We start from the raw sequence: 57,671 nt of genomic DNA, 5'->3' as shown, positions 1-57,671 counted from the left end.
GTAGTGGAGCACGCGGCCGCTTCTTCAACGTCGTCGATCTGGTCAACCGCCTCGAGACCGAACATCGCGCCGGCAAGCAGGGGCGCATCGCCGACTACCTCACCCGGCTCGACTTCGCCGTCCTCGACGAACTCGGCTATCTGCCGTTCGCGCAGGCCGGCGGACAGTTGCTCTTCCACCTGATTAGCCGGCTCTACGAACGCACCTCGATCATCGTCACAACCAACCTTGCGTTCGGCGAATGGCCCGCCGTCTTCGGCGACGCCAAGATGACGACGGCGCTGCTCGACCGCCTCACACATCACTGCGAGATCATCGAAACCGGCAACGAGTCCTGGCGCTTCAAGAACCGATCTCAAAGCTAAAGCCAGGGAGCTCAACCCACGCGCCCGACCGGGCTGCGCAACCCCGACCAGCTCCACCCGGTCAGGCGCTCACCGTCGAGCCCTACGAGGGGGTCCCGATTGCACGCCGATCCAGGGTCCCCATTCCGAGCCGATTGACACCATGCGACGGGCTTTCTCTACCTGGCCGCGGTCATGGAGTGGTTCACCCGCAAGGTGCTGGCCTGGCGCGTCTCGAACACGCTGGAGGCGAACTTCTGCGTCGAAGCCCTCAACGAGGCGGTCCACCGCTTCGGCCCGCCCGAGATCATGAACAGTGATCAGGGGTCGCAGTTCACATCCTTCGACTGGACCGACAGGTTGAAACGGATCGGCACCCGGGTCTCGATGGACGGCAAAGGCCGGTGTCTCGACAACATCTTCCTCGAACGCCTCTGGCGGTCCCTGAAGTATGAGTGCGTCTACGTGCACGCCTGGGAGACCAGCTCGCAGCCGAAGGCGGGCGTTGGTCGATGGATTGGCTTCTATAACAACCGGCGGCCCCACGCCACCCATGGCGGATAGCCGCCCGCCGTGGTCTACTTCAACCCGATCGAAACCGACCAGCAGGGGCAGAGAGTAACTTAAATCACACCGGAAACTGTCCAAACGTCGGGGAGTAGCTCAGCTGGTCTCCATCGCAGATGCCAGCTTTAAGCATACCCTGCGCCCGACGGGCATCCTTCTTCTCAACACGACCCAGTCCGCGGTCGCAACGAGCGGTTACCATTCGACTTGCTGAACGCAACAAATACCATATCATATGTGTATGAAACCTCAGAAACTTCGCGAACAGCACATACAAGCGTTTCGGGCAGTCATGCTGCTCGGGTCGATGACCGAAGCGGCGCGCAAGCTACATACGTCACAACCACAAATCAGTCGTTTGATCGGTCAATTAGAGGATATCACCGGCTTTGCCCTTTTCGACCGATCTGTTGGCAGGTTGGTACCCACCGCTGATGGATCACGATATATCGCCGAGGTCGAACGTCTTTTTGTCAGCCTCGCCGAACTCGAGAGCGCTGCAAGAGATATTCGTACGTTTGCAAGCGGCAGACTGCGAATTGCAGCCATGCCAAGGATCGGAGCAACGACGCTGACAAATGCGACAGTCGCCTTCAAGGCGGATTACCCAGAAGTCATGGTGACATTACATACTGGGCCTGCGAGCATCGTTCACAGCTGGGTCCGGTCGGGCTATTGCGACATGGGGCTTGTGATGTTGTATCGACCGCTTTCGGACGTCACGGTTCGCACTCTCGAGTCCGCGAGTTGCGTCGCTATCATACCCCAAGGCCATCCTCTTTCACGACATGATGTACTGAGACCCGAGGATTTTGCGGGGGAGCCCTTCATTTCCTTTCCAAATGGGAACCCATTCCGCGATCGATTAGATGAGATTTTTCGAGGCAGGGGTATTGAACGGAAAATCGTGGCAGAGGTGGACTTGGGCGCGTCTGTTAGTGCGTTGGTCAGCGCGGGTCTGGGGGTCAGTATCACCAACAGTCTTGCCGCAAACCAAGATATGGCTAACATGAAAATCAAAGCGCTGCCATTTCTGCCGCAGATCACTTACTCGACGTGCCTGATAACGCCACCGTTCTCTCCTGAAAACCGTATAGCCAGCGTCTTTACGACATACCTACTTCAAGTAATGGGAAGTGCTTCTGTGTGATCCGACTGGTCGCTTCCAGACCGCCACTAGCGAACGATGCACACCGCGCTGTAGTTGTTTGCGGGTCAGCTCCGCGAATCAGCGTTCAACCTGATGGATCCAGCTCGCTGAGGTCGGCGTGAAATGCACCTGCCAATGCGGGCGACGTGCGAGCCAGGCTGAGAACGGCGGTGCGAAATGAGTCCACTGAAGCGGCGGCTTGGTGCTGCTGCGGGCGGAGTAAAAGTCGTCCACCTTTTCCCTTTCTGTAGTTGAAGGGAGGCGGGAGGATCTACAGCGTGGAATTATATCTGAAGGTGCGTCAGGCCTGCGCGGCGGGCATGAGCCAGTGTCAGGCGGCGAAGGAATTCAACATCTCCCGCGATCCGCTTGCGAAGATGATGACCTTTTCGGTGCCGCCGGGCTATCGGCGCACGGCCGAGATCAGGCGGCCGAAGCTTGAGCCGTTCATTCCGGTCTTCGAGACCAAGGTGCATTCGTTGCTTGCTTCCGGCTTGGTGCGCCCGGCCTTGCGCAAGGTGTTCACGACCACCGAAGGCCTGCGTGTGCTACCCTTCTTGGGGTGATCAACCTCGCAATTTTGGCGATCGCGACCGGACCGCGCCTCCTCTCGCTGTTGCTGCCACCGACAGCGCGGAAACGCTGGAGCTTCGACAAGTTGCGCGCACCGCTGCCGCGTTTCGCGAGCAGGACACGATCCTACGTAGGGTATTGGACGAAGATGTCTTTCACGGACTGAAGTTGCGGGAATTGCCCGCGACGCGCCCACTTCTGATTATCGATGCTGCAGATTTGCGCACAGGTTCGGCTTTCTATTTTTCGCGAGAGAATGAGGTGCCCCTAGATTTGTAGACGTCTTGCCCCTTACTTTGAAGCGACGAGGCCAACATGGGGAGAGCAATTACAGCGGCGAGTTCAAGCGCGACGCGGTGCATCAGATTAGGGTGTAGGATATCCGGTTCGTGAGGTTTCTCGGCGCTTGGGTGTGAGCACGCATTCTCTGTACAAATGGTTGAAGCTGCCGCAAGCGTGGCTTGCTGACGTCCTCGCCCGGCTCCCCAACACAACGGCATCACGCGTGCCTAATCTTCTGCCCTGGAATTGGCAGCCATCGGAGCGCCGGCGCGCAGGATGCTTACGCGATACGTGTTATATTCGAACGTGCAGAATGGTGTTCTCGGCACGGCCCAATATGGCTGAAAATTCAACGGATGGCCTGTAAGCGTAGTGCTCGACGGGAGAGACCCGGCAGAGATCTCCGGGGAAAGACGGGTCCGTTTCAGGCCGACAGCACGTTGGCGAAGGCATGGGCTGCGTCCTCCACCATTGGCGCGGAAACATGCCGGTTGATCACGAGGCGCAACTTGAGTGCGCCCATAGGGCGCACAAGTACGCCATGTTTGTTCAGCGCGGCGATCCATTCCGTCGCACTGCGGCCCGTGTTTGAAAGGTCGACTTGTAAAATGTTGGTCTGTGGCTCGGAAACACCGAGCGCCGGGGCAAGCTCTGCAAGCCGGCGTGCGAGCGTAGCGGTGTTGGCGTGATCCTCGGCGAGCCGATCGACCATGGTTTCGAGCGCGACTTGGCCTGCCGCCGCCAAGACGCCAATCTGGCGCTGCTGGCCACCCAGCATCCGGCGCCGGACCCGGGCGGCAGCAATTACCGCAGCGTCGCCCACAAGCACTGCACCTGCCGGAGCCGAGAGCCCCTTCGACAGGCAGATCGACACGGTGTCCGCATACTCGGCAATCCGGGCTGCGTCGATGCCGAGCCAGGTCGCTGCGTTGAAGATGCGCGCCCCGTCGAGATGAACGGGCACGCCCTTCGCTCGCGCCAGCGCCTTTACCTCCGCCATCTGCTCGATCGTGGCGACGAGCCCGCCGGCGTCATTGTGGGACGTCTCCATCGACACGATTCCTGGTATCAGGTGTGACGTCCTAGCGACGAGCTGCTCCTCGAGCGCCGCTGCGTCAAGCGCACCGAGCGGATCGGGGATCGGGCTCTGCCCGCATCCGATCAGGCTCAGCCCGCCCTGCTCCGCCCGCATGATGTGGGAAGTGGCGCCGCATAGGATGCGGCTGTTGCGCGGCGCCTGTACGAGCAAGGCCACAAGGTTCGCCATTGTGCAGGTCGGCAGGAAAAGGCCTGCCTCCTTTCCGAGCCGTTCGGCCGACATAGCCTCCAGTGCGCGGGCGGTCGGATCGCCGTCCAGAGAATCATCCGCGACAGGTGCACGCACCATCGCCTCATACATCTCAGGGGTCGGCAGGGTGAGTGTATCGCTGCGCAGGTCTACAATGGGGGTTTCGGTGGTGGGGCTATGCAGGGCAAGCGGGCGGAGCTTGGACATGTCGGGGCATCCTTAAATCTCCGGCGCTCATAGGTGCGGGGCCGGATTGTGCGTTCCTAATAACAGGCTCACATAGATACGAGAAATTCCCTTGATGGGTTGCGTCATACGTCGATGATATGGGGTTCACTTAGGAGACCGCACGTCCTACCCCGCCAAGAGATAAGGCATTCCGCAATGTCTCCTCAAACTGCAACAAGCCAAAGCGTTCCGGGCGGTCATGTGGTCCAGCCTGATAACGGACGCCGCGCGCCGGATGCTCCTGGCAGCCGCGGGTCATTCGGCCGATCGGTCCGCTCGAGTAAATTACTAGGTTCGCTTTGTTTGATCGCTAAAGCGGCCGGCTGACGCCACCGGCTCTGTTGATGGCGTGGATGCTCCCTCATTCTGTGATGGCTTCAACACGCATCACATTGGCACATTGCGATGCCGTCAGGTGGGGTCTCCACGCCATCAACAGAGCCTGACCTGCGCCTCGATCCAGTCCGGCAGCCTCTGGCTGAGGCTGACCCAGGTGAAGGTATAGTAGGATGCCCCCAGCAAAGCGACGAAGATCTGGGCGCTGTGCGCGTGGCCGGTGCCAGGGTCGATGACGGGGACGTGTGGCTGGCATAGTCTGTCTGCATCACCGCCCCGGCATCATGGCGGTTGCGGTACCGCAGGCTGAGGCGGCTCTCGAACGCGCGGTAGCTCTCGCAGAACCATGTATGGGACTGTCGGATTTTTTGTGCCTGAGGCCTGTTTCCGTCACTGGGGAAGTGGCCGCGGGTGCGAATGGCCTGCCTCAGCTTGGAGTTCAGCGCCTCGATCTTATCCGTGGTGTAGATGATCCGGCGCACGCTCTCGGGAAAGGCGAAGAAGGGCACGACATGTTGCCAGTTGCGCCGCCAGCTCAGGGCAATGGCCGGATAGCGCTAGCCCCAGTAGCCGGCCTCGAACGCCTCCAGTGCCTTCATGCCCGCCTCGGCATTCCGGGCCCGCTAGATGGCCTTCGGCGTCGGCATCACGGTCTTGCGGTCCTTCCAGGACACGAACTCGAGTGAATGGCGGATCAGGTGAACGATGCAGGGTGGAACGATCACCTACGGAAAGACGGCATTGATTGCCTCGGGGAAGCCCTTCAGGCCATCGACGACGGCGATCAGGACGTCAGCGACGCCGCGGTGCTTCAGCTCGTTCATGACGCGCAGCCAGAATTTGGCCCCTTCGGTCTGCTTGATCCAGATGCCAAGAATCTCCTTGGAGCCGTCGGGCAGCATGCCGAGCGCGATGTAGACGGCCTTGTTCCTGACGAAGCCCTCGTCCCTGATCTTGACCCGGATGGCGTAGAAGAAGACGAGCGGATAGACGGCGTCGAGCGGCCTGTTCTGCCACTCGCCGACCTCCTCCAGCACGGCATCGGTCACCGCCGAAATCAGGTCCGGCGACACGTCGATGCCGTAGAGCTCCTCCAGTTGGCCGCGGATCTCGCGCACCTTCATGCCGCGCGCATACATAGAGATGATCTTCTCCTCGAGGGCGGGAAAGCGCCGCTGGTATTTGGCGATCAGCTTCGGATCGAAGGTGCCGGCCCGGTCGCGTGGGATCGACAGCGTCATCTTGGGCGTGCCGGTGAGGACCGACTTCCGCTACAGTCTCAGCCGTTGGCCCTCCTTCGAGCTGTTCCTCCAAGACGGCCGCATGGCATCGACAACAACCCGGCCGAGCGCGCCATGCGCCCGATCGGCATCGGATGGAAGAACTGACTTTTCGCGGGATCGGATAGCGGTGGCGAAACCCTGGCTCGAGCGATGACGCTCATCGAAACGGCCAAGATGAATGGCCTCGAGCCACAAGCCTGGCTGGCCGACATCCTCGACCGTATCCATGATCACAAGATCAACCGGCTCAACGAGCTGCTGCCGTGGAACTGGACGCCGGCGCACTAATCTGCGGTGCGAATCGGGCCGTTACCGAAGATCGGACCACCCTGACCGCCGTCACCACCTGCAATGTCGCGCTGTTTCACCTGCGGTGTCGCTGCGCACTCGAGGCAATTTGACTGGTTATCGCGCGACGCAGGTGGTCGGTCATCGCTGGAACGAAAGGATAATGCCCCACGTCGTCCACCAGGGTCAGGCAGGCATGGGGGAGCAGAGCAGAAATTGCCTGAGCGCCGGACGGCGGGCAGACCCAGTCCTGCACGCCGTGGAGCATCGAGCATCGGATGCCGACGAGTGCGGCGGGATTGTAGATCGTTTCGCGGTGAGCGAGGAATGACCTGTTGACCCAATAGTGCAAAAAAATGCGCGCGCGGCGCGCCTGCGCTTCGGATGCCGTTGCCATTGCTTCCAGCATCTCGGCATGATTGGGCGTCGAACCGCGAAGGCCGGCCTCAAGCGACACGACTGCACGTGTCGCGGAGATAACCGATGTCGCATCATTCGAAGTTATCTGCGCATAGCGTGCCGCGACTGGGTCCTGACGCTGGTCGTCCGTCAGACCTTGGAGGAAGAACTCAGCGCGTTCGGGCTGTAGCTGCGGACGGCGAGACAACACCCAATCCGTCTGATGGGAGTGGCGATGCGAAACGCTGCGCACGGTAACCGATAGCGTAACGTTTGGGTGGCATTGCGCATAGATTATGGCCAGCGTCGCGCCCCATGAACCGCCGAAGACATGCCAGGCAGCCAATCCAAGGTGGGTCCGCAGTCGCTCCATATCGGCGAGAAGGTGCCATGTCGTATTGTTCGTCAGACAACCTACCGGAGTCGACCGTCCAGTGCCACGTTGATCGAGCATGATCACGCGATCCCGGGACGGATCGAAAAACGTCAGCGTCTTGAGGTTGCTGCCCGAGCCGGGGCCCCCGTGAACAACGATGAACGGCACTCCGTTGGGTCGCCCAAACTCGGCCCACCAAACCCGGTGGCCGTCGATCTCAAGGTGCCCGCTCCCAACAGGGGCTTGCCGCCAGTCTTTTGGAAGCGCGTTTGGCTCAAGCACTCTCATGCCCGGTTCGCCACAGAGTACGCGCTGCAAACGTTGGTGCCATCGGCTCGCGGCGTTCCGCCCGCTGCTGCCAGCAGTTCCTTCGAATAGGGCTGGTATACCGCCCCTGCCGCTAGCTCAAGCGACGAGAGGTCTTCTACGACCTGCCCCTTCCGCATGATCGCGAGCCGTTGGCACATGTGTCCAATCACTGCCAAATCATGAGAAACCATGACCATAGTCAACTTTTGCTCGGCAACGATGTCAGACAGCAGATTGAGGACCTCGGCCTGAACCGAGACATCTAGTGCCGACGTCGGTTCATCCAGCAACAGTATCCTCGGGCTTCCAGCCAAGGCCCGCGCGATCGCAACGCGCTGCCGCTGGCCGCCCGACAACTGGTGGGGGTAGCGGAAGCGATGGCGGCTACCGAGCCCGACCTGGTCAAGCAAGCGTGCGATCGTCCCATCAATGTCAGAGGCTCCACGAAGATAAAGCGTCTCAGCGAGGATCTGATCTATAGTCTGGCGTGGGTGAAGTGACGCATAAGGGTCCTGAAACACCAGCTGGATCTTCTTATACAGCCAGTCCAGCGGACGCTCGGTCACAGAGCGACCGTCTATGCGGATATCTCCTGCGGTGATCGGTGCCAGACCAACCATAGCCTTGAGGACGGTCGATTTTCCCGACCCACTTTCGCCGACAAGACCGAAGCGTTCGCCTGCCCGCAGATCCAAGTTGAAATCATCCACCGCCTGAAAGCTCCGACGGCCGGCTTGAAAGGTGACGTTAAGGTTTTCGATCTCAAGCATTTCCATACCCTTGCGAGCTAGTATTCCACGAGACATCGCGCTGGAGCGTCGGCAAGCGCTTTCTCGGCGCGTCTAGATTGGGCACTGCAGCGAGCAGCCCGCGTGTATAGGGGTGACGCGCTTCGTGCAGCTTCGCCGCGTCGCAGGTTTCGACGATCACGCCCTGATACATGATCAGCACACGATCACAAAACCGCGAGACCAACGAAAGGTCGTGACTAATCAGCAGGAGGCCCATATTTCGCTCGCGCACCAATCGGTCCATGAGCTCGAGAACATGCAGACGCACGGAGACGTCCAAAGCCGAGGTCGGCTCATCGGCCACAAGAATCTGCGGTTCGGCCGCAAGCATCATGGCGATCATCACCCGCTGGCCCATGCCGCCGGAAATCTCGTGCGGGTAAGCCCGCATGACACGATCGGTGTCCTCGATGGACACCGTTCGCAAGATATTGCCCGTGAGCCGTAGCGCCTCAGATTTGCTGACACCGCGATGCAGGCAGAAATTCTCTGCGATCTGTCGCCCGACCGTCATAACTGGGTTGAGCGAATAATGCGGGTCCTGAAGGATCATCGAGATTTCTTTGCCGCGAAGACGAAGAAGCGCGTCCGGCGCGAGCCGAGTGATCTCGTGTCCGTTGACGCTCAGCCGATCGGCGGTAACTCGGCCCGGAGACCGCACCAAACCCATCATCGCCCGGCCCGTCAAGGATTTCCCAGATCCGCTTTCGCCGATCAGTCCCAGACGTTCATTGCCCATATCGAACGAGATCCCGCGCACGACTTCGGCGAAGTCACCGCGCTGGTTTGGAAAACTTATCCTAAGGTTTTGGACCTGTAGCAAGCTCATCACCTGCCCCCTGTCTTTGGGTCGAGAACGTCACGCAGGCCGTCTCCAAGAAGATTGAATGCAAGGGAAACCAACAGAACCGCAAAGCCGGGCATCGCGGCTATCCACCAATAATCAAGGGCGTAGATGCGTCCTTCGGAGATCATAGCACCCCATTCCGGGCTGGGCGGTTGCGCTCCGAGGCCCAGAAACCCAAGCCCGGCCGCCGTCAGAAGGATACTCGCCATATCGAGCGTCACCCGGACGATCACCGAGGATAGGCAGAGCGGCCAGATGTGCAGGACTATAATCCGCAATGGCCCTGCGCCCTGCAGACGGATTGCCTTGATGAAGTCGCAGTTTCGAATGGAAAGCGTCTCGGCCCGTGCCAGGCGCGCGTAGACCGGCCATGCCGTCAGTGAGATCGCGAGGACGGCGTTCTCGATACCGGAGCCGAGAGCGGACACGAAGGCCAGCGCCAGGATCAGCCGGGGAAAGGCGAGGAAAACATCTGTTACGCGCATCAGAACGGTGTCGATGAAGCCTCCTACATACCCTGCCACCGTTCCGACAAGGAGCCCGACTGCAGGCGCGATAAGCACGACAAGAAACACGATGAACAGCGTAACGCGCGATCCCTCGATGATTCGGCTCAGGATGTCCCGCCCCAGACTGTCCGTCCCCAGCAGATGACCGGCCGAGTTTGGCGGCAGCAAACGCTGCGTCAGATCCTGCCGCATCCAATCCTGCGGCGCGAGATGATCGGCGAAGATTGCGATGAGAAGCAGCAGAACGATCAGCGAGATCCCGACCATACTGAGTGTGCTGCTGCGGAGTGTGCCCCAGCCGTGATACAGACGGATGAAGCGCGCCTGGCGCCGCGACGTGGGGGCTTCGTCCTCGAGATATTGTTTGAAACGCTGAAGACTGTTCATCGGCGCGCCCTCGGATCGAGCAAACTGTAGGCAAGTTCGGCCATCATGTTCAGGCCCACGAAGACAACACCCACCACGATGGTTCCGGCGATGACGGCGTTCATGTCTGCGGCCAGAAGTGCCGTGGTAATGTAATTGCCAAGCCCAGGCCAGCTGAAGACGACCTCTGTCAGCACCGACCCCTCGAGCAGGCCAGCATAGCTGAGGGCGACGATGGTAAGGAGCTGCACACGAATTGCCCGGAATGCGTGGCTCCATATGACAGCGCGCTCTCGCAGCCCTTTGACACGAGCAGTGGTCACATATTCAGCGCTCAACTGCTCCAGCATGAATGCGCGGGTCATACGTGTGATGTACGTCATGGAGTAGTAGCCAAGAATACCGGCCGGCAGAATGATATGCGACAAGGCATTGGCGAAAATCGACCATTCGCCGGCCAGAGCGGTGTCGACGAGGATCATGCCGGTCACCGTCGGGACCATTCCGTCGTAGATGAAGTCGATCCGTCCCGGACCGCCAACCCAATCCAGCTTGCCGTAGAACAGCGACAGGCCGACGAGCCCCAGCCAGAAAATCGGGATCGAATGGCCGATGGTCACAACCAGACGAAGCAGCCCGTCGACCCAGCTACCATGCTTGGCAGCCGCGAGCACACCACAGGGTATGCCTAACCCCGCGCCGATCAGGATGCCAAGCGTCGCCAGTTCGATCGTTGCGGGAAAAACCCGCGCGATGTCGGACGCAACCGGGGCACCACTCAGGAGTGAAATACCGAAATCCCCCTGCAGAACATGGCCGACATAGTTGAGGAACTGTTCGACCAAAGAACGGTCGAGCCCGAGCTCGTGGTAAACGCGTTGGTAGGTCGCCTCCGAGGCCCGCTCGCCGACGACTGCCAGCACCGGGTCGATAGGCATGATCCGGCCGATGAAGAACGTAACGACCAGTAGGCCGAAGATGGTCGATGTGAAGGCTACTAACGAGGCAAGACTCACTCGCAGCCATCCCGGTAAGGGGATGGCCATTTTCGTTTTCTCGATGGTACCGACAGTCATTTGGTGACGTTCCAATACGCCGGATGCGCTACTGCCGCGCCAAGCGAGAAGCCTTGGACATTTTCCCGCATTGCGGCCTGCTCGGTCTGTTGGAACAGGACCGCGATCGGCGCAGTTTCACGAAAACGCTTCTGGATGTCGAGATACATCTGCTTGCGCTTTTCGGTATTGTTCTCGCGAGCGGCCGCAACGACCAACGGGTTCAGGCCATCCGTATCCCACGCGTTCCGCCAGGCAATGAGGCCCGATGCCTTGGCCTCGTCCGAGTTGTCGGGATTGTAGGCAAAGGTTCCGACGTTGGTTTGCGGATCGGGATAGTCTGGACCCCAGCTGCCGATATAGACATCCAGCTTGCGCGACCGGTAGAGAGAGGCGATCTGGCTCGATGCACCGACGAGGATCTCAACTTTGAGGCCGGCTTGTGTCATGGTGTTCTGAAGAGCTTGGGCGATATCCAGATATTCCTGACCATCACGCAGGCCAATCTGGATTGGCGTATCGCCAATCTCCGCATTTGCAATCAGTGCCTTGGCCTTCTCGATATCCAGATGGAACGGATTTTCATTTGACGCGCCCAGATATGTTGCCGGGACGATGTTCTGGTGGACTGTCCAGTTGCCCTCAAGGAAGCTATTTTTCATACCTTCGTAGTCGACCAGATATTTGATAGCCTGACGAACATCGGGATGCGCGAGGATCGCGTTCTTCTGGTTCAGCGCAATGTAGATGATGCGTCCGCGCTGTTCGCTTTGGACGCGGGTGCCCGGCCCGTCTCTGAGCGCCTTGACATCCTCGGGGTTCAGGTTGCGCGCGATGTCGATATCGCCCTTCTGCAGCAACAGTCTCTGAGTCGAGCTTTCGACGATATGGCGGATCATGATCCGCTCGACCTGCGGCTTTTCTCCCACGTACGACGGGTTCAGCGACAGGTTGACAACGTCGTGAGCTTTCCACGACTGGACTCTATAGGGACCCGATCCGGCGCTGTTCGTCGCCAGCCAGCCACTGCCGAAATCGTCGCCTTCAGCGTGTTCCATCGCGGTCTTCTTGTCGATGATACTGCCGATGGTTGCGGTGAGGCAGTTCAGGATGAGCGATACAGCGTAGCTCTTATCAAGGGTCAGGGTCAGCGTATTGCCATCGGCCAAGATGCGTTCATCGGCATTCTCCGGGGTAAAACCGAACTGTGCCAGAATGAACGACGGAGCTCCGCCGAGCTTAACAGCGCGCCGCAATGAGAACTCGGCGTCTTCGGCCCGCACCGGATTGCCGGACTCGAAAAGTTGCCCTTCGGCGATCCGGAACGTAACAGTGCGGCCGTCTTCACTGACATCCCAGCTTTCAGCCACATCCGGGCCGTAGCCTGCCTCGAGGTTTGCAGGATCATAATTGACTAGACGTCTATATACATTTCGCAGCACTTCCGAGGCGCTACCTTCCAGGCTCTTGCCCGGATCTATCGTGACCAGATCATCTATCCTTTTGCCAACCACCAGCAGCTTGTCACGCGCATCTGCAAAGGCAGGCAGCGAAACTCCTTTAAGGGCAGTTGCCCCCAGGGTCGCCCCGATGAAACTCCGACGACTCAGCTTAATCATTGATCTAGTTTCCCTCTTTTGTGTTTCTCGGTTCGGATGCATTTTGTCCGACCGGGGTTCCCGCAGGCTGACGGCCCTGCCCAAAGGCCCGTGCGCCTTCGCATTGTAGCCTTCCGAGCATTGGTAATAGACGCACCATCAAACTCAAAATTCATACCAACATGTTGCCCATACAAAATTGATATGCAGATCTTCTGAGGCACTTAGACCTGATGATCGCGGGGTAAGCTGACTGGCTCGGTGGTCTCTCCCACGGCTGAGCTACCCCCGAAAACCGAACAGTGACGGACGCTACGATCTGACGTCTGCTGGTCTCCAAGAGCGAGGAGATCAGAGCATGTCGAAACGCAGGAACCATGACGCGGGCGTTAAGGCTCGCGTGGCTCTGGAAGTCGTGAAGGGCGAGCGCACCGTGTCGAAGCTGGGCGCGGAAAACGGTGCGCATCCAACGATGGTCCATCGATGAGAGAGAGCTCCGCTTGAGGGGGCATCGGACATCGACGACTGGGCATGGCGGCGCAATCTGCGTTACGGCACGATCGTCTGCGTTCTCGAACGCCGGCGGCCGATCAAGTTGCTTCCGGATCGGGAGCCGACGACGGCGCAGGACTGGCTAACGAAACAGCCCTAGATCGAGATCATCGCCCGGGGCCGTGGCGGCGGTTATGCGCTGGCGGCCGCAAGGGCGCTCCCTTCCGCGACGCAAGTCGCCGATCGTTGGCATCTGATGGAGAACGCCAGCAGCGCTTTCCTCGATGCCGTGCGCAGATCCATGCGTGATATACGGAACGCCGTCGGTGTTGCCGCCATAAATCCGGCCTTGCTCACGGCGGCCGAGCGCATTCAATATGAAGGCTACCTGCGCCGCGAAGAAGCCAACGCCGCCATCAAAGCCCACGCAGCAGACGGTTTGTCGATCAAGGAGATCGTGCGGCGCATCGGGCACAGCCGCAAGCTGGTTCGTTGCATCCTACGCGGCGAGCGCACCGATATCTTCAGGTGCCGCGAAAACTCGCTGGAGCCTTGGCTCGCCTAGCTGGATGAAGAATGGGCATTGGGGGGAGCGCAATGGCGCACGGTTGTGGCGGCACTTGAGGGCGCAGGACTTCAGGGGATCGCCTCGGGTCGTGACCGAGTGGGACACACGCCGCCGCCATGCCGAGAATGCCGAGCGGCTGCACCGAGTCTCGGCTGCGCGCACCATAGCCCGGATGATGACGACCGGTCGCGACAGGCTGACGAAAGCCGAAACCATCACTGTCGCCGCCATTGAACAAGCGCTTCCCGTGCTGGTCACCACGCATGCACTCATCGATAAGTTTCACGCCATCGTTCGAAAAAGAACACCAGCCGCTCTCGAGGATTGGCTCGTCGCCGCGAGCAAAAGCCTGGTCGCATCATTCGCAAAGTGGCCTGCCCCGATCGGGTGGTCCGGTTCGAGTCTTAGTGCATAATGGGCCTTGGCGCTACGGCAGGGGTGGCCGGCGAAGCGGCTCCGGGTGGCGAAGCGGGCCACTGCACCACCTCCGGAGCCGGGGGACGATACCCCAGCGATGAGTGCGGGCGCTTGGTGTTGTACAACTCAGCGACGGAACGCCCACGGGACCATCCAACGCGAGCTTCTTTATCCATGGCATCCTTGGGCGGGTCGCCAAGTCCACATTCATGAAGTGATCGATAAGCATGGCGCAGCGGTCTTCCGCTGCAGCGTTTCCGGCCAGGCCTCGGATCGGTGGTTGGAGGTCCCGGCTTGGATGTTCGATCGGGTCCCCAGCGCAAGCTGGCGCATCACGACTGCTCCGCACCTCGACTTTGCCGCGCTGGGCACCCTGGCGAAACTGTTCCACGACACGGGCGCCCCATCGCAATCGCAGGAGATGGGCGCAGCATTGGGCTCTCACGCGAATCGGGGAGATGTCCATGCCGCGCCAGCCCACGACATACCAGTTCGATCTGTTCTCGAAGCCGAACGATGCTAACACGGTGCAGACGCCGCAGTGGCAGGCGCTGCCGGCCGAGACGCGCCGATCAGTGACGAGGCTGATGGTCAGCCTGATCCTCGGGCACGTCGACGGCGAGGGTGCCGTACACCGGGAGGGCGTGGATTATGATGTATGAGAAGATTGGGCCGCACCATCTGGAGCGCAAAGCGATCCTGTATGTGCGGCAGTCGTCGGCCCATCAGGTCCTGCACAATCGTGAGAGCAGCATGCTTCAATATGCGATGCGCGATCGCATGACGGCGCTTGGCTGGTCTCGCGTCGAGACGATCGATGACGATCTCGGCCGTTCGGCCGCCGGCGGCGTTGCGCGTGCCGGCTTCGATCGGATGGTCGCCGAGGTCTGTCTCGGCAAGGTCGGGGCGGTTGCGGCACGGGAGGTGTCGCGGTTTGCCCGCAACAGCCGCGACTGGCAGCAGCTCATCGAGATGTGTCGTGTCGTCGATACCGTGCTGATCGACCAGGAGACGGTCTATGCGCCGCGTCAGGGCAATGATCGGCTGCTGCTGAGATTGAAGGGCAGTCTCAACGAGTATGAACTCGATCTTCTGCGCCAGCGTTCGCTGTCGGCCCGCTACGAGAAGGCCCGCCGCGGCGAACTCGTCGTCGCAGCCCCTGTCGGCTTCGTGAAGGTCGGCGATCGCGTTGAGAAGGATCCTGATCGGCGTGTGCAGGAATCCATTACCCTGGTGTTCGACAAGGTTGCTGAGCTCGGCAGCGCCCGGCAGGCCCCGCTCTGGTTCCTCGAGCATGGGCTGGATCTGCCCGCCAAGCGCAACAATGGCGATGTGGTCTGGCGCAGGCCGAACTATGCGACCATCCACCGGATGATCGAGAACCCGATCTACGGCGGCGCCTACGCCTATGGTAAGACTCGTGTCGCGCCGGAATTTGGCCGATCCGCCGTTCGAGCAGGTATCCGACGCAGGACGCGCGAGGAATGGCTGGCGCTGATTCCGGACGGCCATGAAGGCTATGTCAGTTGGGAAAGGGCAGAGGCGATCCGCAGTATGGTGAGCGACAACGTGCCCACGAGCCGGCATCACGGAGCGCCCAAGCATGGCGACGCACTGCTGGCCGGGCTTGTCCGCTGCCGGCGCTGCGGCCGCAAGCTCACGGTGCGGTACACCGGCACCAAGCACAACATTCCGCGCTATTCCTGCTGGCGGGGTCTGCTCGACAATGGCGAGCCGCGCTGCATCGCCTTTGGCGGACTGCGCGTCGATGATGCGATTGAGGAAGCGCTCCTGCGCGTCGTGGAGCCGGGCGCGATCGCTGCCGCCGCCGAAGCTGAGGCGCAGGCTGCCAATCGCCGTGACCAGGTCCGGGACGCCCTCAGTCGGGATCTCGAGGCTGCCCGCTATGCCGCCGACCGGGCTTTCCGGCAATATGACGCGGCCGATCCCGAGAACCGGCTGGTCGCGGCGGAACTGGAAACGCGTTGGAACCAGGCACTCATCCGTGTCGGTGAGATCGAGCGCAAGATCGCCGCCCATGATGCCGCGACGCCGAGGCCATTACCGGTGTTGGCAATGGGCATCACGGCGTTGGCCACAGACCTTCAGGCTGTCTGGTCGGCGTCAACGACGGACGCCAGGCTCAAGAAGCGCATCGTGCGCACCGTCATTCAGACGGTGGTCGCCGATATCGACGATATAGCCTCCGAGATCGTGCTGCTGATCCATTGGATTGGCGGCGCCCATACCGAGCTACGCCTGCCGAAGCGCCGGCGCGGACAGGGCAACTGCACCTCCGGCGATATCATCGCAGCTATCCAGCAGCTGGTGCTGATCGCCAGCGATGATCTGATCGCCGGCATTCTCAACCGCAACGGCCTGGTGACCGGGCATGGCAATCGCTGGACACGGGAGCGGGTCACCGCACACAGGTCGCATCACAAGATCCCGGTCTTCCGGCCGGCACCGGACGGGAACGAGCCATGGCTCAACCTGAACAAGGCGGCACGCCTCCTCGGCGTTGCATCGAAGACCCTCAGACTCGCCGCCGAAGCAGGCGAGATCGAAGGCATTCATCCTCTACCGGATGGGCCTTGGATCTTCAGCCGATAAGAACTTGGAAAGCCGCGAGCCCAGCAGATTGTTCATCGCGCGCGACAGAACCCGAAATACCCCGCGGGATCGCACCCCGATCAGCAAAACCTATTCCCTTCAACGACATAGACAGATGGGTGTTATGAAACAGGATTCTAGTGTCGGCGCCAGTTGTTGATGACTATCTTTGCCTCGGCCAAGCTGTAGAAGATTTCGCCGTCGAGCAGCTCGTCGCGGAGCTTTGCGTTGAAGCTCTCACAGTAGCCGTTCTCCCACGGACTGCGGGCTCGATGTAGGCGGTCCTGGCGCCAACGGCGGCGATCCACTCCCGCACCGCCTTGGCCACGAACTCTGGGCCGTTGTCGGAACGGATATGGTCCGGCACGCCGCGCAGGATAAACTGGTCCGATAAGACGTCGATGACGTCCGACGAGCGGAGCTTCCGGTCGATCCGGATCGCCAGACACTCCCGGGTGAACTCGTCGATGAGGTTGAGCATACGGAACTTCCTCCCGTCGTGTGTCCGGCTCTCGACGAAGTCGTAGGACCAGACGTGGTTCGGGCGCTCGGGCCGCAGACGGATGCAGGACCCGTCGGTGAGCCAGAGTCGGCTTCTCTTCGGTTGCTTTTGCGGGACCTTCAGCCCCTCCCGCCGCCAGATCCGCTCGACCCGCTTCGCGTCACCGCCCAGCCCGCATCGCGCAGCAGAGCCGTGATGCGCCGATAGCCATGGCGTCCGTACTGGCTGGCAAGCGCAATGATATCCGCCGTCAGCGCGTCTTCGTCGGCACGCCCGCGCGAAATCTTCCTCTGGGTCTGACCTGCCACGGGTAATTTCCTCCAGTCTGGATTAGAGTCCGGCCTCGTTTGAAGGACGGACGGATGAAGCGAAAGCGATTTACGGAAGAGATGGGGTATTCGGTTCAGCTTGCTGAATGCCCAACCCCTTTCGGAAAGACGGCGTTCGCCTGATGCTCTGAGCCGACCAGACAAGAGGAGATCGGCATGGGCGTGTATGCAGGACTGGATGTTTCTCTCGAGGTAGTAGCCATTTGCGTGGTTGGTGAGACTGGCGCGATGTAGTGCCAGTCGACCTGGTGATCCTTCGACCAGGCGAGGATGGCGTTCGAAGTGCACTCGGTGCCGTGGTCGGAAACAATCATACCGGGCTTGCCGCGGCGGCTGATCAGATCGGTCAGTTCACGCGCAACCCGGCGGCCGGAGATCGAGGTGTCCGGGATGGCGGCAAGACACTCGCGCGTCACGTCGTCGACGATGTTGAGAACGCGGAACCTGCGCCCGCATGCGAACTGGTTATGGACGAAGTCCAACGACCAGCGGGCATTGGGGCGTGCCTCGACGAGGATTGGGGCGCGTGTGCCAACGGCGCGTCGCCGCGCCCGTCGTTTGCGCACCGTCAGGCCTTCCTCGCGATAGAGCCGATAGATGCGGTTGATACCCGACGGTTCGCCCTCGCGCCTGAGCAGGATGAACAGCCGCCGATAGCCGAAGCGCCGGCGCTCGTTGGCAAGCTCACGCAACCGCCCGCGCAGCTCCGTCTCTGGCGGCCGGCAGGAGCGATAGCGGATCATCTTGCGATCGGCACCGACGACCGTGCAGGCCCGCCGCTCCGAGAGGCCCATGGCGGACCTCAGATGCACGACGGCGTCGCGTTTTGCAGCGGGCCCTACCATTTTCTTGACAGAAGCTCGCGCAGTGCCGCCGCATCCAGCATCTGCTCGGCCAGCAGCTTCTTCAGCTTGGTGTTCTCCTCCTCGAGAGCCTTCAGCCCTTTGGCATCGGACACGTCCATGCCGCCATATTTGGCCTTCCAATTGTAAAAAGTCGCATCGGAAATGCCGTGCTTGCGGCAGACATCCGCCACCTTCGCACCGGCTTCCTGCTCGCGCAAAACCGCAATAATCTGCTCTTCCGTAAATCGCTTTCGCTTCATCCGTCCGTCCTTCAAACAAGGTCGGACTCTAATCCAATCTGGAGGGAATTACCCGTGGCAGGTCAGTCCTTTTCGTCGGAAGATCCATCCTATGCTCCTGTCTCGTATACCAGGAACACCTCGCACGAACGTCATGTGGCTAGCGCAGAGCCGGCCACACAACAGAACAGAGCAGGTCGTTCCTCACAAATTTTCGGCAACCAAAGCTTGACCAACTCTGGCTGAAGTGAAACTGCGGTTGCCAACGCCTGTTCCCAAGCTCCTCGGAAATTTCCAACTCCGCAACAAGGGCACCCAATAGACAAAGATCGTTGGAAAGAACGTGCATAGGCAGACTTCAGAAATTCGACAGTATTGCATTTCGGGCAGGAAAAAGCTGAATCGTCTTCTCCCGGAATGCAAAGCTTTCCTCGGCCGTTGCAACTCCACCCTGCTGATTCATAATCACAATTGGTGCTGCTCACATTCGACTCGGCAACCATGTCACGATCCCCGGGAAGACAATAAAGGTGGCGATTGTCAGGAGGGTTATCACGACGAACGGCGTCACCCCCGCAAAAATGTCGCCAAGGCTAAGCTGGTCGTCCACTTTTGCAAGGACAAACACATTCATCCCAACAGGAGGGGTGATCAGCGCAATTTCGGTCATTAGGACCAGCACTATTCCAAACCAGATTGGGTCATAGCCCAAAGACATCACGACGGGAAATATGAACGGAAGCGTCAGCAATATCATCCCGAAGGCATCGAGCACACATCCAAGCAGAAGCAAGACTCCAAGCACAGCCAAAAGAACCACAATATCCGGCAGATTGGATGTCTCGATTATACCTATTACGCTAGACGTAACCTGTGTTGCTGCCAGGAACCTAGCCAACACCGAAGCTGAGATAAGGACAGCAAAAATCATTCCGGAGAGCTGCACGGTCTGCTTTGCAGCTTCCCACAGATGGATGAGCGATAGGCGACGCATTGCAGTTGCCACTGCAATTGTCGATAGAACGCCTATAGCCGCGGCTTCACTTGGGGTGAACCAGCCGACATACAGCCCGCCAATCACCATCCCAAAGATAACGAAAATGGGCATTACCTTGAGAAGTGATCGGACCTTCTCCCTGAGCGGGAACGGATCGCCCGCACGTCCAAGCTCTGGTTTCAAGGCGCAGCGGGCCATAATGTAGAACGAGAACGCCAGCGTCAGGATCAGCCCCGGAACGACGCCAGCAATGAACAACTTGCCGATCGACGTCTCCGTCCAAAGACCGTAGAGGATAAGCAGCACACTTGGCGGTATCATGATGGCAATCGTCGCTGCAGAAGCTAATCCACCTGAGGCCATCTTGATGTCGTAGTTGTATCGTCGCATTTCCGGCAGCACGATCTTCGACATCGTCCCTACAGCCGCCGAGCTCACACCTGTGACCGCTCCGAACATCGTGCACGAGACCACGGATGCCACCAACAGACCGCCCGGCAGCCGGCCGAACCATTTGTACATCGCGTCATAGAGATCTTCTCCAATTCGCGCGTAGCTCACGATCAGTCCCATATATATAAAGAGCGGGATAGATGCGAACAGAAATTCACCAGCCGTATTGAAGGCCGTTGTATAAAACTGCGCTATCGCTTGGCTGAAGCCAAGCAGAAAAGTCATTCCGGAAAATGCTACAATGGAAATTGCCCATGCTACCGGCACACCTAGCGCGATCAATAAAAGCAGGAAAGCGAAACTGGTATATCCTAAGAGATGGGCCATCAACGCTTCCCTCGAAAATTGGCAGCAGCTTTGGGGAGCGCGTCGATCACGACGAGCCCGGCGCCTCCGCATCCTAGTGCAACAAGCGCAGCGACCGGCCACAGCGGCAGCCCAATTGTCGGTGTTTCGGAACTAACAGCCATCATCTGCCAAATTCTGGATGCTGCCCCCCAGCCTATTGAACCAAGGAAGACAAGTGCGCCCACCGCCCCCACGGTATCGGCCAGGCTTCGCATCAGCGGACCAGCCTTGTTATAGAATATATCCATCCTTACATGCGCGTCCTTGCATAGAGAATCGGGCAACGAGAAAAAGAAGTAGAGTGTGAGAGCAACCGTTAGCAGGTCCTGCGTTGCGCTTAAGCCAATACCCAAGAGGTTGCGAGAGAGGACATCAATTCCGACCAAAAGACACAGGAACGCTATCAGAAGCGAAGCTGATATCGTGAATATTCGAGAAATACTAAGTCTCATCGTACCAACTCCTCCGACAGGTCGGTGGGCGGTCCCATCGCCCACCGACACCGGCGCGAATAGCTTCAGTAACCTGACATCATCCCTGGTACAGGTCGCTCAAGGACCTGCAGGAAACGCTCATCGGGAGTCATCGCCGCGTAGTGAGCTGACAGTTCCCTGATCTCTGCGATCATCTCATTGGCCGGTTGTCCTGCATCCTCCTGCTCGGCAATCCAGTCAGTGATAAGTTTGTCATAGCGGCGAGCAAGTTCCTCTGAATCCGCTGACGGGAGTTCGAGAAATTCAACGCCCTCATCCAGCATCTGCATTCTCGCCTTCTCGGCTTCCGCATCGTAGTAGAGCTGCGACTCTACCTGCGTCCATACCTGCAACCAGTGGTACAAATAGTCACGCACCGGCTCCGGAAGATTGTTCCACCGCTCGGGATTTACGCAATGCTCGTTTGGGTTCGTCCAGAGATCGACTTCTGTGCGGTACTTCGCTATCTCGTTCAGCCGAAACGTGTAGAATCCAGCGTCATGCATCGGAACGACATCCAGAACCCCTGTCTGAAATCCTGGGTATATCTCGCTTGCCTTAAGCGTCGTTGGCTCCAGACCCAAGGCAGCGACGGAAGCGACCGAGACACTGCCGGCCGCCCAAGCGCGCTTGCCCTGCATGTCTGCAAGGGTCCTCATCGGCTCCTTCGTCGATAGCTGTTGAGGTGGCGTCAGGCCCAATCTGGCCAGATACACGCCCCGGCGCTCATATGCGGCTCGTAAATATTTCGCATATATTTCATTGAATACTATCGAACCGACACTTGAACTTTGGAAGAGAGTTGGAAGCTGAATGCCGAAATGGAGGTCAAAACCACCAGGGTTAAACTGGGTGTAACATGTTCCCATATCCGCCAAACCGGAGCTGATGGCCTCGAACGCCCCCGTTTGAGTATCGTTCAGCGAACTTGACCAGAATGGCTGGATCTGCACCTTCCCACCGGTATCCTCCTCCAAGCGCTTCCACATTGCGCGGTAAAGCTCCTGATTTGTTCCAGAACTTCCAAGAAAAGTTGAATATGACAGCACTATTGTCGGACCATCATACGCGAATTCTGTCGAGATTTTCAGATCTCCCGACAAATACCGTTCTGCCGCTGTCTCCGCAGAAGCCATACTGACTGAGAAGCCAATAGCTACGCCAGCTATTCTTAATACTCCCAATGCTTTCATTTGTTCACCTCCATATTATTTTTCATGCGTTTTCAGATAGTCTAAGCACGAACACGCCATGGTTTTTGTCACTGACAAAGATATTGCCACGATTGTCGACGAGAACATCTTCCGACTGCGTAACAAGTCCTGTTTTAGGCAATGGACCCTTTCGCTCCTTGGGGTCCGCAGGAATAAAGTACGCAATCTCTACTGGCCTCCTTTCGTTCGAGATGTCGTAAACCCGCAAGCCGGCATTAAAGTAGGTCAGGAAGACAAGATCCTCGTCGCTATGCAGCACGTCTTGATTTTGCCATTGATGCTGGTTGTGCGGACCAAATCGACCGGGGCGGTCGTAGAACGTGGAAATGCCTAACTCCTTCGGCGGAATGGGCTGGGGAAAGAGAGAGACCAATCGGGGCGTACTTTCGTCGGAAACATCTACGATCCCGGCGTAGCCCAAGGGCTCGTTACCCATCTCCTCAATGGCTTCTGAATTGACGACGACAAGTGGGCGCCGGGAGAGAGGCCGCGAAGTGTGGACGGAAATGAAAGCCTGAAAAGGAGGTGAAAATGGAAGATCGCTTACAAGCTTGGGTGCAGTGACATCAGAGATATCCAGAATGACAAAGCCGCCGGCGCTGTAGGGCAAGTACGCACGATCTCCCATGACATACGCGCCGCCGTGAAGAAATGTGCCAAACGGGACGCCTCCTTCACCACCCGCCAACCACTGACCTGTACGCCACCAACGCGAGACCTCTTTCGGGTTAGCGGGGTCGCTTATGTCGACGATTTGGTAAATGTGGCCATCATACCCCTCCGGCAACGCGGTGGCGTGGACATATCGCCCGCCATCGTAATAGTTCCGGTGCGTTCCGAGCCCACCTGTTCTATACTGCCCTAGCTGCTGGGGGGACTCCGGATCGCTCAAATCCCAGATTAGAAATCCCTCCGAGAACGGTTTGGTCGGATCGCCTCCCCATTCCTCCGGAATTTTCTCCATGGAGGTGATCATCTTGCCTTCGGCGATTTGGACCTGCAGAGTAAACGTATTGGGCGGCCCCTCGATGAACCTCACAAAGCGGGGATTTGTCGGGTCCGTAATGTCAACGACTGACAGCCCACTGTGCCAGAAATGAGCCGTGTACAGGTAGTATTTCTCGCCCGAGCGATGGATGGCCATTTTGAAGGCAGGCCGACCATCTAATTCGATGTATGAGATGCGTCGCATACCGTGCGAATGCGCATTATCGATATACTGGAAATCTCTCATTGCCCCATCCCATCTGGCTCTAGTTGCACACGGCGCGCACTCGCGCCGCAGGTGCCTTTTTTTGCTCGGAAAGTATCATTCGGCAGCAAGCTTCGATAAAGCTCCGTTCGCGCGCCACTCATGCACCTTGAAGACATAGGCTATCTCTTGCATCTCACTTTTTCAATAGGAAAGTCACTTTCCTTGTACGCAAAGCCGATGAGCATCTATCCCAGCCCCCCTTGTCCGATGAGCGCACTAGAGAGTGATCAAGGAAACATCCCCCTGGATCTCCCACGCCCGATCTGAGCGAAGCCGGCGAGGGGTGCATCAAGCGGTCAAGAGAGCCAAGCAGGCGAGCAGCGCCAGGCTCGTTCGCGGCAAACGTTAGCCACACCAGGCGCACTGATGTCGATCGTGAGACTGAAGGCGCCAGTTCGAAATGATCGCGGCGTCTCGCACGCGACGCGATTCGCGTAGCGTGCAGGGCCTTGTCGGTCGCCGCTTCCACGGTGCCTCTACAACCATCCTGTGGTCGCTATCGTCGTGACACGCACTCACTCACGACCTGGGCGAAGCTCGCACAATGAGGAGACAGCTTTCCGCCTCTTCGGCTTCAGCTCGCCACGATCTCCGTGTGCACCACAGCTGGCGGCTCGAGGAAAAAGGGTTTGGCGAGCGCGTGCCACTCTTCGAATGCGCGAGAATGCCGGAAGAGCATCGTGTGATGCTCGATTGTTTCCCAATCCACGATCAGTCGATAACTTCCCTCGATTTCGACAACTCGCTCAAGATGCATTGTCAGACATCCTTCTGCGCCCATGATGATCGGGCGAGCGGCCGCGACAGCTTCTTCGAACCTACCGGTGTTTTCCGGGGCGACCAGAATAGTTGCGATCTCACGTATCACTGAAGTCTCACCTGCTCGAAAACCGCAGCCATTGTTCGATCAGATACAATTTCTCCTATGGCGAGCAGCAAACTTTGCAGCAGCAGAGATGCCTCAGGGACATCTCTCAGGCATTCCTCGCATGGTCGAGCAGTTTCAGGAAGCAACGCACCAAAGGGAGCAATCATAACGTGCCTTAAAACGTCGGGGGCGTGTTGATGATGATCAGTTGCGCTACCGAGGAGCCGCTATTCTTGTATCCGTGCGGAACTTCGGAGCGGTAAAAGCAAGAATCGCCCTCGTCGAGCCGGTAGATCTCGTCTCCAAGATAGAGATCTATCGATCCTGATAGAAGGTACATGAACTCCTCACCATCATGCTTCACTGTGCCGTCAGTCTCACCGCCCACATCGATGGTGTGTAGATATCCTTGGAGAAGATTACCTGGCCCATATGGAACCAACCGTTCCAACGTTATCCCGCGCCCGTTGCGAACGAGAGCAAGCTCTACTTTTGTCCGCTGCCCCTTGCGAGATACGATTTCGCTATCAGGCGCGCTGGGGGAGAACAGTTCGCCTAATGTCAGCCCAAGCGCATTGCAGATGCGATGCAGAACAATCAGAGATGGCTGTATTTTCCCATTCTCAAGCTTGGAAAGCAGACTTTCCGAGCAATCTGCAGCATCCGCAACGTCCTTTATTCTCATTCCGCGCGCCAGCCTGGCGTGTTTTAGGCGCACCCCAAAATTGAGGACTGCCTTATCGCCATCCTGACCACCGACTTCGTCACGCCTTTTCATATGCCGCCTTCACTACTTCGCATCTTTCAATACGTCGCCTCTGCACTCGGCAAATTCTGTAGACTACCAAACCGTACAATCTTGCCCCGTACGCGATGCAGCAGACCAACTTACAGCCCGCCCGAACGCACGAAGTGGCCCGTTTCCGCCGTATCGCTGCACCATGGCGCTCCCTTTCCACCACCTTCGACGCATGACATTGCGGGCGGACCGACTATCGCGCCGAAGAGTTGCGGGAGTTTACGTGTCCGCATCTCAATTTCCTATATATGTTATCACAAGCGTGCAGATCATGTTATTTGATGGATTATAGCCCGTCCAGCCGAAATTGTGTCATCCCCAAACTCGCCACTGCCGCAGGCTCAGGGCGATCCCTACGCCCCCCCATAGACAGGTATTATCATGTCGCTTTCCTATTGATCAATCTACTTTTCTGAGCTAAATGTCGATCGCACACGAACCGCAGTCGAACGCTGCTGTTCGTCGGCACACTTGGAAACGAACGAAGAGAGACCCAATGTTCATCTACGATACTAGCCAGACTATGCTCGCTGTGCTGGCGGATCCGATGCATCCGGGGGAATTGGCGCTGCGAGAGGCTTCCATACCTAAGAGGCGGGATGATCAGGCTCTGATTCGCGTCCATGCGATTTCGTTGAATGCCGGGGAAACACGCACTGCCCTCATCGCGGACCGGTCATATATTCCAGGGTGGGACTTCGCCGGCGTTATCGAGGAACCTGCCGCGGATGGCTCTTCCCTGCCCAAAGGTACAAGGGTGTTTGGCATCGTACCTGCTGGGGCTTGGGCTCAGTATGTAGCGGTCAGTGCCGGTATGATGGCGGCGCTTAGCGACAGTGTCAGCTTTTCGCAAGCGGCGGCACTGCCAATTGCAGCCATTACGCCATTACGCGCGCAGCGACTTGCCGGGGATATAACAAACAAAGACGTGCTCATCACCGGTGCAGCGGGCGGCGTTGGTCGTTACGCATGCCAACTCGCCGCCCATGCGGGCGCACGTGTTCATGCCATCAGTAGGCGACCGCGTCTCGAGGAGCTATTACGCCAGGATCATGTAGAACTGGTAGAACTATTTCCCACGATGGATGATGCCGTCGAAGCGGGAGACTACGACTATATTCTTGAGTCGGTAGGCGGGCCCAGCCTGGGGTGCGCGCTTGGTGCGCTGAAGCGCGGCGGCGTTTGCGTGTCTTGCGGCAACTCCTCAGATCAGACGACAACGTTTGAGCCGCGCGACTTCTATCTGAAGGCCGACACCCGTTTGCATGGCCTCTACCTTGGAAGCGTTTTTGTCGACTGTGATGCATCGTCCGACCTAGTCGAGATTCAGAATCTCGTTGCAGCGGGAAAGCTCTCTGTGCCGATTGGCGACGAGCGTTCCTGGAAAGATATACAGCGGGCTGCGCTTGATCTGAAGGGCCAGTCGATCGACGGCAAGATCATCTTGCATGTGGATTAAGGTTTCCTACTGGGTACGGCATTTTCCGAAGCTCAAACCTACAAAAACCATTCTTCGGCGTGGTTGACCTAGCATCCAGCGAAATGTGGAAAGCATCGACCGTGATTAAACGAACGCAGATCGGACTCCTCGGGCTCGGAATCATGGGGATGGCCTTTGCTAAAAACCTGATACAGAACGGTTTTCAGGTTCATGGCTTCGATCCTCTGGAGAGTGCACGGCAATCGTTGGCCACGCTCGGCGGGTTGCCGCATGAAAGTGCACGCTCTGTTTTTGCGGCCGCAGATCTGGTGCTAACGGCGCTACCGAACGTGTCTGCGCTAGAAACTGCTGTGGCGGATTGTCTGCCTGCGCTGAGCTCCGCCCACGTGGTTGCCGAGATGAGTACTTTGCCGGCCTCTGCAAAGGAGGCTGCAAGGGATGAGCTTGCGACGCGAGATGCAATATTGCTCGATTGTCCAGTCTCTGGAACCGGTTCGCAAGCAGAAAGCGCCGACGTGGTAGTGTATGCGTCTGGCCCCGCTGAAGCAACAGCCCGGCTTGAGCCTGCCCTCCACGCAATCTCGAAGAAGATCTACCACGTGGGGCAGTTCGGCAATGGGATGAAGCTGAAGCTAATCGCAAATCTGCTTGTCGCAATTCACAACCTTGCGACGGCCGAAGCGCTTAACATGGCTGAGCGATCTGGGCTCGATCTCAACGTGGTTTACGCTGCAATCGCATCAGGTGGTGCTGCCACTTCACGCGTATTCGATCTGCGTGCACCGCTCATGATCGCCAACGAATATGAACCGCCGACCATGAAAATGGAGAACTTCATGAAGGATGTTTCGCTCATAATGGACCACGCCTTGGCACTCCATTGCCCGGTTCCATTGCTGAGCGCCACATTACCTTATTACACTGCCGCACTTTCTCAAGAAAGACACAAGCAGGATACAGCAGCACTATATCCAGTGCTGAAAGGCATGACCGGCATCCAGACAATTTGATACCCGCTGTATCAAATCTGATAAAATATTATCCCGCGACAATGGAGCTACGCGCTATGCTGAACGCAGCAATCATTGGCCTTGGCTGGTGGGGAAAGAACATTGCGCTTCGTCTGAAGGACTCGGACAGAATAAAAGTTACCCATGTCGCTGATCTGGCCCCAGACCGCCACATGCCTTTCATAAGGGAGCATGGATTTACTGCCGCGCGGAGCTTTGAAGAGGTCTTGAAGGATCCGTCAGTTGACCTGGTCATCCTCTGCACTCCAAACTGGGACCATGCCAGCCAGATTGCGGCTGCCGCAACTGCCGGAAAACACGTCTTCTGCGAAAAGCCGCTAGTCCTCAGTCGCAAAGACGCGGAAGCGAGCGTCAGCAGTTGCAAAAGAAACGGCGTTAAGCTTGGTATTGGACATGAACGACGGTTTGAGGGACCGATGGTCGAAATAGAGCGAATGGTGAAGGAGGGCGAATTTGGCACGGTGATGCATGCGGAGGCGAACTTCAGCCACGATAAGCTTGCGAACGTGCCACCGACGGATTGGCGACGGAGCGCCAAGGAGAGCCCGGCGGCGGGCATGACGGCCATGGGCGTTCATTTGACAGACGCCTTCTTGAACTTATTCGGGCCCGTTGAAAAGGTGCTGGCAATGACGGCCTCGCGCGTCCTTCCCGGAGATAACGGAGACGTGGTCTCCGCTATGCTCCGTCATCGCGCAGGCATGACATCTTACATCAATGCTGTACTGGCTACGCCGTTGTATTTGCGGCTTGCGGTATTCGGAACCAAGGCGTGGGCGGAATGCCGAAACGAAACCCATCCAGACACTCCCGGACCCTCGACACTCACAGTTGGGTTGGCCGGCGGAGCGGTCAAGACCACAACCTTTGAGTGGGTGGACACCGTCAAGTTGAACTTGCATCATTTCGCCGACTACATCGCCGGAACGTCAGCTTATTGCTTTTCGGATGAGGAGATCATCGGCAATATTGCCGTGCTGGAGGCGATTGTAAAATCTGCCCAAGAGGGGGTGGAAGCGTCCATCTAGCCTGTGCCATCAGATGTAGCTCCGCGCGATGGAGGGGATGCAGCAGTCCCGAGATCGTTACTGTGGCTGTATTGCGTGGCCGCCGCCATGGGCAGGTATCCTGCTAGGCACCATAGCTCTATCGCTGGATGATCTGCGAATTGTTCATGCGTGTAGACCGCGTCCTGAAGGGGATCGACGTTGTCGATTTTAATTGCTCAAGGACGATGCTGGATTGCGTCTCGACCACGCCTTCGATCGCCGTCAGTTTATCTCGCATGAAGTCGCGAAATTCTTCGATGTCACCCAAACGCACCTGAACGAGATAGTCGAAGGCACCTGTCAGGAGGTGGCAGCCAACGATCTCCGGGATCGTTGCGACCTCTGCATCAAATTTGTCGAAGGCCGCCCGGGTTTGGCTAGCCAGTCTGACGTTTATGAAGACCGAAAGCCCAACACCCAATTTCTTGGCACTTAGCAGCGCCACATAACAGTCGACATAGCCCTCATCCTCAAGCCGCTTCACGCGACGCGCGCAGGGAGAAGGCGACAGTCCTACTCGTTCGGCGAGATCGGTCATACTGATACGCCCATCCTCCTGCAGAAGAGCGAGGATCTTATAGTCGAACGCGTCGATCTTCTCTGCCATAAAATATCGCCCCCGTGTCCTTTGACGCCACTATCCATCAAATTGTTCGCTCCAACAAGGTGCAATCGCCGAGAAATGCCTCCGATACGATGGTATTAGCTATATAAACGATATGGGAAGGATCACATGAACGCTTCCGTAAGCCTCGACGACAAGTATTCCCTCACGGAAGGCCGCGTCTTTGTTACCGGCACGCAGGCTCTCGTTCGTCTGGCGCTCATGCAACGCTGGCGGGACATGGCTACAGGCATCGACACAGGCTGTTTTGTCACCGGGTACCGCGGCTCGCCGCTGGGAAGCGTCGATCAGTGCTTCTGGCAGGCGAGGAAAATCACCGGGGCGGCTGATATCCGCTTTCAGCCCGGCGTGAACGAAGATCTTGCAGCGACTTCTGTGCTCGGAACCCAGCAAATCAACCTCTATGAGCCTGCCAACAAACAGGGGGTCTTTTCCATGTGGTATGGAAAAGGTCCGGGTGTCGATCGATCAGGCGATGCTTTCCGTCACGGCAATCTTGCCGGCTCCGCGCCGCATGGCGGCGTGTTGATTCTGGCAGGTGACGACCACACATGCAAATCCTCGACCACTTCGCATCAAAGCGAATATGCCTTGATGGATGCTATGATTCCGACTCTGAACCCGGCCGGAATTCAAGACATCCTCGATTTTGGACAGTTTGGATGGGCGCTTTCGCGCTATGCCGGCACTTGGTCCGCAATGAAGCTCGTTGCGGATACCATGGACTCGTCAGCGTCGGTCGAGGCTTCAGATGGAAGGATGCAATTCGTTACGCCGTCGGACTTTGACATGCCCCCGGGCGGTCTTAACATTCGTTGGCCAGATACACCCCAGGAAATGGAACGTCGACTGCATAACGCCAAAATCCCAGCAGCACTGGCCTTCGCAAGAGCCAACGGAATTGATCGAACCACCCTTCTCAGCCACCGTCGGCATCTCGGGATTGTCACGACGGGTAAATCCTATCTCGATGTTCTCCAAGCTTTGGAACTGCTCGGCATCAGCCAGAAGCGCGCAGCAGAACTTGGTCTTTCGATTTACAAGGTCGGAATGGTGTGGCCTCTCGAACCGGAGGGAATAAAAACCTTTGCAACAGGTCTGCCGGAACTGTTGGTCATCGAGGAGAAACGGCCGCTTATCGAGAGCCAGATCAAGGATATCCTTTTCGGACTTCCGGCTGCCAAACGACCTCGTGTCTTTGGTAAGAAGGACGATCAGGGACGTACTGTGCTTCCCGTCCATGACGATCTCACTGCTTTGCAGATCGCCAAGGTCATCGCTCAGCGATTCTTGCCCTGGCTTCATGGAACGGAACTCCTCGAGCAAGTTCGAGAGATTGCCGCTTTACAGGCAGCATCTACTTTGCAGACTTCACCGGTTCAGCGAACGCCATATTTCTGCTCAGGCTGTCCTCACAACTCGTCAACAAAAGTACCAAAGGGTAGCCGTGCTCTTGCCGGGATCGGATGTCATTATCTTGCCCTGAACATGGGCCGCGAGACCGCAACCTTTACTCACATGGGTGGCGAAGGAGCAAATTGGATCGGTCAAGCGCCATATGTACGGACCAAACATGTCTTCCAGAACCTAGGTGACGGCACCTATTTCCATTCTGGCCTGCTCGCCATCCGGGCCGCGGTGGCAGCGAAGGTAAACATTACTTACAAGATTCTTTTCAATGACGCAGTCGCCATGACCGGAGGCCAAGCGCATGACGGTCAACTAACCCCGCAACGCATTAGCCATCAAGTGCGCGCCGAAGGTGTTGAACGAATTGCGATCGTGTCGGACGATATCGAGAAGTACGCTGAACAGCCGGCATTCGCGCCCAACGTCTCTATTAATCACCGTAGTGACCTTGACGCTGTGCAGCGCGAACTTCGAGAATACCCGGGCGTATCCGTCTTGATATATGATCAGGTTTGCGCTGCCGAAAAGCGCCGTCGGGGAAGACGAGCCGCCGCAAAACGGACGAACGAACGGCGCGTGTTCATCAATGAACTTGTCTGTGAAGGGTGCGGAGACTGTTCAAAGAAGTCGAACTGCCTTTCAGTTGTGCCTGTCGAAACGGAATTCGGTCGTAAGCGCCGCGTCGACCAATCGTCATGCAACACCGACTTTTCTTGCGTGAATGGCTTCTGCCCGTCGTTTGTAACCGTCGAAGGCGCGGCACTTCGTAAACCGACAACCACCTATCTTGAAAGCCTTCTTGCCATCGATCTGCCCCTACCAAGCGCACCGAGCTTGGCAGAACCGTGGAACATTCTGATTACCGGTGTCGGTGGCACAGGGATCATCACGATCGGCGCGATCATAGCGATGGCTGCCCATATGGAGGGCAAAGGGTGTTCAACACTCGACATGACGGGCATGGCGCAGAAGGGTGGTCCGGTCACGTCCCATATTCGAGTCGCCTCTTCGCCCGAAGGCATCCATTCGTCACGAATCTCAACAGGCTCAGCCGATCTTCTGATCGGCGGCGATCTCGTTGTAACCACAAGCAAGGAGGCGCTCGGAGTAATCCGGAAGAATAAGACACGTGTCATTTTGAATGAACAGCAGTCGATCACAGCGGACTTCATTCGGAATCCGAAATTTTCTGTTCAGACGAAGCGGCTCGTCGACATTGTTCGAGATGACGCCGGAACTGAGAACGTGGAGCTTGTCCGCGCGTCACGGCTCGCGGAGAAGCTGTTGGGTGATGCCATTGGGGCCAACCTCTTTCTGGTCGGTTATGCGTATCAGCGCGGGCTCGTTCCCATCTCCGAAGAATCTATTCTCGCTGCAATCAAATTGAACCGTGTCGCCATCGAGATGAATACGACCGCCTTCCGCCTTGGCCGTTTGGCGGCGCAAAAACCACAAGTCCTCCACGACGTCATCGCTGGTGATACAGAGAGCCCATTGCATTCTTATCCCAAACCTTCAACCTCACTGGCGGAAGCGATAAGCCGACGCGTGGAATTCCTGGCTGACTATCAGGACCGGCGGTACGCCACGCGCTATGAGAATTTCGTCGGAAAGGTACGGCGGCGCGAAATTGAGGTTACCGGCAGCGAAGGTGCTCTGTCAGAAGCTGTGGCGCGAGGTCTCTTCAAGCTAATGGCCTATAAGGATGAGTATGAGGTTGCCCGCCTCTATTCCGGTAAGGCCTTTCGAGAGATGTTGTCCGAGAGCTTTAGCGCCGTGGATCGACTTTCGATTCATCTTGCTCCGCCGATGCTTGCAAAGCGAGATCCAGCATCCGGCGAACCACGCAAGGTCGCTTTCGGTCCTTGGGTTTTAACGTTATTCTCGGTGCTGGCGAAAATGCGCCGGTTGCGAGGAACCGCGCTCGATCCGTTCGGCTACACTGAGGAACGTCGCTCTGAAAGGCAGTTGATTGTCGATTACATCGAGTCAATTGACCGCCAATTGCGCAACCTCAAACCGGAAAGCATGCATCTCGCTGTGGAGATCGCCAAGATTCCTGAGGAAATTGCCGGCTTCGGGCACGTCAAAGCGGAGAACGTTCGCAAAGCGAAGGAGCTATGGCGACAGTTGGAAAACAAGTCGCAAGCGGATTTGTCGCAAAGTTCCTCTGCTGGCTGATCGCATTCTACCAGTTGTTCATCTTTTTCGTCATTGGGAAGCTGACCTAAGCAGCTCTATAGGACCATGTACCGCGCACCAATTGGAGAAATCGCATTTGCAGTGAAGCATGTGGCTGGCTTCAAAGCCAGCATGGACGCTGGTGAGTTCGGCGATCTGACCGAGGATCTGCTGGACGCCATTTTGGCCGAAGCTGGGCGTTTTGCTTCTGAAGAGATTGCTCCTCTACGTCGTATTGGCGATCAGAGTGGCGCTAGGCTTATCGCTGGAAAGGTCAGCACTCCCCCTGGGTGGCCTGATCTCTATCGCAGCTGGATCGCAGGAGGCTGGAATGGTTTGCAGGCGCCCAAGCAATACGGAGGGCAGGGCTTGCCGACTGTGCTCGGTGTTGCGGTCCTCGAAATGTGGAACTCCGGCTCAATGGCCTTCGGTATTGGCCCAGCGCTGACGATGAGCGCCATCGACGCAATCTACGCTCATGCGAGCGACGAGTTGAAACAACTCTACCTGCCGAAGCTGATAGCGGGAGAATGGATGGGAACGATGAATCTGACCGAACCGCAAGCTGGGTCAGACCTTGCAGCGGTAAAATGCCGTGCCGAGCCAGCGGGCGATGGAAGCTATCGCTTATTTGGGCAAAAGATTTTCATCACCTATGGCGAACACGATCTTTGCGACAACATTATCCATCTTGTACTCGCCCGTCTTCCAGATGCTCCAGCCGGGAGCCGCGGCCTATCACTCTTCCTTGTACCGAAATTCACTGTCAATGCCGACGGCACGCTCGGGCCGCGCAATGACGTCTTCTGCTCAGGCCTGGAGCATAAACTGGGCATCCATGGGTCGCCGACCTGCACGATGGTATTCGGAGACGGATTATCCGACCTTGTTCCGGCAGGAGCCAAAGGTTGGCTCATCGGAGAGCAACACCGAGGTCTCGCTTGCATGTTCACGATGATGAATAATGCTCGCTTGGCAGTGGGCATCCAAGGGGTTTCCGTTGCGGAGGCAGCGTTCCAAATGGCTCGCGGCTACGCCGCCGAAAGACAACAGGGAAAACTGAGCGGCGGAGGGAAAGTGGTTGCGATCGATAATCACCCTGATGTCCAACGCAACCTTCTGACAATCAAGGCAATGACGGCAGCAGCGCGAGCGATATGCTACTCCTGTGCGTTTGCAATAGACAAAGCCAGGATGGCGGACGGCACAGAGCTGCAATTTTGGAAAGATCGTGCCGACTTACTGACTCCGATCGCAAAAGCTTTCTCGACAGATGTCGGCGTAGAAGCCACATCAATAGCGGTGCAAGTATTCGGCGGCATGGGCTACATTGAGGAAACCGGCGTAGCGGCGCTCTATCGCGACGCACGTATTGGGCCGATCTATGAGGGTACCAACGGCATACAGGCAATAGACCTTGCCACACGGAAGCTATCGTTAGGCAGCGGGAAACACGTTGACCTGCTGTTCGACGATTTAAGCGAAACGGCAAGGCAGCTGAGCAGCTCCGATCGGCCAGCTGCCGAGGAATCGGCTGACGTCCTGAAGGCCGCGATTCGACGGTTGCGCGCTGCAACCACTTTTCTCAAAACGGCGCCCCATGAGGGACGTGAAAGCGAGGCGTTGGCCGGAGCAGTGCCCTATCTTCGGCTGTTTGCGCTCACCCTTGGTGGTGTCTATCTCGCAAGGGCAGCGCTTTCAGGAGGGTCTGAAGCACGGACCACACTCTTCCACTTCTACCTTCATAATGTGCTCTCGGAGGCTGATGGCTTGCACCGGCAAATCTTGTTGGGTGGGAAAAGTGTCGGATCTGCGGCTCGGTATCTCGCAGCACCAGATGCCGTGACCGCAGTCAACTGAAAAAGCCGCGTGCAGTAGCGTATCAAGCCTTTCGTTTTTGGAATGAGGCGCGGTACCGGAACCGGCTCTCACATGCACAGTCAACGTTCCGCCTATCAGGGTGCATCAACAGCGCGACTCTGCTTCGATTCCGGATTTAACACTTCAATGATGAGGGAACGTAGAATGAACGCAAATTATGATAGTCAGCAACCAACTGGCCATTCCCCCGCTGGCACTTCGGCGCGCGAGCGTGTCGTCTATGAGCCGATCACCCGCCGCCGCCCGTTCACGCTCCCCGGCGGAGCACGCGTCGCCGTCTGGACCATAGTCAATGTGGAGAACTGGTCACCCGAGATCGCCATGCCGCGCACCGTATTGCCCCCGCCGATGGGCAAACCGTTGCTGCCAGACATTCCAAACTGGTGCTGGCACGAATACGGCATGCGCGTCGGCTTCTGGCGCTTTCTGAAGGCGCTGCAATCGCGAGGCCTACGCGCGACGCTCGCCCTCAACGGTTCCACCTGCACACAGTATGCAGAAGCCTGCTCCGCTGCCCGCGAAGCGAACTGGGAGTTCATGGGCCACGGCTACGTGCAGAAACCTATGCACCATGTCGACGACCAGGCTCTATCAATCCGTCAGACCATCGACGCAATCCGCGCATTCACTGGCAAGCCCCCGCGAGGCTGGGAAAGCCCCGGCCTTACCGAGACCGCTGAAACCATCGAGCTGCTCGCCGAGGCCGGCATCGAATATGTCGCCGACTGGGTGCTTGACGACCAGCCCGTTCCGATTCGCACGCGCAGCGGACACATGGTTTCCGTGCCCTACACAGTTGAAATCAACGATGTTGTAATCTCGGCGATCCAGCAGCAGCCATCCGAGGAGATTCTCCGCCGCGGCCGCGACCAATTCGACCAGCTCTACAAGGAGGGCGAAACCATCCCCCGGGTGATGGCGATCTCCGTACACCCGTATCTCACCGGTGCGCCCCACCGCATCCGCTATCTGGAAGCGCTATTCGACCATATCCTCTCCCATGACGGCGTACTAATGTGCACGGGCGAAGAGATTCTCGACATTTACAACGCCCAGGCGGAACCGGCCCCGGCAACGGGCGGAGCCCCCTGATGGCTGGGTCTCTGCCGCGTGTGCTCTTGGTCTCAACGGGGGGCACCATCACGATGACCGAGGGCGCGGGCGCGGGCATCGTGCCCACGCTGACCGGCGAGGATCTGGTGCAGGCGGTTCCCGACCTCGCCCGCATCGCGGATTTCGATGTTGTCTCCTATAGTACCAAGCCCGGCGCCTCGCTGACCCTGGACGATCTCGTCGCCATCGCCGAGCTGATAGATAGTCGGGAGCGCGAGGGTTTTGCTGGTACCATTGTAGTGCAGGGAACGGACACTATCGAGGAAACGGCCTTCGTTCTAGATACACTCGTTGTCAGCGAACGTCCTGTGGTCGTCACCGGCGCCATGCGTGGCGCCAGAGCGCCGGGGGAAGACGGGCCGGCGAACCTCTTGGCTGCGGGCATTGTTGCAAGCACGGCGCAGTTCGCGGGGCTTGGAACGCTGGTCGTCCTGAACGACGAAGTCCATGCCGCCCGCTTCGTCCGTAAGGCCCACACATCGCTGCCGTCGGCCTTCACCTCCCCCGGTTTCGCGCCGATCGGCCGCGTCATCGAGGGGCAGGCGCAATGCCTTGCAAGGTTTCGGCGCTTGCCTGCGCTTGCTCGTCCCGCGTTCACCACAGAATGCCAGGTTGCGCTCCTCCAGCCATTCCTCGGCGACGATGGCCGGATGCTGGACGCCTTGCCCGATCTCGGCTACCGCGGCGCCGTCATCCAGGCGATGGGCGCCGGCCATCTGCCTGAGACCTTCTGCGAAAAGATAAATCGCCTTGCTTCAGTCATGCCGGTCGTGCTCGCCACGCGCGTCGCTGCCGGCCCCACCTTCGAGCGGACTTATGCCTTTGCCGGATCGGAGACGGACCTCATCGCACGAGGCGTCATCCCGGCGGGTGATCTCGCGGGCAGCAAGGCGGCCCTGCTGCTCAGGCTGCTGATCGCCTGTGGCGCCGAGGGCGACGACCTCAAAATACGCTTTACGGCCCGAAGCAGGATGTTTTCGGCAGCCTGACGATCGCAAAACGACGAGAGGAACTGTCACAAGGGTGACATCGCGGGAGGTGGTGTATCTGGGCAGCGCGATGGTCATCGACGATTTTCGGTAAAGGCTGGTTGTCGAAGCCAAGCCCTCACTGGAAGGGCTCTGTTGCAAACGCCTCGGTAAGGGCAGTCAGGCATAGAGCGAACCATAACAGTCTAGAAGCCTCCCATATTAAAGGGCCGCCATTTCGACCAATCGGACGTCCTGCTGTGTGTGCGCTGGTATCTGGGTACAATCTGACTGCCAGCGGATCCGGCGAGCCCGCCTCGGCGATGAATTTCTCGACGATCGTCGGATTCACACCGGGATCGGCGCGTTGATGGATGACAGCAGCGTCGACCATGAGAACTCCCTCTTCATCGGTTGAAGGCAGCGACGAGCGGCAGTCCGAACAACCGCGCCCAGGCGATGGTGCTGGCGCTCTGGATGGCCACAATCGATGTGCCGGCGGTCCACCAGCCGTTGCCGTTGGCAACGATCGCGTCCGGCCGCTGCAGCATCGTCTGCAGGATGGGCCAGACGACGAGCTGCTCGTAACAGATCAGCGGCGCGATCCTCCGACCGGGGAGTTCGACAGTCGGGTTGGCAAAGAAATGCGCTCTCGCACCACCCGACTTGCCCACCAGCGCTAGCCAGGGCTGCCACATTGAGACCGGCACCGGTATTCTCTGACGATACAGGACGCGCGCTCCCTCGCCCGAGATCTCTACCATCACGTTATCGTAGACCTGCCTGTCGACCAGGATCGCTCCGGCAATTACGACGACGTCGATGCCGTTGAGCTCGCGGACCCACTGACGTTCAACTGTCGGCGTCCAGATGCCCACAGCGCCCTCTGGCAGCACCACGACCTTGTGGCCTTGAGCCGCCGCTGCCTTCACCGCGGCGATAGTCTCACGGTGCTGAGTCAACCCGGCATACCTGCCGCGCTCACCACCGAATTCCGTGTCGACACCGATCCAGCCATCGGGCAGGCTGGGATCCGTCCACGTTGCGGCGGACCAGGCAAACGCTCCTCCCAGGACGTGCGTTGCGATCGGCCAGACCTTTGTCGTCATGGCGAGGAGGCCAATCGCTGCCGCCGCAAGGCCCCACCATCCCCAACCTGGGAAGACGATGCCAGCGGCCGTGATCGGATGCGCCCAACCCACGATCCCGAAGGGCGGCATGCTCATGAGGACCGCCGCGACGGCGTATCGCACAATCCGTCCCCTCCCTGGCCGCGATGTCCACAGCACGGCATGCACGGCGACGAAGATGAGCGATGCGCCGAGCCAGAGCGCGAGACCCTCGGCGATCCCGCTGCCAAAGTAATTGACAACACCCTGTGGCAGACCGCGTGACGCGGCGAGGAAATATCCCGCCGACATAATGCCGGCCGCGATCCGCGAGGGAGAATTTGCCCACAGGGCGGGGAACGCGAAGGCGAGCGGGAGGGTGAGGGGATTGCCGCTCCATGCGATTGCTCCGGCGGCAACGGCAAGCATTGTGAGACCGACAGTCTTCACGACGTCACGGGTGAATGGTGAGAACGGGATGGGCCAGGCCGAGGACGCCGGCCGCCGGGACCGGCCCGAAATATCTCGAGTCATAGGAACCTGCGAAATCAGAGTGAAGGAAGATGTGACCGGGCGGCACGACGCCGCCGGCGAAGGGAAGAAGCGCCCTGCCCTCGGCGTCCACTGTGCGCAGCTCGGAGCCGGCGAGCGGAATGTCATCAACGCGCACGGCGCCTGTGATCTCAACGCACTGTCCCTGCGTGGCAGCGACGGTCTTGATCAGCGGGCTAAGCCATCCCGAACACAGGCCCGACCGCAGATATCCTCGCTGCCGCGCGAGCCGGAACGCGGACGTTGGTGGCGGGCAAATCATGACAAGATCACCGACGGCAACCTCACGGTCGAGCGGCGCGATCCGCCAGATCCCGAGCGGGTAGCTCGGGGTAAGATTGATGCGCAGGCCGCCCACATAGCCGAGGGCGAACAGGCAGATCACGGCAGTGGCGCCGATCCCGAGAATAGCGCGCGCGCCACGCCTGCGGGTCATTTGAGCACCTGGGACTGACGCTGGCTCTGACGCAGCGCCTCGGTCTCCTTGAGCGCCTTCACGGTGCGCTCGTGGGCGGCGAGCTGCTGAGCCGTGCGCATCATCGGCCAGGCCGCCGCAAGCTTCTCACGTTCGGCCGCGCCCAAGCCGAGGGCTGCCTTCCTGAATGTGGCACCGTCGGTGTCGCCCACGCCGTTCGAGAGCAATGTGCGTTCTCCGAACCGCTCGGACACCGCCTTGTTGAAGCCGTCGATTTCGGCTTTGGCCATGCGGTCGGCCAGCGCGAACCCGAGCGCTGCCGAAAGTTCATTGCGGTCGATTGCGTCGCGCACCTTTTCGAGCACCACGCGCGCTGCGGGTGAGAGCGCGGGAATATCGATCGAGACGCGACGGCGCAGCGCCATTTCATCAGCCTCGAGCCTGCGCGTGGCCGCCTCGCGCAAACGCAGGTAGCGTTCAATCTCACGCCCGAGTGCCGGGATGTTCGCCTTGGCCTCGCGTCGTGCCTCGCGATCCGCCCGGCTCGCCAGCAACCCTTCACGGCCGCGCTGCACGCCTATGGAGGCGGGTTCACGCGCAAGTTGTCCAAGACGCTCCGAGGCAGCCGCGGGATCGGCGAGTACAGCATCGAAGCGCATGGCGCGGAACGCCGCCTCCGGTTCGACAAAGACCAGGCGGAACCGGTCGGATACCTCCTCCCACTGTCTCGCGACTTCCTTTTCCGAGTGGACCTTCTCGGCTGCGGCGTCGGAGATGGAACGGGAGAATGTGGTCACCCCCTTGACCATCGGCTCGGCCTCCTTCTTCGATTGGACGGCATACGGGGTGGCGTCGAACAGGCCGATGCGGACGCCGACGGCGCGGAGCTTGCGGCCGAGGTCGGCAAGGCGTCGCTTCTGGCGCAGCGTCCATTCCAGCCGATCACGGGCGAGTGTGCGGGCGACCCGCATCAGATGAAGTCCGCGGCTGTTGGCGAAGCTCAGCGCCTGCCGGTAAAAGCGTTCGGCGGCGTAATCGAGCGTGGTTTCCTTGGCGTTGCGCCGCGACAGGAGCGTGTCGAGACCGCCCGCGATCTGGAATGATCGCTCGCCGTAAAAGAGCTGGAGATCCTCCCTGTGCCGGGTCATCGCCACATAGGTCAAATGCCGGTCCAGCGAGAGCGAGGCGAGCACCTTGACGCGATCGACGGTCGCGCCCTGGCTCTTGTGAATCGTGGTGGCGTAGCCGAGATCGAGGTTGCGATAAATGCGCTCGTCGACCTCGACGCGGCGCTTGTCTTCCCCTTCCCCGATCTCGGCGACGATCCTTCCGGGCCCGGCTTCAACCACCCTGCCGATCATCCCGTTCTTGACGCCGAGCGCGCCCTCATTCCTGAGAAACACAATCTGATCCCCAGCGTCAAATTGCCGTGGCCCCTCTTCCGTCCGGAACAGATGGCCCTCGCCGACAATGCCACGTTCGACCAGCTTTTCGCGGGCGAGCCGGTTGAGTTCGCGCACGTCACGACGCAGATGCGCCAGGATCAGCGTGGATTTCTTGGGATCGTATTCTAGGTTCCAGGATGCGATCAGGGTGTCGACCGCCTGGGCCTTCAGCTTTTCCCCGATCACCATGCCATGGCACCTATAGGCCGAGAGCGCAGCCGTCACATTGCCGCGCGCCAGATCGAGCGAGGCGGTGCGCATCCAGGCGTCTTTCTGGCGGTAGATCGTCTCGAGCTCGGCATAGCCGGTGCGCTCCACAATGGCGCGGAAGGCGGCACCCGCCTCGATCGGCTGGAGCTGCTCGGCGTCTCCGACCAGAACGAGTTTGGCACCCGCCCTGGAGACCGCCTCGACGAATGTCGCCATCTGTTTCGACGCGACCATGCCGGCCTCGTCCAGGACAAACACCGTCTTCCCACCGAGGCGGCGGCGTCCCTGTTTCCAGGCGAGCTCCCACGAAGCCAAAGTACGCGAAGGGATCCCCGCTTCCGTCTCGAGGCCCTCGGCGGCTTTGCCGGCAAGCGCGCCGCCGACCACAGTATAGCCTGCCGCCTCCCATGCCTCGCGCGCCGCGCGCATCATCGTCGTCTTGCCGGCGCCGGCGCGACCGACAACGGTGGCAATCCGCGCGCCGGCGGTCACGTGTTCAATCGCGGTGCGCTGCTCCTCCGACAGGTGGTCGTGACGCGCGAACACGTCGGCAACGATCTTCTCCCGGACGCCGAACCCCCTCGCCTTCACGAGCGCGGACGCCCGGGATACCATCTCCGCCTCGAGGCGGATCAGCTCGCGCGTGGTGAGCTTGTCCGGCAAGCGCGCTCCGGTCGCAAAGTCGACCGTCCCGGATTCGAGACGCAGACAATCCGGGCTTTGAACGATCCGCGCCAGGAGCTGCTGAAAGGCTTCGGGATCGTCGACACAGCGATGCAGCACCTTGGCGATATCGCGCTCGTCGAACACGCTTTTTTCGCGGCTGACGAGATCGAGCACGATCTCCGACCGGGCCTGAATGCGCTCGGCGTTCACCGCGCGCGCAGCCGCATGCGATGCGAGACGTTCGAGCCGGGGTGCCCTGCCCTCGCGCATTGTCCTGCGCTCGATCGCCTTTGCGCCCGGGCCGATATGGGTTGTGGGCACGAGGTCGATGCCGCGCTCCGCATAGGATCGACCATCGACTCGTATCTCGAAGCCGCCTAGCGCGAGGTGCTGGTTCTGGAGATCGAGCCAACGTTGCCGCTGCTCGAGGAACTCGGCCTTCTCGCCGGCCCAGAGGCGATACTGGATCTTTCCGGTCTTCGTGCGAACCGCCTGGCCGTCCGCTCCGATAAAGGCGACCTTCTTGTGCCCGAAGCCGGTCTCGTTGAGCGGGCGCAGCGTGGTCATAAGGTGGATATGCGGATTGCCCGGATCGTCGTGATAGACCCAATCGGCAACCTGCCCGCGGCCAAGCACCTGCTCGTGGACGAATTGGCGCACCAGCGCGATGTTCTGCGCGTTCGACAGTTCCACCGGCAGAGCGATGATGAACTCCTTGGCGAACTGCGCGTCGGCGCGTTTTTCGAAGTTCTCGACCTTGTTCCAGAACGCTTCGGCGGCGCCCGCAACCGAGCGGTCGGCGATCATATCGCGCGCCCATTGCGGTGCATCGGCGGGAAGCAGGAATTCCTCGTGAGCGAGATTGCGCTTGCCCGAATAGTCGACGGTCCTGGCCTCGGCCGCATGCTCCATCTTCGCGCAGTGGCGGTAGGCCGCCGACAGGACGGCACTGCGCCCGTCAGCGCGTCCGATGATCTGGGGCGTGAAGTGTGTGATGGCCACGGTGACAGCGATCCCGGCGGTTGAGCGACACCGTTCCGCAGGCCACGCCTATTCCCGGATGGGTCCGGGCGCGGAACGTCGCGTCAGCGACGTATTACTGCGCCCTTGGAGGCATTCCTTCGGAACGCCGGGATGATCTCTCAATGCGTCGGCTTCGCCGACCCGTCACTTCTGCCGGGTCGCGCTACGCGCGATCCCGGCCGATCCTCGCCATCGCGACAAAGCGATTGGTCGAGAAGGAAGACTACCGGAATGAAGAAGCCGTCATCGAAGATCAGGGAAGAAATCGCCAGGCTGCAGGAGCAGCTCAAGCAGGCCGAAACGCGCGAGGCCGAGCGCATCGGACGGCTCGCCCTCAGGGTCGGTCTCGGCGAAATCGAGATTGACGAGCGCGCGCTCGTGACCGCGTTCGAGGAGCTCGCGGCGCGGTTTCGCAAGGGGAGCGGACGGGCGGCCAGGCCCGCGTCCGCGCCGGTCGCGTCTGGCACGGCTCAAGGGCCGTCTGGCGAGGCTTGAGCGGATGCGACAGGCAAGCCAATCGGACGCGCGCAGGAAGGATACGCGCGAGAAGATCCAACTCGGCGGGCTGATCGCCAAGGCCGGGCTTCGTTACGAGAAGCGCGCTCTGCTGCTCGGTCTCCTGATCGATGGCGCAAGCCGGATAAAGTGCGACCAAGCCGAGCGCGCGCGGCTGATGGCTATCGGGATGAAGGCGTTCGCCGATGAACCCGACTAAGCTCGCCTTGTTCCTTGCTCCCGTCATGATGATGACGGGGGTATGTCTCGGCCTCACGGGGATCGAGCACTGGCTCGCAAGCTTCGTCCGCGCGCCGGACGCGCGCCTGATGCTTGGCCGGATCGGCATCGCGCTGCCCTACATGGCAGCAGGCGGGACAGGCGTCGTCTTTCTCTTTGCGGCCAGGGGCGCGATCTCGATCCTGCTCGCGGGCTGGGGGGTCGTCGCCGGCACGCTGGTGGTGATCACAATCGCTGCGGTCCGCGAGATCGGCCGGCTCGCCGCATTCACCGCAACGGTGCCGCCAGGCAGATCCATCGTCGAGCATGCCGATCCCGCCACGCTGACGGGGGCCCTCGTTGCGGCGGTCGCCGGCGTCTTCGGTTTGCGCGTCGCCATGCGCGGCAATGCCGCCTTCGCGTCGGCCGCGCCCCGCCGCGTCCGGGGCAAACGTGCCATTCATGGGGAAAGCGAGTGGATGACGATCTCTGCGGCCCGGCGCCTCTTTCCCGAGGGCGGTGGAATCGTCGTCGGCGAGGCCTGCCGCGTCGACAGGCAAGCGGGCGGCGGGCGCGGCTTCCGCGCCGACGACCGCGAGACATGGGGTTCGGGCGGAAAATCGCAGCTGCTGTGCTTTGACGGTTCGTTCGGCTCGTCGCACGGGCTGGTTTTCGCCGGGTCGGGCGGCTTCAAGTCCACCTCGGTCACCGTTCCGACGGCACTCAAATGGGGAGGAGGACTCGTTGCACTCGATCCGTCAAACGAGGTCGCACCGATGGTGATCGGGCACCGGCGCAAGGCCGGCCGATCGGTCTTCGTGCTCGACCCGAAGGAGCCGGGCACCGGCTTCAACGTGCTTGACTGGATTGGGCGGTTCGGCGGGACAAAGGAAGAGGACGTGGTGGCGGTCGCTACCTGGGTCGTGACCGACACCGCTCGCCAGGCTTCGATCCGCGACGACTTCTTTCGCGCGTCCGCGCTTCAGCTCATCACCGTCCTGATCGCCGATGTCTGCCTGTCGGGGCATACGGAAAAGGAAAACCAGCATCTGCGGCAGATGCGAGCGAACCTCTCCGAACCCGAGCCCAAGCTTCGCGAACGACTGCAGCTGATCTACGGCAATTCCGAGTCCGCATTCGTCAAGGAAAACGTGGCGCCTTTCATCGCCATGACACCGGAGACCTTCTCCGGCGTCTATGCCAATGCGGTCAAGGAGACGCATTGGCTTTCCTATCCGAACTATGCGGCGCTGGTCTCCGGCAACAGCTTCTCGACCGACGATCTGGCGGATGGCGACACCGACGTGTTCGTCAATCTCGATCTCAAGACTCTCGAAGCGCATCCCGGCCTGGCGCGCACCGTCATCGGCGCCCTGGCCAACGCGATCTACAACCGCAATGGTAAGGTGAAGGGCCGCACACTGTTCCTGCTCGATGAGGTCGGACGGCTGGGATATCTGCGCATCCTCGAGACCGCCCGGGACGCCGGCCGAAAATACGGCATCAGTCTGCTGCTCCTGTTCCAGTCCATCGGTCAGATGCGCGAAACCTACGGTGCGCGTGACGCATCGAGCAAATGGTTCGAGTCGGCGTCGTGGATCTCGTTTGCGGCAATCAACGACCCGGAAACCGCCGATTACATCTCGCGGCGCTGCGGCAACACGACGGTCGAGGTGGAGCAGCTCAGCCGGACCTCGCGCATGTCGGGATCCTCGCGCACGCGCTCGCGGCAGCTCTCCGCGCGGCCGCTTATACTGCCCGAGGAGATTCTGCAAATGCGCGCCGACGAACAGATCGTCTTCACGGCCGGCAATCCGCCGCTCAGATGCGGCCGCGCCATTTGGTTCCGGCGAGAGGATATGAAGTGCGTCGTCGCAGAGAACCGGTTTCAGCGGACGTAGCCGCCAAAAAATCTCACGAGGGTTATTGGCATCAATGCCATGAATCGATGACCGTTCACCGATTCATGAAACTCGTTGGACGCCGCTTCCGTAGGAAGCGAGACTCTCCGACATGAAAGATCTACATCCGGTTCATCTTCGCCGTATCGACCCGTCGCAGAACATGCGGCGGTTCTACAGCCTTTCCGTTCAGCCCACATTGTTTGGAGGAGCGTCCCTCGTGCGCGATTGGGGTCGGATCGGAACGCGTGGACAGTCGATGATCGAGACCTTCGACACGCCCGCCGAGGCCGGCGATGCGATGACGCGGCTCGAACGCCGGAAGCGGCGCCGGGGCTATCTCGACCCGTGTGCCTCGCGGAGGGGCGGCCGGGAGTGAAGTGGACGACTGGCCTCGAATCTGGCGGCCGTCGTTGCGTCGACACAGAAATGGCCCCGCCCTTTCGGCGGGGCCGTTGGGGGGTCTGGTCAGTCCCGGTTGCCGTTGGGGCGGGACCAGATGAGCTGCACGCCTTCCTGGCCTTCGACCTCGATCAGGGTGGCGTAGATGGGAGCCGGGAAGCTCGGGTCGTCCAGCTTGACCGAAAGGTAGTCGCGCTCGGTCTGCTTGGCCTGTTTCTGCCACGCCGCACCCAGCTCAACTGCATTTGAGTAGATGCGGAAATGCGGTCCGTTCTCGGAAGGGTTTTCGACGCGCTCGAAGCGGGCCTTGACGTTGAGCGTGAGGGTCTTGATCGCTCCGGTGAAGCCGTTGCGGGTGGTGGTGAAGGTGCCGATGTTTGCCATTGTCGTGTTCCTTTCGAAGTTCCGAGCCGCGCCCATCGCGGTCTCGATGGCTGTCGAAAAGATCGGGAACGACCGGCACGCACCTACCGGGGTCCCCGTTGCGCGTGCGCAATGGGGTGATCCTTAAGGCCGCAATGAAATGGAGGACGGCCGGGAGGAACTTTCTTGGTTCGCGAGGAATGCGAACGTCAGTTCGCAGGGGAGGAAAGTTTTGGACGGGCGTTGCGAAATGCCGGGCGAGGCGGAGCCGTTTCCCGGTCAGACATGCCCCATCGAGACCGCGCCGGGCGAGCTCCAAGACATCGAGGTGAAGGGAACACGACTATGGCGCCCGGGCCGATTTCGGCGGTTGAGGGTAATCGTGGCGGCGCAGCCAGGCGAGGCAGTCCCGGCGGCTCATGCGCATCTCGATCAACGGCCAGCGGTTGACCTGCCAGGTTTCGCGGCTCGGCTTCACGCGCATGATCTCGTCGCACGAGATTCCGATCCATTGCTCGACAACGGCATGGCCGGGCGAACGCTTGCGGGCGAGCCCCGCAAGCTCCCTGACCTTCCGGCGGATCGGTACGATCTTGAAATCCGTGGTGCATTGACGTCGGATCATGCCGATGGAAACCGTGTCGCGTGTTGTGCGCCGTGTAGAGACCTCGACAAGCGCACCGGCCGCATCCTCGTCGAATACCGGCACGGCGGATCCCACCGGGGTGACGGTTTTGGCGAACGCCGGGATCGACGCCCAGCGTTTGCCCTTTGCCGCTCCCATGAGCTGATCACGTATGTTGCCCGCCGAAACGACGTGGACGGGAAACGGCAGCACGTTGGGCGATTGCAGCCAGTCGAGATGGTCATAGACCGCCTTCGGTTCCCAGCCAGTATCGGCGAATATGGCGCAATCTGGCACCGGGCCGATCTCGCCATGGGCGGCCATCAGCGCCAGGGTGGTCGATTGGACGCCGGCGCCGAGCGATAGCACGCGCAGCCGGATGGCAGAGGGCTCGATGCCCTCCGCAGCAGCATTCGAAAAGGAGAGCATCAGGCCGCCTCCAACTGGCCCGTGCCGAGGGCTGCGGGCTGCAGGCCGTGCAGATAGGTCACGGCCCGTTGCGCATGGGCGGCGGCCTGAAAGATTGCTCTTCGGTCGTCGGAAAGGACGCGCAACCAGTTCGCCACATAGGACGCATGGTCCGGCCGTGGTTCGAGTTCGGGAACGATCCCGAGGTCCGCGCAAACCAGTGCCGAGCCAATCTCGGCGACGAGCTCTTCGCGCGCGCGCTCGGTCTTGTCCCTGGCGTAGCGGCTCAGATCGCGGCCAACCCGATCGGGCCTCGAGGTCCAGTGGACTGTTTCGTGACTGAGCACGGCGACATAAGATTCGGCATCCCGGAACGCCTCGAAGGGCGGCATCTGGATGTGATCGCTTGCCGGCGCGTAGAAGGCCCGCGCGCCGCCATGCCGGATCACGGCCCCTGTATTGGCGAAGAACCGGTCGGCATGTTCGATCCGCTCGACAGGATCGATGAGCTTCTCGGGCCTGTGGTAGTAGTGATCGGGAAGCCCGTCGATCTGATCGCAATTGAACACGGTGTATGTTTTGAGGAACGGAATATCGCGCTCCAATTCCTCGCCCTGCGCGTCCGTCTCGGTTTTCGTGAACCTGCTCGCATAGACAACCGTCGCGCCGGTTTCGCCCTTGCGAACCTGTGCGCCGATCTGTGCCGCCTGGCGATAGGTCATCCAGAGCGGCGCCGTGAACCCGCGCGCCAGGCTCTCCGACCACAGCAACAGGACGTTGATGCCGGTGTATGGTTCGCCGGTGTGGCGCAGCGGCCGGGTGATCCGTCCGTCGGCATGGCCGGCGCTCCAGGGTTTCACCCATGGCCGCACGCCCTTCTCCAGATCGGCAACGATCTTTTCCGTGATGCGCGTGTAGATATCGGACTTCGCGCCCTTTTCTTTCCTGCTCATTTCAACCTCCGTCTCTGGAGGCCGCGCCGATCGCGGCCCCGTCACGGGGGCCGCATCCGGCGGAGCGGGGCGCGCCTGCACCCGTAGGGCCGGACCAAAGGGGAGGACGGCGCAAGCCGTTGCCGGCGCGGCCGGCCCCGCCAAGGCCACCGACCGGGACGGGCCGCGGGCGGTCGAAACAAGGGCAGCGGCGCCAGGCGCCGCCACTGCGGAGAGTGAATGGGGAGCCGGTTCAGTGAACCGCGTGTCCGCCGGTGTAGGGATCGTATTCGAAGAGGATGTCGACCTCGGCGTCTTCGACTTCATCGGCGGGGAGCACCCCGTAGGCGTCGTCGGACTGAAAGAGGGCCACCGGGGTCATCAGGGTGCGGGCGAGTCTCCAGGCGTGTTGCTGGGCGAGAGAAAGATCGTGCGACATCCGAGGGCTCCATCTTTGGAGCGGGCCATTCCCGCTCTGATGGCTCCGTCAGTGTGCGGCAAGCGGACGCGATCACCGTGCAGGCGTCAGCCAAACGGCCGCAGCTTTGCTAGCGGACCCTTTATGGGTTGATCGTGGAAGTTCCGCGGCCGCACGAGGAATGCCATCCCTGAAGAGCGGGATTGGACCGCCCTGAGGGTTTGAGCCCGTGGTGTGCGCGTGTATGCTGGCGGCACACCGGCGTTTCAGTCGGCACCCTGCTCGGGCGGTCGCCCGTCAGGTTCTAGAAGTTAAGTGGAGCGATCTGAAGACAAAGGCATCGGCATTGCAGAGAAACCCTCCAGTCGGGGAGGACGTTTTGCCATTCCCGGGTGTGATTGTTCTGGACAGCCTAAGAGAGGTCAGGACTTTGTCATTCGCACTGATCTGATGAACGAAATAGTTACACCACGAACCGTGATTGACCGAACGGTCCCTAATTGATTCCTGACATTCTACTAAGCCGGTCGCCCTGGTTGCTAACTTCCAATCCTCTCACATACTAAGTGGTTGACGTGCTGCGAAGGTAGGGGAGAATGAACTCGTTCACGCAAAGGGGCGGCGATGTCGGGGTCACGAAGAAAAGAAAAAAAGAAGCTTGAGCTTCCTCACCTTCTTACGGAAGCCGTTAAAAACAGTCGCGCGATTCTTTTCCTTGGTGCTGGGTCATCAAAGGAATGCACTGACGAGAATGGAAACTCCCCGCCCGACGCCGATCAGTTGCGGGATATTCTTGCTACGAAGTTCTTTGGCAGGGAAATGCCCAATCGCGATGTCATGTCGGTCGCGGAGATGGCGATCGCCAACGGCTCAGGCCAGAATCTGGTTTTCGATGAGGTGAATCGAGCCTTTGAAGGGTATCACACTTCCGAAGCTCACAAACTGGTTTCAGAATTCAATTGGCGGGCAATCGCTACGACGAACTATGATCTTTTCCTCGAGGCCGCGTACAGCGACCCAACGAGGCGGCGGCAGACACTTGTTCCATTTGTGAAGGATGACGAACCGGTCGACGCGCGAATGGGCGCCGTTCTGAATCCTGTGCAGTACCTTAAGTTGCACGGCTCCCTTGATCACCGCCTAGACAAGGATGTACCGCTAATTCTCTCATGGGAACAGTATGATAGCTACTCAAAAAACCGGACCAGGCTCTTTTCTCGCCTCGAGTATCTAGCTCACGAATGCCCGATCATCTTCGTCGGCTACCGTTTGGGCGACAGCCATATTCGGAGCCTGTTCTATAAACTGCAGTCGGATAACAGACCACGCTGGTACATCGTTGATCCAGGTGCCGAGCCCGAAGATGTCGCTTTTTGGGCGTCAAAGAATGTCGAAGCGTTCCCGGTATATTTCAGAGATTTCATGGAAGCCCTCGACGGTGCCGTTCCAAAGCTTCTCCGGTTTATAACACCCAGCACTGGAACGATTGAGTTTCCCCTTCGCAACTACTATTCGGCGCCCACCGAGGAGTCAGAGATTGTCCGCGGTTCGCTGAACAAGGATATCACCCTCGTTCATTCCTCAATGTCCTACGCAGAACAAACCGCGGAGCGCTTTTATTCCGGATACGACACCGGATGGGGCTGCATTTTTAAGCGATTCGATGCGAGGCGACGGGTCACGGATGAACTCTTGTATAAGGCGTTGCTCGAGAACGAGACCCCGACGGGGCCGGTGTTTTTTCTTCTGCAGGGCCCTGCCGGCGCAGGCAAGACCATCGTACTAAAGCGAACTGCATTCGATGCGGCGACAGCCAATAATGCGCTAGTTTTGTGGCTCGAAGAAAATGGCCAACTTCGTCCGGAAGTTTTCTACGAAATCCACGAGCTTACGCAACGTCCGATCTATCTGTTTGTTGATCAAGTCGCATTGCATGTCGACAAGCTCATCGATTTCCTACTGGCAATGAAGACCCGAAGCGTTCCAGTCGTCGTTGTGGGCGCAGAGCGAGAGGCGGATTGGATAACCTACTGCGGTGCTCTCGAAGAGCAATTTCCGCCCCACCCGCTACGGCTTGGCGCGTTGAGCAGTGCAGAGACCGAAGCGATATTGGATCTATTGGAACGTCACAAATGCTTGGGCGAGCTAGAGGGTCAATCAAGGGATGAGCAAATAGAAGCCTTCATGAGTGTTGAGCATGCGGATCGTCAGCTGCTTGTTGCCCTACATGTACTCACGAAAGGACTTCCTTTCGAGCAGATTGTTCTTAATGAATTTGAGGCCGTGAATCCGGAGCGTGCCCGTCGCCTATATCTCGACATTGCCACCATGAATCAATTTGGCGTGGCCGTCCGAGCCGGCACGATATCACGAATCTCCGGCATCGACTTTCGTGAGTATCAAGAAAAGTTCTTCGCACCTCTAAAAGACATCGTGGTAACGAAACAAGACCCCTATACAGGCGACTACACCTACAAAACCAGGCATGCCCGAGTCGCACAGATCCTGTTCCGACAAGCATGCGGTGACGAGGCAGCTAAAGTTGCTCAGTTCACCCGTCTAATCCAAGGGTTTGACGTAGGTTTCTCGTCGGATCGACGGGCACTTGAAGGCATCTGCAAGGGCCGGACTCTAGTCGAAAATTTTTCTGATCCAATCGGGGTGCGGGAAATCTTCCAAGAGGCTATCAGGGCAGCCCCAGAGCAAGCATACTTGTGTCAGCAGTGGGCAATTTTTGAATCTTCACACCCAAAAGGGGACTTTCTGGAGGCAGAAAAGCATGCCGATAAAGCAGCCTCCATGGAACCAGGAAATCGGGTTTTCATCCATACGCAGGCTGAGGTAGCGCGAAAGCGCGCCGTTTTCGAACAGTCGCCAGTGCTCAAAGAACAATTACGGAGGCGGGCCCGCGTATTTCTTGATCGAATGCCGAGCGGGGACCGATTTGTCGTATCAAGCCGGTGTAAGTTGCTAGTGGATGAGATTGCCGACTTAAGCGATACGCTGACGGACGATGGGCGCACATCAGAGGACACGTTCTTTGCTGAAAAGCTTGAGGATGCTGAGACAGCGCTGGCTAAGGCGCAACAGGATTTCCCTTCAGATCCTGAACTCTTTGAGATCGAAGCGCGACTTTGGTCTGAGATGCGCGATAAGAATCGTGCACTTAAGGCGCTCGAACGCGCCTGGGCGCGCAATCCCAAGAGGAACGGGACCGCTATCCGTATCGGCAAAATCTACGCTGCAGCAGGAAAGATGGACGAGCAAGACAACATCCTTCGAGAAGCGCTTGCGAGAAATCCCGAGGATAAGCCAACACATCTGGCATTCGCACAACATCTATTGACGTTGGAGCCCCCAGATGTCGCCGCAGCTGAGGTTCACCTCAAACGCAGCTTTACGAGCGATGATCAAAATTTCGAAGCACGATACTCATATGCTGAGTTCCTTTTCTACAAAGGAGAGGTAGAGAAGGCGGCAGAGGCCTTTGCCGACATCAATCAGAGAGCCCCCAACAGTTTCCGCCGACATGCCCCCAAGCGAGACACGACCATATCATCACGATTGCCGACTTATGAGGGAACAGTTGAATCGGTCAAGGATGGATATTCCTTCATTCGTTCCGGTGCGTATCCGAGACCAGTTTTTGCTCATTGGTCTTCCTACGATGAGAACGAAATTGATGCGCTTGAAGTGGGAATGAAAGTTCTATTTAGAGTGCGGTTCAACCGCGCAGGCCCGACAGCCGTAGATATTAGGTTGAAGGCTTGAAACTTTTGACAAGCAGAGCCGCTTGAACGGACTCGCGTCGTAGCGAGCTTTTGGACGCCCGGAACTGGATGATCCCGCCATAGCGCTTCAGCGAAATTGGCCGTGGGCCCGGTTTACTTCTGCGTTTTACAGCTTCTTGAGTCAGGAGCGACGGACAAAAGATCAGGTCCGCTTCACAGCTCTGATGCCGGCTGTTCGGGCCGACTGCTTGATGGTCGCGGCGATTTCTCGCAGGAAGGCGGCGCTTACCGACCCGATGGGTTCGGTCGAAACGAAGTCGTAATCCTTGTCCATTTCGACACGATTGTACTCGTCGAGAATGATCCAGCACAGCGCGGCAAGACCGATACGGCGGCATTCGGTTTCTGGCACGCTCAAGGCGAGCTGGCCGGCATGAGGTGGCTTGGATGTGAAGGGAAAGAGAAAAACGACATCCGGATTGCCGGGGGTCTTGATCACGATGCAGACGGGGCGAGGCTTCCGCCCGGATTCCTCGCCTTTTTGTGCTTCGCGGTGCCAGAGATAGTGGAACTCTGCTACGTCGCCCTGCTCAAACATCGGTCTTGGCAGGTTCAAGTATGGCGTCTATCCCCGACATGAGCTCCTCATGGATGTCGTTCGGCGCATCATGGAGCGAATAGGCCTTGGTCGGGCTCGGCTCGCCACGCATCCGGTGATAATCTCGCGCCGAGAGGACATAAAGCTTTTCCTTGCCGTGCTTGGTGAGCACGACCGGCTCGATCATCGCCGTCTCGAGGATTTCGCCCGAGGAGCGGTTCATATCGGAGAAGGTGTACTGTTTCATCTCTCGGCTCCGGTGTTTCACGTAAAATAGGTATTTTACGTCATTCTGTCAATCCGAGTTGTCGAACCGAATTAACGGGCGGAGCCGAAGCTCCGCCCGAGCCGCTCAGCCAAGAGCGGACATCTGCATTTCGGCCGCCTTGCGATCGACGGTCTGGCCGGGATTCTCGACATGACGCTCGAAGGGCTTCCAGGCTTCGCCGACGACCTCTTCGTAGGCGGCCACGACGCCTTCGGCGGCGCAGCGGAGCGCGTGGGCCTGAATGCCCATATCGGCGGCAAATTCGCGCTTGCGCTGGGCGGCGCTGTCGAAACCGACTGGACCATCGAGGTCCGCGTCGCGGGCGTCGTTGGCGTTTCTGGCCGTGGCATCGCGGGCTTCCGAGACCGACCGGGAATAGAACTGACCGGCGCCGTGGGCTGAGCCGACATAGGAGCCGACGATGCGCTGAAGGTGGATCTGCATGGCTCGTTCGCCGAGGCCTTCGTTCAATGAGTCGGCCGTGTCGATGATGACCTTGCGATGGAGATCGCGGATGCCGTCGCTGTCGATGACGGGAAGGCCGAAGCTTTCGGAGATGAGCGACGCCTGGGCGCTGTCGGGACAGGCGAGGCGGACCATTTCGAGGGAGGCGCCCTTTCGGAGCTGGACGACCTTGCTGGATTGACGGCTGGAACGAGCGGTTCTGGTCATGTGAGAGTCCTTTCCTTCACGGTCTGGTCGAAGGCTCGAACCGGCCCCTGCCGGCCCTCCCTTCGGGCGCGGTCCAGAAAAACCGGCGGAAGGAGGAGGCTTCAGGGTCCGTGCGGACCAAAGCCGAGCGGACCAGCCTTGCGGGCAAGCAGGGCTCACTGCCCTCGCGCCGTCCCGCTGGGCTGGTTTGCCGAGGCTGGTGCTCACGGCCGCCAGTTTAGGACCGAAGCCAGAACCGAAGGGAGGGCCGGCATGGAGTTTGCGTCCCCCCCGGCCGTGTCAAGAAGGAAATGACGATGACGCCCGGGGCCGCGCATCCAGTCACTCCGCCAGGCCGGGTACGGCCGAGGATAGCCGATCCTCATTGTCGTTGCCGCTCTTTGCCCTGACGACGGCGATCGCCCGTTCCTGACGCAAGAGTTTGCGTGACAGGGCATCAATCTCGCCGCGCCGCTCAAAACCGAGCTGATCGACATACGCCCTGAATAGGGCTTCGTCCGACAGTGTCCAGCGCGGACCACCTCTCCGGTGCAATCTCGCCTTCGCCTTGGCGGTTACCGTCATCCTTTCGGCACGGGCCGCGATCTGGCGCTCGATCCTGTCGAGATGCGCGCGCGTTTCCCGGCAGGATGCTTCCATTCGGGAAAGCAGTGACAAGTGGGTAACCCGCATCATCGTTGCGTCCTTCCCGCTCTTGGCCGATGCCAATCCGGAAACGGTGTCAACTCCGCAGTGTAGCCCGGCGGAATAACGGCAGGCGTCATGGATGCAGCGAGATCCTCGCCGGCGACGGCCCAGTCGACAATCGCGCACGCCGGAAGAGTGGATGCAGGGAGTCCGTCGAGCTGCCTCTCCAGGATTGCGGAGACGGCCGAACGAGGATCTGCGCCGGTGGTATCGATGAGAATGTGCACCGCGACGAGATAGATGGTCATGCCGCCCTCCCCTCGACCTGGTCGGCCGCGGCCTCGTCGGCGGTCACCTCACGAAGCACGGCATTTGGATAACCGTGCCGCGACAACCATTCATTGGCCGCCTGCCGACTGGTTGCGACATGGACGAGCTCGGCCTCATCGCCGGGGCGGTCGAGCACGAGGACGGAGCCGATGGCGGGCCGTTCGACCACCGTGAAGGCGAGGTCGCTATCGACCGAGAAGGTCTTGAAGACCCTGAGCACGATCACCGCCTTGCTGCCGAAATCCCCCTCATGAAGGGTGACCGCGGCCGGTATCGTGGTTTCGCCGACGCGTGTGCCGGCCTGTTTCCTGACGAGCCGGCCGGTGTTGTTGCGACTTTCCCAGGCCCGCAGCTTGCGCCGATGGCGTTCGGGAGGCCCCGGGGTGCCGTCGGAATAGCGGATGATCGCGCCCAGCGGCACGTGGTCAAAGATCAGTTGTGCAGACATGATGTCCTCCGGTTGTGGGTTCTGAAACGAAGCCGCCGCCGGAGTGGACCGGCGGCGGGTTGGGCATTCGAAAGAGAAGGGTGGTGGGGCTATTCGGCGGCCTCGCGGAACCCTTCGCTGGCGCCCTGGTCCGGGTCGACGGGTTCGCCATCCGTGCCGCCCGGCTCCTCGTCCTCCTCGGTAACCGTGTTGGAGGCGAGCCATGCGCCGAGCACGTCGCGGTCAGGTGCGAAGAACGCCGAGGGATGAACGAAAGTCTGCTCGTTGAACGCCTCGACCAGCGCCGCCCGCGTATCCTTGACCCGGGCCCGGGGCAGGACGGACGTGCCTTCGCACGACGCCTCGAGGGCGGAGCGCGACAGGCAGGACAGAAATTCTTCCGTGCCCATGTTCGGCAGAAAACCGTCGGCGCCGACCACATCGCCGGCAGCGCGGGACACGATCCCGCTATTGGTCGGGTTCTCCTGGCAGGAGAGCACCTCGATCAGCATGGAGCGGACCGCGACGCGCAGGGTCTCCATGTCGAAGGAGAGCTTGCCCTCGGCGTCAAGGAGCGCCGCCGCGTGACGCGCGATCCGCCGATTACCATGGTAATAGTCGTCTCCACCTCCATTGGCGGAATCGACCCTGACATTCTGGCCGGCGAAGGCGAGGACCAGCAAGGCCATTAGCGTGTCGTCCTCGATCGGGGCACGGCCGAGCGCCTCGTGAAGGGCGTCGGTGCGGAAGTCGCCGATCATCTCGATGCCCTTGCGGGTGACGTCGGGCCGCGTCTTAGGCATCACGACGGCGTCGTCGCCCAAAGACCCCTTGCCCTTGGCCGCTTTCGGCTCCGGCATGCGGAAGTGAACGGTCTGCACCTTACCGTCGCGATCGAGATACATGGCGGTATGATCGGACTTCTTCGGCTTGCCATAGACCCGTTCGGCCTTCTTGGGCAGCTCCGGCTGGCCCCATGTGTTGGCCTCGGTGATGACCCCCTTCTTGGGCAGGTTCCGCGTCATCCACTCCTGCTGCGCACCGAGATAGGCTTCGACGTCGGTGGTGTAGCGGCTGTCCTCGTCGGCGGGCGCGAACAGGTCCTCCACCCAGGAAATGCCGTAGGCCTGCGCGAGCTCGTCGTCGAAACTCGCATCGCGCGCATACATGCGGGACTTGGAAAGGCCGTTGGCCACGCTCCACCAGGAAACCTGCGGATCGCCCTTGCTCGGCTTGTGCGCCTTCCAGACCTCCTTCTGTTCGTCGAGTGAGGCGGCCGCGATCGTGCGGAGCTGGCTTTCGTTGGGCATGTCGCCCTTGGCCATATGATCGAGCATGGCCGGCAACACATTGGCGAGCAACCGCAGCTTTCGGATCTGGCGCACCGAAAGCGCGAGCGCCACCGCGATCGCCTCTTCGGTCCAGCCGATGGCGACGAGGCGCTCGATGGCCCGCCACTGGTCGACCGGATTGAGCCCTTCATGGGCGAGCGTTTCAACGAGCGAACGCATGGCGCCGCCATCCTCGGCGGCCTCTCCAACGATGACCGCGATCTCGTCGAGACCGGCGGCGATCGCCTGCTTGACGCGGCGGTGCCCGGCCTGGATGACAAAGCCGTTGCCGCCATCGGGCTGAGGCGCCACGACGGGCGGCTGCACGATGCCGACCGCCTTGATCGTTGCAAGCAGCAGCGCATCGGCCTGGGGATTGGATTTCGAGCAGCGGGCCTTGTTGGGGTTTTCAACGAGCGCGCGCGGATCGACGAGCTTGATTTCCATCGGGATGCTCCTTTCGGGGTTCGGGAGCCGGCACCGCGCCGGTCCCGTTTTTGTCTTCTTCCCGAAGACATCCCCCGGCCCGCGGAGCGGACGGGCCGGTGCAACTGCGGCCGAGCATCCCTGCCCGGCAGGGCGAGCATGGCTCGTGAGCCATCGCGACGACCGACGAGCCGGGATCGCGAGCGGCGCGGTTGAGGTGGAACCGTCAGCGGCCTGGCCGCTCTGCGAGGGGTACTTCTTCCTCCCCCTCCCCTGTCATGTTTACGGCTCTTGACCGCAGGTCGTCAGAACCGCCGCCGTGGCCGAGGCCCTCTCCACACGCGCCTGCGCTTCCATCGTTTTCCGGATGGGAGCCGGCGGGTCACCTGCATCGCCGCCACGCGTGCCGCCCGGAATCGTGCCTGAAGGACGCCGACAATCTGTGCCGCGTCCAGAATCTGCGGACGCTCGTGCGCGGCCCGCACGAGAGCTCCACGTCCGAGCGCTACGACGACGCCGTGGCCCTCCGCCCGCCCGGGCAGAAGCCCCCAAAGATAACGCTCGATGGGCGTGGCATCCGGCGCAACGGGTTCCGCACCCGCGAAATCGAAAAAGGCGGGAGCCAGGCAATCGAGCCAGTTCGGCGGAAAGCACTCTCCCGGGAGGGCGACCGTGTAGATTCCCCTCCAGGGTGTGGGCCGCAGCATTTGCACACCTGCCGCAAAGCGCGGCGCGTCGCGCTTGAGGCGGGTGCCGTCTACAACCCATATGAGGTTCGGATAGAAGGCCTCGCGCGCGGCGCGTTCGTCGGGCCGCAAATGGGAGTGCTGGAATTCCAGCACCAGACCGTGCCCGGTCCTGACGTCGGCGATGTGCCGCTCGCCGTCGGCGGCGACATGGACGAACTCCTGCCAATCGGCCGGGAAGAGGCTCTTCCATTGGCGATGCCATCGGGTTTCGGGCTCCCACCAGTGATCGCAGGTTCGCCTGCCGCGATGCGCCCAGTGATGAACCCGCCGGTCGCCGCATTTGGCGACCATGGGCTGCCCGCAGCCCGGGCAGAGGGCAGAAAGGCCATGGCTGGCCTCGACACGTTCGTTGTCGACCAATGCATAGCGCATGTCCGGCTCCATATATATTGACGAGCATCCGCCAGAGAGGCGGGCGCCGATTGTTTGATTTGGATGGAAGCTAGCCGCAGCATGGCCAGACGGAGCTGGTGCTGTCTTGATTATCTTCGGCGTGACGGGGCAATGCCGGTCGCCGGTTGTGATGACGGAATGTCGAAGATGCCAGGCTCCGTCTTGTGCTCAGGCATGTTGCAAGATTAACCGCCGACCGGCTCCGGTCAACTCCGGATGATCAACTATCCTGAGAG

At 59.8% G+C, this 57,671-nt stretch carries 46 protein-coding genes and 12 pseudogenes (1 of these 58 running past the window's edge); 23 read left to right on the top strand and 35 right to left on the bottom strand.

Translation table 11 applies throughout. The features are described 5' to 3' along the window. The 6 genes and pseudogenes from istB to AC2CHD_RS20550 all read left to right on the top strand — a co-directional run. Nucleotides 1–365: the 3' portion of an IS21-like element helper ATPase IstB gene (istB, locus tag AC2CHD_RS20575; protein ID WP_484555139.1), read on the top strand. Its footprint begins 370 nt before the window's first position; only the last 365 of its 735 coding nucleotides appear in the window; the start codon falls outside the window, past its left edge; its stop codon occupies nt 363–365. 150 nt (nt 366–515) lie between these two features. Then, nucleotides 516–908: pseudogene (locus AC2CHD_RS20570) on the top strand (transposase); the annotation flags it as partial. A gap of 244 nt (nt 909–1,152) precedes the next feature. Next, nucleotides 1,153–2,061 (top strand): LysR substrate-binding domain-containing protein, encoded by a 909-nt coding sequence (locus AC2CHD_RS20565; protein ID WP_484555138.1) that lies wholly within the window; start codon nt 1,153–1,155, stop codon nt 2,059–2,061. A gap of 278 nt (nt 2,062–2,339) precedes the next feature. Next, nucleotides 2,340–2,525, top strand: a pseudogene (locus tag AC2CHD_RS20560) (helix-turn-helix domain-containing protein); the annotation flags it as partial. 405 nt (nt 2,526–2,930) lie between these two features. Continuing rightward, nucleotides 2,931–3,079 (top strand): annotated as a pseudogene (locus AC2CHD_RS20555) (transposase); the annotation flags it as partial. Nucleotides 3,080–3,082: 3 nt separating this feature from the next. Continuing rightward, a pseudogene (locus tag AC2CHD_RS20550) lies at nt 3,083–3,187 on the top strand (transposase domain-containing protein); the annotation flags it as partial. Nucleotides 3,188–3,340: 153 nt separating this feature from the next. On the opposite strand, the gene AC2CHD_RS20545 reads toward AC2CHD_RS20550, so the two are convergent. The 3 genes and pseudogenes from AC2CHD_RS20545 to AC2CHD_RS20535 form a co-directional block, all read right to left on the bottom strand. Next, a complete protein-coding gene (locus AC2CHD_RS20545; protein ID WP_484555137.1) occupies nt 3,341–4,411 on the bottom strand; it encodes a threonine aldolase family protein in 1,071 nt (356 codons plus the stop codon). A 462-nt stretch (nt 4,412–4,873) separates the two neighbouring features. Then, nucleotides 4,874–5,139: pseudogene (locus tag AC2CHD_RS20540) on the bottom strand (IS21 family transposase); the annotation flags it as partial. An 18-nt stretch (nt 5,140–5,157) separates the two neighbouring features. Further along, nucleotides 5,158–6,039, bottom strand: a pseudogene (locus AC2CHD_RS20535) (IS256 family transposase); the annotation flags it as partial. On the opposite strand from AC2CHD_RS20535, the pseudogene AC2CHD_RS20530 reads away from it, so the two are divergent. Continuing rightward, a pseudogene (locus AC2CHD_RS20530) lies at nt 6,035–6,339 on the top strand (transposase domain-containing protein); the annotation flags it as partial. The pseudogenes AC2CHD_RS20535 and AC2CHD_RS20530 overlap by 5 nt on opposite strands. Before the next feature lie 76 nt (nt 6,340–6,415). Here the strand turns inward: AC2CHD_RS20530 and AC2CHD_RS20525 are convergent. The 6 genes from AC2CHD_RS20525 to AC2CHD_RS20500 are packed head-to-tail and all read right to left on the bottom strand — an operon-like array spanning nt 6,416 to nt 12,610. Then, nucleotides 6,416–7,402, bottom strand: coding sequence for an alpha/beta fold hydrolase (locus AC2CHD_RS20525; protein WP_484555136.1), 987 nt, complete (start codon nt 7,400–7,402; stop codon nt 6,416–6,418). Next, entirely contained in the window at nt 7,399–8,199 is an 801-nt protein-coding gene (locus AC2CHD_RS20520) for an ABC transporter ATP-binding protein (RefSeq protein ID WP_484555135.1), read from the bottom strand. The genes AC2CHD_RS20525 and AC2CHD_RS20520 overlap by 4 nt, the downstream gene beginning before the upstream one ends. Further along, entirely contained in the window at nt 8,186–9,043 is an 858-nt protein-coding gene (locus AC2CHD_RS20515; protein WP_484555134.1) for an ABC transporter ATP-binding protein, read from the bottom strand. The genes AC2CHD_RS20520 and AC2CHD_RS20515 overlap by 14 nt, the downstream gene beginning before the upstream one ends. Then, entirely contained in the window at nt 9,043–9,957 is a 915-nt protein-coding gene (locus tag AC2CHD_RS20510) for an ABC transporter permease (RefSeq protein ID WP_484555133.1), read from the bottom strand. Before AC2CHD_RS20510 ends, AC2CHD_RS20515 begins: the two co-directional genes overlap by 1 nt. Then, the gene (locus AC2CHD_RS20505; RefSeq protein ID WP_484555132.1) at nt 9,954–11,012 is read right to left on the bottom strand and encodes an ABC transporter permease; all 1,059 of its coding nucleotides are present in this window, start codon (nt 11,010–11,012) and stop codon (nt 9,954–9,956) included. Before AC2CHD_RS20505 ends, AC2CHD_RS20510 begins: the two co-directional genes overlap by 4 nt. Then, entirely contained in the window at nt 11,009–12,610 is a 1,602-nt protein-coding gene (locus tag AC2CHD_RS20500) for an ABC transporter substrate-binding protein (RefSeq protein WP_484555131.1), read from the bottom strand. Before AC2CHD_RS20500 ends, AC2CHD_RS20505 begins: the two co-directional genes overlap by 4 nt. A 337-nt stretch (nt 12,611–12,947) precedes the next feature. Here AC2CHD_RS20500 and AC2CHD_RS20495 point away from each other — a divergent pair, with 337 nt between their 5' ends. Further along, nucleotides 12,948–13,076, top strand: coding sequence for a transposase (locus tag AC2CHD_RS20495; protein WP_484555130.1), 129 nt, complete (start codon nt 12,948–12,950; stop codon nt 13,074–13,076). Between the two features lie 18 nt (nt 13,077–13,094). Then, nucleotides 13,095–14,019: pseudogene (locus AC2CHD_RS20490) on the top strand (transposase); the annotation flags it as partial. Between the two features lie 34 nt (nt 14,020–14,053). Here the strand turns inward: AC2CHD_RS20490 and AC2CHD_RS20485 are convergent. Further along, nucleotides 14,054–14,188, bottom strand: a pseudogene (locus AC2CHD_RS20485) (IS3 family transposase); the annotation flags it as partial. 342 nt (nt 14,189–14,530) lie between these two features. On the opposite strand from AC2CHD_RS20485, the gene AC2CHD_RS20480 reads away from it, so the two are divergent. Beyond that, entirely contained in the window at nt 14,531–14,728 is a 198-nt protein-coding gene (locus AC2CHD_RS20480; protein ID WP_484555129.1) for a hypothetical protein, read from the top strand. Beyond that, nucleotides 14,718–16,679: a recombinase family protein gene (locus AC2CHD_RS20475; protein WP_484555128.1), complete on the top strand. Its 1,962-nt coding sequence runs from the start codon at nt 14,718–14,720 to the stop codon at nt 16,677–16,679. The genes AC2CHD_RS20480 and AC2CHD_RS20475 overlap by 11 nt, the downstream gene beginning before the upstream one ends. 140 nt (nt 16,680–16,819) lie before the next feature. On the opposite strand, the pseudogene AC2CHD_RS20470 reads toward AC2CHD_RS20475, so the two are convergent. The 8 genes and pseudogenes from AC2CHD_RS20470 to AC2CHD_RS20435 all read right to left on the bottom strand — a co-directional run. Further along, nucleotides 16,820–17,477, bottom strand: a pseudogene (locus tag AC2CHD_RS20470) (IS3 family transposase); the annotation flags it as partial. 245 nt (nt 17,478–17,722) lie between these two features. Beyond that, nucleotides 17,723–18,615 (bottom strand): annotated as a pseudogene (locus AC2CHD_RS20465) (IS3 family transposase); the annotation flags it as partial. 460 nt (nt 18,616–19,075) lie between these two features. Then, nucleotides 19,076–20,371, bottom strand: coding sequence for a TRAP transporter large permease (locus AC2CHD_RS20460; protein WP_484555127.1), 1,296 nt, complete (start codon nt 20,369–20,371; stop codon nt 19,076–19,078). Beyond that, complete coding sequence (locus AC2CHD_RS20455; protein WP_484555126.1) at nt 20,371–20,844, bottom strand: TRAP transporter small permease subunit; 474 nt, start codon at nt 20,842–20,844, stop codon at nt 20,371–20,373. Before AC2CHD_RS20455 ends, AC2CHD_RS20460 begins: the two co-directional genes overlap by 1 nt. Before the next feature lie 65 nt (nt 20,845–20,909). After that, nucleotides 20,910–22,058, bottom strand: a complete 1,149-nt coding sequence (locus tag AC2CHD_RS20450) for a TRAP transporter substrate-binding protein (protein WP_484555125.1) — start codon at nt 22,056–22,058, stop codon at nt 20,910–20,912. A gap of 22 nt (nt 22,059–22,080) precedes the next feature. Beyond that, on the bottom strand, nt 22,081–23,313 hold the full coding sequence (locus tag AC2CHD_RS20445; RefSeq protein WP_484555124.1) for an LVIVD repeat-containing protein: 1,233 nt from the start codon (nt 23,311–23,313) through the stop codon (nt 22,081–22,083). Between the two features lie 595 nt (nt 23,314–23,908). Further along, on the bottom strand, nt 23,909–24,202 hold the full coding sequence (locus AC2CHD_RS20440) for an antibiotic biosynthesis monooxygenase family protein (RefSeq protein ID WP_484555123.1): 294 nt from the start codon (nt 24,200–24,202) through the stop codon (nt 23,909–23,911). A 175-nt stretch (nt 24,203–24,377) separates the two neighbouring features. After that, nucleotides 24,378–24,980, bottom strand: a complete 603-nt coding sequence (locus AC2CHD_RS20435) for a helix-turn-helix domain-containing protein (RefSeq protein ID WP_484555122.1) — start codon at nt 24,978–24,980, stop codon at nt 24,378–24,380. A 517-nt stretch (nt 24,981–25,497) separates the two neighbouring features. Here AC2CHD_RS20435 and AC2CHD_RS20430 point away from each other — a divergent pair. From AC2CHD_RS20430 to AC2CHD_RS20420, 3 genes are read left to right on the top strand one after another with little or no spacing between them, the layout of a single operon-like run. Next, nucleotides 25,498–26,460 carry a zinc-binding dehydrogenase gene (locus AC2CHD_RS20430; protein ID WP_484555121.1) on the top strand — a complete coding sequence of 321 codons (963 nt, stop codon included), beginning with the start codon at nt 25,498–25,500 and terminating at the stop codon, nt 26,458–26,460. 59 nt (nt 26,461–26,519) lie between these two features. Next, nucleotides 26,520–27,452 carry an NAD(P)-dependent oxidoreductase gene (locus AC2CHD_RS20425; RefSeq protein ID WP_484555120.1) on the top strand — a complete coding sequence of 311 codons (933 nt, stop codon included), beginning with the start codon at nt 26,520–26,522 and terminating at the stop codon, nt 27,450–27,452. A 56-nt stretch (nt 27,453–27,508) separates the two neighbouring features. Then, complete coding sequence (locus AC2CHD_RS20420; protein ID WP_484555119.1) at nt 27,509–28,501, top strand: Gfo/Idh/MocA family protein; 993 nt, start codon at nt 27,509–27,511, stop codon at nt 28,499–28,501. A 118-nt stretch (nt 28,502–28,619) separates the two neighbouring features. Here the strand turns inward: AC2CHD_RS20420 and AC2CHD_RS20415 are convergent, their stop codons facing one another. Then, nucleotides 28,620–29,129: an Lrp/AsnC family transcriptional regulator gene (locus tag AC2CHD_RS20415; RefSeq protein ID WP_484555118.1), complete on the bottom strand. Its 510-nt coding sequence runs from the start codon at nt 29,127–29,129 to the stop codon at nt 28,620–28,622. Between the two features lie 126 nt (nt 29,130–29,255). Here AC2CHD_RS20415 and AC2CHD_RS20410 point away from each other — a divergent pair, with 126 nt between their 5' ends. From AC2CHD_RS20410 to AC2CHD_RS20395, 4 genes are all read left to right on the top strand, one after another. Continuing rightward, nucleotides 29,256–32,738 (top strand): indolepyruvate ferredoxin oxidoreductase family protein, encoded by a 3,483-nt coding sequence (locus AC2CHD_RS20410; RefSeq protein ID WP_484555117.1) that lies wholly within the window; start codon nt 29,256–29,258, stop codon nt 32,736–32,738. 66 nt (nt 32,739–32,804) lie between these two features. Beyond that, nucleotides 32,805–34,598: an acyl-CoA dehydrogenase family protein gene (locus AC2CHD_RS20405; protein WP_484555116.1), complete on the top strand. Its 1,794-nt coding sequence runs from the start codon at nt 32,805–32,807 to the stop codon at nt 34,596–34,598. A gap of 165 nt (nt 34,599–34,763) precedes the next feature. Next, nucleotides 34,764–35,711: a polysaccharide deacetylase family protein gene (locus AC2CHD_RS20400; RefSeq protein ID WP_484555115.1), complete on the top strand. Its 948-nt coding sequence runs from the start codon at nt 34,764–34,766 to the stop codon at nt 35,709–35,711. Next, a complete protein-coding gene (locus AC2CHD_RS20395; protein WP_484555114.1) occupies nt 35,711–36,721 on the top strand; it encodes an asparaginase in 1,011 nt (336 codons plus the stop codon). Before AC2CHD_RS20400 ends, AC2CHD_RS20395 begins: the two co-directional genes overlap by 1 nt. A gap of 118 nt (nt 36,722–36,839) precedes the next feature. Here the strand turns inward: AC2CHD_RS20395 and AC2CHD_RS20390 are convergent, their stop codons facing one another. The 4 genes from AC2CHD_RS20390 to traA are packed head-to-tail and all read right to left on the bottom strand — an operon-like array spanning nt 36,840 to nt 42,099. Further along, nucleotides 36,840–37,094, bottom strand: coding sequence for a hypothetical protein (locus AC2CHD_RS20390; RefSeq protein WP_484555113.1), 255 nt, complete (start codon nt 37,092–37,094; stop codon nt 36,840–36,842). Nucleotides 37,095–37,107: 13 nt separating this feature from the next. Then, nucleotides 37,108–38,259 (bottom strand): conjugal transfer protein TraB, encoded by a 1,152-nt coding sequence (locus tag AC2CHD_RS20385; protein ID WP_484555112.1) that lies wholly within the window; start codon nt 38,257–38,259, stop codon nt 37,108–37,110. A gap of 4 nt (nt 38,260–38,263) precedes the next feature. Beyond that, nucleotides 38,264–38,797, bottom strand: coding sequence for a conjugative transfer signal peptidase TraF (traF, locus tag AC2CHD_RS20380; RefSeq protein WP_484555111.1), 534 nt, complete (start codon nt 38,795–38,797; stop codon nt 38,264–38,266). Beyond that, complete coding sequence (traA, locus tag AC2CHD_RS20375; RefSeq protein WP_484555110.1) at nt 38,794–42,099, bottom strand: Ti-type conjugative transfer relaxase TraA; 3,306 nt, start codon at nt 42,097–42,099, stop codon at nt 38,794–38,796. The genes traF and traA overlap by 4 nt, the downstream gene beginning before the upstream one ends. Nucleotides 42,100–42,351: 252 nt before the next feature. Here traA and traC point away from each other — a divergent pair, with 252 nt between their 5' ends. The 4 genes from traC (at nt 42,352) to AC2CHD_RS20355 (ending at nt 45,114) form a co-directional block, all read left to right on the top strand. Further along, nucleotides 42,352–42,615 carry a conjugal transfer protein TraC gene (gene traC, locus AC2CHD_RS20370; protein ID WP_484555109.1) on the top strand — a complete coding sequence of 88 codons (264 nt, stop codon included), beginning with the start codon at nt 42,352–42,354 and terminating at the stop codon, nt 42,613–42,615. 4 nt (nt 42,616–42,619) lie between these two features. Continuing rightward, the gene (traD, locus tag AC2CHD_RS20365; RefSeq protein ID WP_484555108.1) at nt 42,620–42,835 is read left to right on the top strand and encodes a type IV conjugative transfer system coupling protein TraD; all 216 of its coding nucleotides are present in this window, start codon (nt 42,620–42,622) and stop codon (nt 42,833–42,835) included. Next, nucleotides 42,822–44,735, top strand: a complete 1,914-nt coding sequence (gene traG / locus AC2CHD_RS20360; RefSeq protein WP_484555107.1) for a Ti-type conjugative transfer system protein TraG — start codon at nt 42,822–42,824, stop codon at nt 44,733–44,735. The genes traD and traG overlap by 14 nt, the downstream gene beginning before the upstream one ends. Before the next feature lie 112 nt (nt 44,736–44,847). Next, complete coding sequence (locus AC2CHD_RS20355) at nt 44,848–45,114, top strand: WGR domain-containing protein (RefSeq protein WP_484555106.1); 267 nt, start codon at nt 44,848–44,850, stop codon at nt 45,112–45,114. A gap of 89 nt (nt 45,115–45,203) precedes the next feature. Here AC2CHD_RS20355 and AC2CHD_RS20350 read toward each other — a convergent pair whose 3' ends face one another. The 4 genes and pseudogenes from AC2CHD_RS20350 to AC2CHD_RS20335 all read right to left on the bottom strand — a co-directional run bounded on the left by AC2CHD_RS20350 (nt 45,204) and on the right by AC2CHD_RS20335 (nt 47,904). After that, nucleotides 45,204–45,521: a DUF736 domain-containing protein gene (locus tag AC2CHD_RS20350; RefSeq protein ID WP_484555105.1), complete on the bottom strand. Its 318-nt coding sequence runs from the start codon at nt 45,519–45,521 to the stop codon at nt 45,204–45,206. 334 nt (nt 45,522–45,855) lie between these two features. Beyond that, a pseudogene (locus AC2CHD_RS20345) lies at nt 45,856–46,554 on the bottom strand (hypothetical protein); the annotation flags it as partial. After that, a complete protein-coding gene (locus AC2CHD_RS20340) occupies nt 46,554–47,486 on the bottom strand; it encodes an ArdC family protein (RefSeq protein WP_484555104.1) in 933 nt (310 codons plus the stop codon). The pseudogene AC2CHD_RS20345 and the gene AC2CHD_RS20340, both read right to left, overlap by 1 nt. 232 nt (nt 47,487–47,718) lie before the next feature. Continuing rightward, on the bottom strand, nt 47,719–47,904 hold the full coding sequence (locus tag AC2CHD_RS20335; RefSeq protein WP_484555103.1) for a hypothetical protein: 186 nt from the start codon (nt 47,902–47,904) through the stop codon (nt 47,719–47,721). Nucleotides 47,905–48,507: 603 nt separating this feature from the next. Between AC2CHD_RS20335 and AC2CHD_RS20330 the strand changes: the two genes are divergently transcribed. Further along, complete coding sequence (locus AC2CHD_RS20330) at nt 48,508–51,654, top strand: P-loop NTPase (protein WP_484555102.1); 3,147 nt, start codon at nt 48,508–48,510, stop codon at nt 51,652–51,654. Nucleotides 51,655–51,816: 162 nt separating this feature from the next. Here AC2CHD_RS20330 and AC2CHD_RS20325 read toward each other — a convergent pair whose 3' ends face one another. From AC2CHD_RS20325 to AC2CHD_RS20290, 8 genes are all read right to left on the bottom strand, one after another. Next, a complete protein-coding gene (locus AC2CHD_RS20325; protein WP_484555101.1) occupies nt 51,817–52,212 on the bottom strand; it encodes a hypothetical protein in 396 nt (131 codons plus the stop codon). Beyond that, complete coding sequence (locus AC2CHD_RS20320) at nt 52,205–52,459, bottom strand: type II toxin-antitoxin system prevent-host-death family antitoxin (protein ID WP_484555100.1); 255 nt, start codon at nt 52,457–52,459, stop codon at nt 52,205–52,207. The genes AC2CHD_RS20325 and AC2CHD_RS20320 overlap by 8 nt, the downstream gene beginning before the upstream one ends. A 105-nt stretch (nt 52,460–52,564) precedes the next feature. After that, nucleotides 52,565–53,152 (bottom strand): hypothetical protein, encoded by a 588-nt coding sequence (locus tag AC2CHD_RS20315; RefSeq protein WP_484555099.1) that lies wholly within the window; start codon nt 53,150–53,152, stop codon nt 52,565–52,567. A gap of 321 nt (nt 53,153–53,473) precedes the next feature. Then, nucleotides 53,474–53,827: a hypothetical protein gene (locus AC2CHD_RS20310; RefSeq protein WP_484555098.1), complete on the bottom strand. Its 354-nt coding sequence runs from the start codon at nt 53,825–53,827 to the stop codon at nt 53,474–53,476. After that, nucleotides 53,824–54,087, bottom strand: coding sequence for a hypothetical protein (locus AC2CHD_RS20305; protein ID WP_484555097.1), 264 nt, complete (start codon nt 54,085–54,087; stop codon nt 53,824–53,826). Before AC2CHD_RS20305 ends, AC2CHD_RS20310 begins: the two co-directional genes overlap by 4 nt. Beyond that, complete coding sequence (locus AC2CHD_RS20300) at nt 54,084–54,557, bottom strand: hypothetical protein (RefSeq protein ID WP_484555096.1); 474 nt, start codon at nt 54,555–54,557, stop codon at nt 54,084–54,086. The genes AC2CHD_RS20305 and AC2CHD_RS20300 overlap by 4 nt, the downstream gene beginning before the upstream one ends. An 89-nt stretch (nt 54,558–54,646) precedes the next feature. Next, nucleotides 54,647–56,314, bottom strand: a complete 1,668-nt coding sequence (locus tag AC2CHD_RS20295; protein WP_484555095.1) for a ParB N-terminal domain-containing protein — start codon at nt 56,312–56,314, stop codon at nt 54,647–54,649. 284 nt (nt 56,315–56,598) lie between these two features. Then, nucleotides 56,599–57,414 carry a competence protein CoiA gene (locus tag AC2CHD_RS20290; RefSeq protein ID WP_484555094.1) on the bottom strand — a complete coding sequence of 272 codons (816 nt, stop codon included), beginning with the start codon at nt 57,412–57,414 and terminating at the stop codon, nt 56,599–56,601. Between the last annotated feature and the right edge of the window lie 257 nt (nt 57,415–57,671).

Source organism: Nitratireductor sp. ATLC21, assembly GCF_057196525.1.
Note: the sequence above shows the minus strand (reverse complement) of the source record. Positions and strands in the feature narration are given on the sequence as shown.

Coding starts and splice junctions, on each gene's coding strand:
- AC2CHD_RS20565 (WP_484555138.1), top strand. CDS start 1,153: ATGAAACCTCAGAAACTTCGCGAACAGCACATACAAGCGTTTCGGGCA.
- AC2CHD_RS20545 (WP_484555137.1), bottom strand. CDS start 4,411: ATGTCCAAGCTCCGCCCGCTTGCCCTGCATAGCCCCACCACCGAAACC.
- AC2CHD_RS20525 (WP_484555136.1), bottom strand. CDS start 7,402: ATGAGAGTGCTTGAGCCAAACGCGCTTCCAAAAGACTGGCGGCAAGCC.
- AC2CHD_RS20520 (WP_484555135.1), bottom strand. CDS start 8,199: ATGGAAATGCTTGAGATCGAAAACCTTAACGTCACCTTTCAAGCCGGC.
- AC2CHD_RS20515 (WP_484555134.1), bottom strand. CDS start 9,043: ATGAGCTTGCTACAGGTCCAAAACCTTAGGATAAGTTTTCCAAACCAG.
- AC2CHD_RS20510 (WP_484555133.1), bottom strand. CDS start 9,957: ATGAACAGTCTTCAGCGTTTCAAACAATATCTCGAGGACGAAGCCCCC.
- AC2CHD_RS20505 (WP_484555132.1), bottom strand. CDS start 11,012: ATGACTGTCGGTACCATCGAGAAAACGAAAATGGCCATCCCCTTACCG.
- AC2CHD_RS20500 (WP_484555131.1), bottom strand. CDS start 12,610: ATGATTAAGCTGAGTCGTCGGAGTTTCATCGGGGCGACCCTGGGGGCA.
- AC2CHD_RS20495 (WP_484555130.1), top strand. CDS start 12,948: ATGTCGAAACGCAGGAACCATGACGCGGGCGTTAAGGCTCGCGTGGCT.
- AC2CHD_RS20480 (WP_484555129.1), top strand. CDS start 14,531: ATGCCGCGCCAGCCCACGACATACCAGTTCGATCTGTTCTCGAAGCCG.
- AC2CHD_RS20475 (WP_484555128.1), top strand. CDS start 14,718: ATGATGTATGAGAAGATTGGGCCGCACCATCTGGAGCGCAAAGCGATC.
- AC2CHD_RS20460 (WP_484555127.1), bottom strand. CDS start 20,371: ATGGCCCATCTCTTAGGATATACCAGTTTCGCTTTCCTGCTTTTATTG.
- AC2CHD_RS20455 (WP_484555126.1), bottom strand. CDS start 20,844: ATGAGACTTAGTATTTCTCGAATATTCACGATATCAGCTTCGCTTCTG.
- AC2CHD_RS20450 (WP_484555125.1), bottom strand. CDS start 22,058: ATGAAAGCATTGGGAGTATTAAGAATAGCTGGCGTAGCTATTGGCTTC.
- AC2CHD_RS20445 (WP_484555124.1), bottom strand. CDS start 23,313: ATGAGAGATTTCCAGTATATCGATAATGCGCATTCGCACGGTATGCGA.
- AC2CHD_RS20435 (WP_484555122.1), bottom strand. CDS start 24,980: ATGAAAAGGCGTGACGAAGTCGGTGGTCAGGATGGCGATAAGGCAGTC.
- AC2CHD_RS20430 (WP_484555121.1), top strand. CDS start 25,498: ATGTTCATCTACGATACTAGCCAGACTATGCTCGCTGTGCTGGCGGAT.
- AC2CHD_RS20420 (WP_484555119.1), top strand. CDS start 27,509: ATGCTGAACGCAGCAATCATTGGCCTTGGCTGGTGGGGAAAGAACATT.
- AC2CHD_RS20415 (WP_484555118.1), bottom strand. CDS start 29,129: ATGGCAGAGAAGATCGACGCGTTCGACTATAAGATCCTCGCTCTTCTG.
- AC2CHD_RS20410 (WP_484555117.1), top strand. CDS start 29,256: ATGAACGCTTCCGTAAGCCTCGACGACAAGTATTCCCTCACGGAAGGC.
- AC2CHD_RS20405 (WP_484555116.1), top strand. CDS start 32,805: ATGTACCGCGCACCAATTGGAGAAATCGCATTTGCAGTGAAGCATGTG.
- AC2CHD_RS20400 (WP_484555115.1), top strand. CDS start 34,764: ATGAACGCAAATTATGATAGTCAGCAACCAACTGGCCATTCCCCCGCT.
- AC2CHD_RS20395 (WP_484555114.1), top strand. CDS start 35,711: ATGGCTGGGTCTCTGCCGCGTGTGCTCTTGGTCTCAACGGGGGGCACC.
- AC2CHD_RS20390 (WP_484555113.1), bottom strand. CDS start 37,094: ATGGTCGACGCTGCTGTCATCCATCAACGCGCCGATCCCGGTGTGAAT.
- traF (WP_484555111.1), bottom strand. CDS start 38,797: ATGACCCGCAGGCGTGGCGCGCGCGCTATTCTCGGGATCGGCGCCACT.
- traC (WP_484555109.1), top strand. CDS start 42,352: ATGAAGAAGCCGTCATCGAAGATCAGGGAAGAAATCGCCAGGCTGCAG.
- traD (WP_484555108.1), top strand. CDS start 42,620: ATGCGACAGGCAAGCCAATCGGACGCGCGCAGGAAGGATACGCGCGAG.
- traG (WP_484555107.1), top strand. CDS start 42,822: ATGAACCCGACTAAGCTCGCCTTGTTCCTTGCTCCCGTCATGATGATG.
- AC2CHD_RS20355 (WP_484555106.1), top strand. CDS start 44,848: ATGAAAGATCTACATCCGGTTCATCTTCGCCGTATCGACCCGTCGCAG.
- AC2CHD_RS20350 (WP_484555105.1), bottom strand. CDS start 45,521: ATGGCAAACATCGGCACCTTCACCACCACCCGCAACGGCTTCACCGGA.
- AC2CHD_RS20340 (WP_484555104.1), bottom strand. CDS start 47,486: ATGAGCAGGAAAGAAAAGGGCGCGAAGTCCGATATCTACACGCGCATC.
- AC2CHD_RS20335 (WP_484555103.1), bottom strand. CDS start 47,904: ATGTCGCACGATCTTTCTCTCGCCCAGCAACACGCCTGGAGACTCGCC.
- AC2CHD_RS20330 (WP_484555102.1), top strand. CDS start 48,508: ATGTCGGGGTCACGAAGAAAAGAAAAAAAGAAGCTTGAGCTTCCTCAC.
- AC2CHD_RS20325 (WP_484555101.1), bottom strand. CDS start 52,212: ATGTTTGAGCAGGGCGACGTAGCAGAGTTCCACTATCTCTGGCACCGC.
- AC2CHD_RS20320 (WP_484555100.1), bottom strand. CDS start 52,459: ATGAAACAGTACACCTTCTCCGATATGAACCGCTCCTCGGGCGAAATC.
- AC2CHD_RS20315 (WP_484555099.1), bottom strand. CDS start 53,152: ATGACCAGAACCGCTCGTTCCAGCCGTCAATCCAGCAAGGTCGTCCAG.
- AC2CHD_RS20310 (WP_484555098.1), bottom strand. CDS start 53,827: ATGATGCGGGTTACCCACTTGTCACTGCTTTCCCGAATGGAAGCATCC.
- AC2CHD_RS20305 (WP_484555097.1), bottom strand. CDS start 54,087: ATGACCATCTATCTCGTCGCGGTGCACATTCTCATCGATACCACCGGC.
- AC2CHD_RS20300 (WP_484555096.1), bottom strand. CDS start 54,557: ATGTCTGCACAACTGATCTTTGACCACGTGCCGCTGGGCGCGATCATC.
- AC2CHD_RS20295 (WP_484555095.1), bottom strand. CDS start 56,314: ATGGAAATCAAGCTCGTCGATCCGCGCGCGCTCGTTGAAAACCCCAAC.
- AC2CHD_RS20290 (WP_484555094.1), bottom strand. CDS start 57,414: ATGCGCTATGCATTGGTCGACAACGAACGTGTCGAGGCCAGCCATGGC.